This window comes from Flavobacterium limicola (genome assembly GCF_003634755.1).
GTDB classification, from domain to species: Bacteria; Bacteroidota; Bacteroidia; order Flavobacteriales; family Flavobacteriaceae; genus Flavobacterium; species Flavobacterium limicola.
Map to the genome: position 1 here is coordinate 1 of NZ_RBXA01000003.1, position 57,671 is coordinate 57,671.

Here is a 57,671-nt window from a genome sequence, read left to right on the forward strand (position 1 = left end):
AGTTAAGCCCGCCTGCGCAGATGGTACTGCAGTTATGTGGGAGAGTATGTCGTCGCCTTTCTTTGAAAAGCCTATCTGAAAAGATAGGCTTTTTTGTTTTACAACTCTCCGAAGTATTTGAACAACCTCTCGGCTGGTCGTCTTTCTTTAAAGAATCCTCAACATGAATTTGATTAGGATTGTTTGTGTATAATCCAGTTTGTAATGACCTATGAAACTCATACATATAAAATTTATCTTTTAACCTCTTTTTCATATTTTGCTTAACATAAGTAGATGTATCAAGTAATAAAATGATTTTTTTTTCATTCATATAAATTTTATATAGGTATATATTTCTTCTATTGTAATATTTGTCGAACAAAATCTCTCTTAAATAGCTACAAAACTATCCATATATGGCAATCTGTATTTTTGATTAAGTTAAGAATAGATTAATTTATTATCCTAAAATGTTTGTTCAGAGTTTGATTAAACTTTATGTTGTATTTTTGTTTTAAATATAAAAATATAATATGAAAAGAATTATTTTGTTTTTGACATTTATTATGTCTTTAAACTCACAAGCTCAAGAACGCCCAAAACTAGTGGTAGGTATAGTGGTAGACCAAATGAAAATGGAATACTTATATCGTTTTTCAGATGATTTTTCTGCAAATGGTTTTAAAAGATTGATGAATAATGGATATACTTTTCACAATATGCATTACAATTATGTACCTACATATACGGCTCCGGGTCATGCGAGTATATACACAGGAACTACTCCGTCCACTCATGGTATTGTAGGGAATGATTGGTTCAATAAAGCTACTGGAAAGGATATGTATTGTACTGATGATGCTTCTGTTAAAACAGTAGGGGATGGTATAGAAAAGGAGGGAGCTATGTCTCCAAAAAATTTGCTAAGTACTACCATTACTGATGAGTTGAGAATGGCAACAAATTTTAAAGGAAAAGTAATCGGATTAAGTGTTAAAGATCGTGGTGCAATTTTGCCGGCGGGTCATTTTGCTAATTGGGCATTTTGGTATAGCAAAACGGGAGCTTTTATCTCAAGTACTTTTTATGGCACAATATTACCGAATTGGGTAACGGAATTCAACCAAGAAAAACGATATATGAATTATATTAATAAGGGTTGGGAATTATTGAAGCCAATAGCTACTTATAATGAAAGTCTTCCTGACGATAATCCTTATGAAGGAAAATTAGATAAAGCTAACGCACCCGTTTTTCCATACGATTTAAGTAAAATGTATAAAGAAAAAGGAGCAGACGTTTTGAGAACTACACCTTTTGGAAATGATATTTTGGCGGAATTAGCTATGAAAGCCATTGAAAAAGAAGAATTAGGTAAAGATGAAATAACAGATTTTCTAACTGTTAGCTTTTCATCAACAGATTATGTAGGACATACTTTTGGACCTCGTTCTATGGAGTTACAGGATACTTATTTGCGTTTAGATCAAACTATGGCTCAGTTTTTAAATTATTTAGATAAAACGGTTGGAAAGGATAATTATTTGCTTTTTCTGACTGCTGATCATGCCGGAGCTGAGAATCCTAATTATCTAAAAGATAACAAATACAATGTAAAAAATATTCCCTCGAAAGACATTGTTGAGGCATTAAAAAAACATTCAAATGAAAGCTTTGGTGCAGATTTGATTTTGGATTATTCTAACTTTAATCTTTTTTTTAATAAAGAAATTATTAAGCAAAAAGGCTTAGAATTGACAAAAGTCAAACAAAGTTTCAAAGACTTTTTGATGACGCAAGAACAAGTTAAAAGGGTGTATACTGAAGAAGAAATTTTAGCTTCGTCAGGAGATGATTATTTTTTGAGTTTTATTTCTAAAGGATATGATCCAAAACAAAATGGTGATATTGTTATACTTGATAAAACGGGTTATATGCAATATCAAGCCACTGGAACTACACATGGTTCACCTAATAGTTATGATACACACGTACCTTTACTTTTTTATGGCTGGCAGGTTCCAAAAGGAGAATTGCATGCTAAAAAATATATAACTCAAATTGCACCAACGCTTTCACAAATGTTGAAGATTCCATTTCCTAATGGAACAGAATCTGAAGTTTTAGACACGATGCTTGATAAGAAATAATTGTATTGCATATCATTAAAAAATCCCATTTGCATTAGTAGCGAATGGGATTTTTTTATTTTACACTGATGTTACAGCAACGGGTAACGGAATTTGATTTTTAAGTAAGTCTTCAAAGGTTTCATGTGCTCTGATTAAATGGCCTTCACCATTCATCCATAAAACTTCGGCGGGCTTGTATCTCGAGTTATAATTGGAAGCCATGGAGAAGCAATAAGCTCCTGCATTTCTAAAAGATAAAATATCACCTTCTTTTATTTCTGCAATTTTTCTGTTATTAGCAAAAGTATCAGTTTCGCAAATATATCCTACTACGGAGTAGAAGCGCTCTTTCCCTTTTGGATGTGATATATTTTCGATATGATGTTGTGAACCATAAAACATTGGTCTAATCAAATGATTAAAACCACTGTCTATTCCCGCAAAAACTGTTGAAGTAGTTTGTTTAACGACATTTACTTTAGCCAAAAAGAAACCTGCTTCACTTACTAAAAATTTCCCTGGTTCAAATATTAAAGTTAATTCTTTTCCGTATTCGGTACAAAAAGCATTGAATCTTTTTGATAGTTTTTTACCTAATTCTTCAATATCAGTTTCGATATCGTCTTTTTTATAAGGCACTTTAAATCCACTTCCAAAGTCTAGGAATTCAAGTTTTTTGAAGTTTCTGGCGGCATCAAATAATATTTCAGCAGCATACAAAAATACTTCGATATCCAAAATGTCAGAACCTGTGTGCATGTGAATACCCACAATGTTCATTTTTGTATTTTCAACAATACGAACTAAATGAGGTAATTGGTGTACCGAAATACCAAATTTACTATCAATATGACCAACAGATATATTTGCATTTCCACCAGCCATTACGTGCGGATTTATTCGGATGCATACTGGAACATTTGGATATTTTGTTCCGAACTGTTCTAATATGGATAAATTATCGATATTGATTTGAACTCCCATAGCTGAAACTTCTTCAATTTCTTCAAGAGAAACACCATTTGGAGTATAAAATATTTTTTCTGGTTCATAGCCTGCATGTAGTCCTAATAATACTTCTTGAATGGAAACAGTATCTAATCCTGAACCCATTTCTTTCAATAACTGAAGTATAGCAACATTCGACAAAGCCTTCATTGCATAATTGATGCGCAACTTTTCTACCTTTGAAAAAGCTTTAGTTAATCTGTTGTATTGAGATTGTATTTTTTCGGCATCATAAACGTATAATGGACTGCCAAATTGTTCTGCTAATTGTACTAAGTCTTTTGATTGCATGATTATTAATTTTGAGCAAATTTATTACTCTTTATTTAGTCCCACAAGCTAATGGATGAATTCTAACAAATTCTAACAAAAAGTTATAAATTAAACATTTATTTGAAATTTTTTAAAAAAAAATAACCCTTGACAAAATTTTTCTATCAAGGGTTATATATTGGTATCAGGAGCTACAAGTTGGGTAAATCGCCATTTCCTTTAGTTGGTAAATTGGTATAACCCATTAAGTATTTATCGACTTCTCTTGCAGCTTCACGACCTTCAGATATTGCCCAAACAATTAATGATTGTCCTCTTCGCATGTCCCCAGCAGTAAAAATATGCGGTACATTCGTTTGATAATTAGTTGCTTTATAATTGCTTCTCATATCAATTTCTAATCCCAATTGATCACTTAATGTTTTTTCAGGACCTGTAAATCCAAGTGCTAATAAAGCTAAATCACAAGGCCAAATTTTTTCAGAACCTTCTTTTTCTATCAATTCAGGTCTTTGTCCAGGTGTCATTTTCCAAGCCACTTCAACGGTTTTTAAACCTACGAGTTGGCCACTTTCATTAGAAATGAATTCTTTGGTGTTGATTAACCAGTTTCTATTACAACCTTCTTCATGTGAAGAGGAAGTTTTTAATTGCAATGGCCAAAATGGCCAAGGAGTAGTTTCACTTCTTCCAATTGGTGGTTTTGGTAAAATCTCAAAGTTAGTAACTGATTTTGCACCGTGTCTGTTTGAAGTTCCCACACAATCAGAACCAGTATCTCCACCACCAATAACGATCACATCTTTACCGGTCGCCATTATTTGATCATGAATTTCCTCACCATATAAAGATTTCGTTTGTTGTGTCAAGAAAGTCATTGCCTGAACGACTCCTTTGCTTTCTATTCCTTTGGTTGGTAAGCTTCGTCTTTCTGTTGCGCCACCACATAATACGATAGAATCAAAAGTGTTCAATTCTTCAATACTATAGTTTACGCCAACATTTACATTCGTTTTAAAAGTAATTCCTTCAGCTTCTAAAACAGCAACGCGTCTGTCTATAATTCCTTTTTCTAATTTGAAATTTGGAATCCCATAGCGTAACAATCCACCAATGGCATTGTCTCTTTCAAAAACAGTAACGGTGTGTCCTGCACGATTTAATTGTTGTGCAGCCGCTAAACCAGCAGGACCAGAACCTATTACAGCGACTGTTTTTCCTGTTCTAACTTCTGATGTTTGTGGTTTGATCCAACCTTCAGCAAAACCTCTTTCGATAATATTTTTTTCAATATTTTCGATAGCTACAGGCTCGCTAATAATTCCTAACACACATGATTTTTCACATGGAGCAGGGCATAAACGACCAGTAAATTCTGGAAAATTATTGGTTGATTGTAGTATTTTCAAGGCGCTTTCCCATTCTTCCTGATGCACCATGTCATTAAAATCTGGTATCAAATTTCCTAATGGACAAGCACTGTGACAAAAAGGAATACCACAATCCATACATCTGGATCCTTGTTCTTTGATTTTATCTTTAGGTAATGTAATTGTGAATTCATTGTAATTTGAAACACGTTCTTCAACAACTATATTACTTTCGTCAGTTCTATTATATTCTTTAAATCCTCCTATCTTTCCCATAACTATAGTGCTAGTAGTTCTTCAATTTGTTTTTCTTCGGCTAATCTTTGCAATGCTTTTTTGTAATCTGTTGGCATTACTTTGATAAAATGGCCGCGTTGGTTTTCCCAATCTTCTAAAATCCTTTTTGCCAAAGGGCTGTTGGTGTACATAGAATGATTTTTTATCAAACGTCTCAGTTTTGTAAAATCTTCTTCTTCCAATGTTTCAAAAGCAACCATTTCCATATTACATAAGGTAGCGTCGAATTTTTTATTTGGATCAAAAACATACGCAATACCACCGCTCATTCCAGCTGCGAAATTCCTTCCTGTTTTTCCTAAAACTACGACGGTTCCTCCAGTCATATATTCGCAACCATGATCTCCAATCCCTTCTACAACAGCTGTTGCTCCAGAATTTCTCACACAAAAACGTTCTCCGGCCATACCATTTATATATGCTTCACCAGTAATTGCTCCATAAAGTGCAACGTTACCAATGATGATATTTTCTTCTGGTTTGAAAGTTGCAGCAGGTGGTACTTTGATAATCAGTTTACCTCCAGAAAGCCCTTTTCCTAGATAATCATTACAGTTTCCATGAATTTTAAATGATAAACCATTAGTTGCAAAAGCACCAAAACTTTGTCCTGCTGATCCTGTAAAATCAACTAATATGGTATCCTCAGGTAAACCTTGAGCGCCATATATTTTTGAAATTTCATTACTCAATATAGCGCCAACTGAACGGTCTGTATTTTTGATGTCAAAAGTAACTCTTGTTTTTTCTTTTCTATAAATAGAAGGAATAGCCGCTTTTATAATTTCAAAATCAAGTACATGTTCTAAAGCATGGTCCTGTGTAGTTGTATTGTGATTTGGAACTTCTTTAGCTTTTTCTGGTTTATATAAGATTGTAGATAAATCTAATCCACTTGCTTTATAATGTTTGATGGCTTTATTGACATTCAATTTTTGAGATTGTCCCACCATTTCTTTAAGTGTTCTAAATCCAAGTTGTGCCATGATTTCTCTCAACTCTTCAGCAATAAAATACATGAAGTTGATGATGTGTTCCGGCGTTCCTTTGAAATTTTTTCTCAATTCAGGATCTTGCGTTGCAATACCAACTGGACAAGTATTCAAGTGACATGCTCTCATCATGATACAACCAGATGCAACTAAAGGCGCGGTTGCAAAACCAAATTCCTCAGCTCCAAGTAATGCAGCAATTGCGACATCACGTCCTGTTTTCAATTGTCCGTCACATTCTAAAACTACACGACTTCTTAAATCATTTAAGATTAATGTTTGTTGTGCTTCGGCAAGTCCAAGTTCCCATGGAATACCGGTGTGTTGCAGTGAAGTTAAAGGTGCAGCTCCAGTTCCTCCGTCATATCCTGAAATCAAAATCACGTCGGCTTTTGCTTTAGCAACTCCGGCAGCGATTGTTCCAACACCTACTTCAGAAACTAATTTTACATTAATTCTAGCTTCACGATTGGCATTTTTTAAATCAAAAATTAACTGTGATAAATCCTCAATAGAATAAATATCGTGGTGCGGCGGAGGTGAAATTAATCCAACATAAGGCGTAGAATTCCTAACTTCGGCGATCCACGGCACTACTTTTTCTCCGGGTAATTGACCACCTTCTCCAGGTTTTGCACCTTGAGCCATTTTTATTTGTATCTCTTTGGCGTTTGTCAAATAGTTGATAGAAACCCCAAATCTTCCAGAAGCTACTTGTTTGATAGCACTGTTTCTGGAATCTCCATTTAAGTCTTTTTGGAAACGTTTTGGATCTTCTCCACCTTCTCCAGAATTACTTTTTCCACCAATTCTGTTCATGGCAATCGCTAGGTTTTCATGCGCTTCTTGGCTGATAGATCCATAAGACATGGCACCAGTTTTGAATTTTTTTACAATTTCAGTCCAAGGTTCCACTTCATCAATTGAAATAGGATCTAAGTTATTGAATTCAAATAAACCTCTGATAGTCATCAAGTTTTCACTTTGATCATTGACCATTTTAGAGTATTCCTTATAACTCTCAGGACTGTTTAAACGTACTGCTTGTTGTAGTTTAGAAATCGTCGTTGGATTAAACATATGTTTTTCTCCCGATCTTCTCCATCTATAAATTCCTCCAATTTCTAAAGGCAGCAAATTACTCACTTTTGAATTTGGAAATGCTTTTTGGTATCTTTTCTTGATTTCTTTTTCGACTTCCATTAGACCAATTCCTTCAATTCGGGAAGGAGTATAAGGAAAGTATTTAGAAGTGAATGTTTTGTTTAATCCTAAAATTTCAAAAATTTGTGCCGCTCTGTACGAATGTAACGTCGAGATACCAATTTTATTCATGATTTTCAGAATCCCTTTTGCAATAGCTTTGTTATAATTTTTGATGGCATAATCCGCTTTTACACCAGTAATAAAACCTTCGTTTACTTGGTTGTGAATTATTTCATTCACCATGTAAGGATTGATTGCGCTGGCTCCGTAACCAAATAATAAGGCAAAATGATGTGGTTCCCGAGGTTCTGCGGATTCAATTATGATTCCAAATTTAGAACGAACTTTTAGAATGTTAAGCGAATGATGAATGTAAGAACACGCCAGTAACATTGGTATTGGAGCCATTTTTTCACTCACACCTCTGTCAGAAATAATTACAATATTACACCCTTCAGAAACTGCTTTGAAAGTCGCTTGTACCGCTCTTTCTAAAGCGCGTTCTAATCCGTTTACTCCTTTTTCTATGTCATATAATGTAGAAATAGTGACTGATTTGAAATCAGCATGATCAATGTTTCTTATTTTATCTAAATCCTCGTTTGAAATAACTGGATTTTGGATTTTTAGTTTTTTACAATGCTTTGGAACAATGTCAAAAATATTATAATCTCCACCAATCGCTAAACTGATATCAGTAATAATTTCTTCACGGATACCATCCAATGGTGGATTGGTAACCTGAGCAAACAACTGCTTGAAATAGTTGTATAAAAGCTGTGGCTGATCTGACAAAACAGCTAACGGAGTATCATTTCCCATGGAACTTAATGCTTCTGTGCCTTGAGCTCCCATTGGGTTTATGATTGTTTTTAAATCCTCCAACGTGTATCCAAAGAGTCTTTGTCTTGTTTCAAAATCTATGTTTTCAACAGGAATTGGATTGTCAGTATATGGTATTTGAGCCAATTGTACTAAATTTTCATCCAACCATTGTTTGTAAGGACGTTTGGTAACAATAGCATTTTTGATTTCGTCATCTTCAATAATTCGCCCTTCGTTCATATCTACAAGAAACATTTTTCCGGGTTCTAAACGACCGTGTTGTATCACATCTTCTGGTTTGATGTCGAGAACACCAATTTCTGAAGACATAATTACGAAACCACTTTTAGTCAATGTATATCGTGAAGGACGTAATCCATTTCTATCCAATAAAGCACCAATAACGTTTCCATCAGTAAAAGGAATAGAAGCCGGACCATCCCATGGCTCCATGATACAAGCGTTATATTCATAAAATGCTTTTTTCTCGGATGACATCGTTTGGTGTTTTTCCCAAGCTTCAGGAACGACCATCATCATGGCTTCCGGCAAAGAACGACCAGTCATCAATAACAGTTCAATTACCATATCCATTGAAGCAGAATCTGATTTTCCTTCTAAAATAATTGGGAATAATTTTTTGATATCATCACCAAAAACATCACTTTTCATCAGTTCTTCACGAGCACGCATGCGGCTAATATTACCACGAAGTGTATTGATTTCACCATTGTGACACATATAACGGAAAGGCTGTGCTAATTCCCAAGATGGAAATGTATTGGTAGAAAAACGTTGGTGAACCAAAGCTAATCGGGTTACCAAATCGTCATCCAATAAATCCGTGTAATACCTGCTGATATCTTCCGGCATCAACAATCCTTTGTATATTATTGTAGTAGTTGAGAAACTGGAAAAATAAAACATGTGACTTTCTGAAATTCTTGAATTTCGAATCGCATGTTCTGCTATTTTTCTCGCTGCAAATAATTTAGCGTTAAATTGTTGTTCCGTAAGGTCTAAACCATTTTTACCTACAAATACTTGTTTTACTGTTGGTTCTTTCTCGCCGGCTATTCGTCCTAAATTTGTTGCGTCTACCGGAACGTCTCTCCATCCTAATATTTCTAGATTTTGATCGCGTATCGAAGTTTCAAAAGTAGTTTTACAAAAAACAACTTGATTTTTACTTTTTGGCATAAAAACCATTCCTACGGCATACTCCTTAGTTTCCGGGATATCAAATTCACAAACTTTCTTAAAAAAATCATGTGGGATATCAAATAATATTCCTGCTCCATCTCCAGTTCTGCCATCTGAACTCACAGCGCCCCGGTGTTCTAATTTGATTAGAATATCCAGTGCTTTGTGTATAATATCATTTGACTTAATTCCATTTAAATTACAAATGAATCCTGCTCCGCAATTGTCGTGTTCAAATTCGGGCAAATAAAGGCCTTGTTCTTTAACTTTCATGCTTAAATTTTTTTCTACAAAATTAAAGATTTAGTAACATATAATAGGTGTAAAGGTTAAAAATGGCTTGTTTTTACAGTTCTAATAGAAAAATGTTGAATAAATCTCAATAATGATATTTAAACACATCCGATTTGATTTTTCGATAAAATGGAAATGACAAAATACTGATTAAAGCGTTGATTTTGAAAGAAATATTTTGCTAATCATTAATCGTGATTATTTATAACAAATTTGTAATTAATTTTTATATTTTTTATATTTTGACATTGGTTTAGCCATTCTTTCTTGGAACAAAAATTTGACCTACATTTAATTAAAAAAAAAATAACAGTTAAGTTTAATTTTGCTATTTTTGTGGCACTTTTATTCTGAAAGAAATTCAGAAGCCAGACAAATTCTATATTATGAACATACACGAATATCAAGGAAAAGAGATTTTAGCTAGCTACGGAGTTCGCATTCAGCGCGGAATCGTTGCTAATAGCCCTGTAGAAGCTGTTGCTGCTGCAAAACAATTAACTGCCGAAACTGGTACAAGTTGGTATGTTGTAAAAGCCCAAGTTCATGCAGGTGGACGTGGAAAAGGCGGTGGAGTGAAACTTGCCAAAAATTTACAACAAGTTGAAGAGATTTCAGAGCAAATCATCGGAATGCAATTGATTACACCTCAAACTTCTGCTGAAGGTAAAAAAGTACACAAAGTTTTAATCGCTGAAGATGTTTATTATCCTGGTGAAAGTGAAACTTCTGAGTTTTATGTTTCTGTTTTATTGAATAGAGCTACAGGTCGTAACATGATTATGTATTCTACTGAAGGTGGAATGGATATTGAAGAAGTTGCGGAACACACTCCTCATTTAATTTTTACTGAAGAAGTAGATCCTTCTGTTGGATTACAAGGTTTTCAAGCAAGAAGAATTGCTTTTAACCTAGGTCTTTCTGGAAATGCTTTCAAAGAAATGGTGAAATTCATCGATTCTTTATACAATGCTTATATTGGATCTGATGCTTCGATGTTTGAAATCAACCCGGTTTTAAAAACATCTGACAATAAAATTATGGCTGTAGATGCTAAAGTAAATATCGATGATAATGCTTTATACAGACAAAAGAAATATGCTGATATGCGTGACATTCGTGAGGAGAACCCAATCGAAGTGGAAGCAAAAGAAGTAGGATTAAACTATGTAGATCTTGACGGTACTGTTGGATGTATGGTGAACGGAGCTGGTTTAGCAATGGCAACTATGGATTTAATTAAGTATGCTGGTTTTGAGCCTGCTAACTTCCTTGACGTAGGTGGAACTGCTGATGCAAAACGTGTTGAAACTGCTTTCCGTATTATCTTAAAAGATCAAAACGTAAAAGCTATTTTAATTAATATTTTTGGTGGAATCGTTCGTTGTGACCGTGTGGCACAAGGAGTTGTTGACGCTTACAAAAATATGGGTGATGCAATTAAAGTGCCAATCATTGTTCGTTTACAAGGTACAAATGCAGCTATTGCAAAAGAATTAATTGATAATTCAGGAATGCCAATTTTATCTGCTGTTGAATTCCAAGAAGCAGCGGATCAAGTAAAAGCAGCACTTTCTTAATTAGAAAAAATGTTATATATTGAAAATCCTGTTTGCTACGGCGAACAGGATTTTTTTTTTGGAATAAAATAAATTTTGTGATTGAACAAATCACAATAATAATTGAAAGTGTAAAGTTTTCTGGTTTACAACAATTATCTTTGTTTTTAATGTTTTAAGTAATTATGAAACTTCAGATACAAAATAATTTCACTGACGAATTACCTGCTGATACCAATCAAGTTAATGTTCCAAGACAAGTTCATCAAGCTTGTTATTCATTTGTATTACCCAAAAAACCTTCAAATCCTTCCCTAATTCATGCTTCAATTGAAGTGGCTAATGCTATTGGTCTTTCTCAGGAAGATATGCTTTCAGCTGATTTTTTGAATACTTTTTCAGGAAGTACTATTTATCCTGGCACTAAGCCCTATGCTTTGCCTTATGCTGGACATCAATTTGGGAATTGGGCCGGACAATTAGGAGATGGTCGCGCTATCAATCTTACTGAAGTAGTTCATGAAAATAAGTCGTACACATTACAACTAAAAGGAGCAGGGCCCACACCATATTCCAGAACTGCAGATGGTTTTGCCGTACTGCGTTCTTCCATTCGAGAGCATTTATGTGCCGAAGCGATGCATTATTTGGGTGTTCCTACCACGCGTTCGCTTTCGTTGATGCTTTCTGGCGATCAAGTGTTGCGTGATGTTTTGTATAATGGTAATCCTGCTTATGAAAAAGGCGCTATCGTTTGTAGAGTGGCTCCTTCATTTATCCGTTTCGGTAGTTTTGAATTATTTGCTTCGCGTGAAGATCATGTTAATCTCAAATTACTGGCTGATTTTACTATCAAACATCATTTTTCTCATATTCAAAAAGAGGGTGTAGAAAAATATCTGGCGTTTTTTCAAGAAGTTACTCAAACAACGCTGAATATGATTGTGCACTGGCAACGCGTAGGTTTTGTTCATGGCGTTATGAATACCGATAATATGTCTATTCACGGTATCACAATTGATTATGGACCTTATGGTTGGTTGGAAAATTATAATTCCGGCTGGACGCCTAATACAACCGATAACCAACATAAAAGATACCGTTTTGGCAATCAACCTGAAATTGCGCTGTGGAATCTGTATCAATTGGCGAATGCGTTGTATCCTTTAATTCAGGAAGCGAAACCGCTGGAAACTATTTTAGATGCTTTTAGTGCGGATTATGAAAAAGAGTATTTGAATATGATGCAAAATAAGCTCGGGTTACAAATCAAAAAAGAACAAGATATTATTTTGATTCAAAGTTTGACTCAATTGCTTGAAAAGGTAGAAACTGACATGACTATTTTCTTCAGAAATTTAAGTTCTGTAACTAAAACAGATTCAGCAGAAACAGCTTTCAATTCCATAAAAGAGGCTTTTTACAATGAAAACGATTTGGATGAAACGATTTTGAAACATTGGCACGATTGGTTGGAGAAGTACAGCATTAGAATCAATGAAGAAACACTTTCAGATACAGAAAGAAAAGAGCAGATGAATTTAGTTAATCCAAAATACGTGCTGCGAAATTACATGGCACAATTGTGTATTGATGATGCAGATAAGGAAGATTATTCTTTGCTAAACGAGTTATTCGAAATGCTAAAAAAGCCGTATGATGAACAACCAAATTTTCAAAAGTGGTTTGCCAAAAGACCCGATTGGGCCAGAGATAAAGTAGGATGTTCTATGTTAAGTTGTAGTTCTTAAAATTGGGTTTAACCCTTAAAAAAGGAAATCTATTTAACTCCTATTGCTTCATGACCTCTTAATAAAATCTTATTTTTATTTTCTAAATTTTCTTTGGTTTTACCCAAGATGTTGATAATGTCAAATTTGGCATTACCCTCTTTTAGATTATAAAATTCTTCTGAATTAGTAACTTCAACTTTTAAAATATAGTTTCGGTCTAATTTGAAAGTATCAATATTGTCTTTTATAAATGCTCCATTTACCATATATATGACATCGTTACTTTTAATTTTTGTAAATTCAGATTTAATTTGTTCCAAGCTTATAAAATCATATTTCTTAGGATTTTTGGAAGTAATGTTAATTTGGCCACGATACAAAACACCATTTATTGTAGTATCCTTTTTGACAACATTTATTGATTCAATTTCATTTGGGTCGATATATTCCATTGAATTTATCGAAAGAAAGTTTGAATCAAAAAACATGGCTGGTTGTTCAATTTTATTCTTTTGTCCAAAAAATAGTGTTGTAAAAAATAATATGGAGAAGGTTAGCAGGCATTTCATATTTGAAGGTGTAAATTCATTTTGATAAACTAAATATACAAAAAATCCTGAACTCTCATTCAGGATTTTGATATTGTATTAGTTTCCAATTTCTTGGATCACATCCGATTCATATATTTTGAAACCTTTATTATTTATTTGAGCAATTTTCAAAAGTGCTTTCGCTACTGTTTTAGCTTCAATAGGTTTGTACTTTTTCAAGTTCCCAAGGAATAAGAAGGAAAGTGTTTTCATAAAAAACGCACCCACTTTTTCTCCCAATCTAAATTCAGTTCGGTTTCCTAATAGGAGTGAAGGTTGCAATACAGCAACGCTTTCGAAATTACAATCTTTAAGAAAATCTTGAATTTCTCCTTTTGTCTTCAAATAGAAATTTCCGGATTTTGCATCAGCACTGAGGGAAGATATAATCAAAAATTGTTTGACTTTGTTTTGCAATGCAAAAGCGGAAAACTGACGTGGATATTCAAAATCTACTTTTCTAAAAGCTTCTTTACTTCCTGCTTTTTTGATTGTTGTGCCAATGGTACAAAAAAAATCATCACCAACAACTAAATCTTTGTAGGTTTCCGGCTTATCAAAATCAATGATGTGTTGCGTTAATTTTCGATGCTTTATTCCTGTATCTCTTTTTACGAAAGTGATCACTTTAAGATAATCATTGCTATCTAAAAGTAAATTCAATAGTTCTGAACCTATTAAACCGGTGCTTCCAATAATTAATGCTGTTTTCACTGTTATGATTTTTTATTCTTACCGAAGTTGAATTTAACTTTTTCTACTACTTGGACTTTTGAATTTCCTTTTGGATATTGTTTTTTTGAAGTGTTTTTTGTAGCAGGTCTTGATTTTGAAGGTGCTTCGTCACCTCTTGATTTTTCCTCGTCTCTTGGTTTTGCCTTAAACTCGGGTCTGTCTTTAGATCCTTCTTTTGCAGGAATTTGAGCTTTATGTTTGGCTAAAACATCATTTGGGTTTTTTGGATTTTCTTTTGTTCCACGCAAGTGAATTACCAATGCATTTAGGAAGTTGCGCAACACTTGGTCACCACATTCCATATAATTTTCATGTTTTTCGTCACGGAAAAAAGCACCCAATTCTGATTTAGTGATTCTAAAATCTACTAATTCTAATATTTCAACTATTTGATCGTCACGTAACATTAAAGCTACGCGAAGTTTTTTAAAGATATCGTTATTTGTCATCATATTCTAATTTTTTACAAATGTACGGTTTAAAAGCAATTGGACCACAATTTTAGATTTAGAATTGGTTCACTTTCAATTGATTTTAAATTAAAGTTACACCGGTTCCGTTTAGTTCTGAATAACTTATTTTTCCAAAATCTATGGTTACGCCAGTTGCTATGTCTTCATCCAAAAGCAATGCGCCATCCATATCTACATAATCCAATTGTGGCAATAAATGCGCAATGGCTGATATTCCTACTGTTGATTCGGTCATGCAGCCCACCATCGTTTTCAGCCCTAATTTTTTGGCTTCCTGAATCATTCGTCTTCCAGGTGTCAGTCCGCCACATTTTACCAACTTCACATTCACACCATGAAAATGATTATGGCATTTCGCAACGTCTTCTTCAATGATACAACTTTCGTCAGCGATAATCGGTAAAACCGAATGTTTAAAAACTTCCTTGTGTCCTTCCCAATTGTCAGCTTTCATGGGTTGCTCCAAGAATTCTACACCTAATTTTTTCAATTCCACAGCATTATTTATGGTTTCTTCAACGCCCCAACCGCAATTGGCGTCGATTCTAAAAATGGCATCGGTATGTTTCCGAAGTTCTTTGACAATGGCAATATCTTCTTTGGTTCCCAATTTTATTTTATAAATCGGCCAAGGCAACTCCTTCATTTTAGCAACCATTTTTTCGATGGATGCAATTCCAATCGTGTAATCTGTCAATGGATTTTTGTCGGTGGTATAATTCCACAATTCATATAATTTCTTTCCTTTTTTGCGAGCATAAAAATCATTGTATGCCATATCCAAAGCGCATAGCGCAAACATATCGTGTTTTAAATACGGGTGTGTTTTTGCCCAGAAATCTTCAGGAGTTTCATTTGTAGTGGTTTCGATTATGGTCCGAATTTTTTCTAAATCCTGCATCATTACCGGAACGGTTGTTTTGTAATATGGATTGGAAGTTGCTTCGCCAAAACCGGAATAACCGTCACTTTTTAATTCCACAATCAAAGAAGGCTGAGAGTCAATCGATTCTCTCGAAATCGTGAACGTATGTTTTAATTTGAGCTCGTATTCTCTTAATATTAGTTCCATTTGAGGTGTAATTTTACTATTTGTTGTATTTATTTGAAATAGGATTTTTTAGAAACCAAGCCATAAAATTGCATCGACAAAACCGTCGCGCCATAGTTTTTCATTGTGCTTTCCGTCTTTTACAATTGTTTTTTTATTTAAATTGAGGCAGTAACATCGATTAGAATTTAGTAAATATTCCATTTTGTTCAAATCCGAAACCATATCGTCACTTTCAGCATCTCCACACAGGAAATAGATTTTAGATTTTATCTTTTTAGAGTTTTCAGTTAAATTATATATGTCTTTGGTAAACCAAAAAGAAGGCGAAAAAACACCTGCTTTTCCAAATACTTTCGGATATTTTAAAATGGCATAGTATGAATTAAGACCACCAAGGGAACTTCCCACAATAATCGTATTTTTCTTTTTGGTTTTTGTTCGATATGTTTTGTCTATGTGAGGTTTTAATGTTTTTACGATAAATTCTAAATAGCTATCTGCTTTTCCGCCTCCGTATTTTTCGTTTTTAAAAGGCGTTAATTCATCGATTCGTTTGTCATTTCCATGTTCGATTCCTACAACAATAACTTGCGCTTTTAGGCTGTCTAGTTTTTCATCCACATTCCATTCTCCCGAATAGGATGTTTTAGCGTCAAACAAATTTTGCGCATCATGCATATAAATTACCGAAAATTTATTTTTAGAAGTCACGTAATTTTGGGGTAAATACACCCAAATTTTCTTTGTAGTTTGAAGCTGTGGTGCTTCAATAGTAAACGTGGGAACTTGTTTTGAAGCTTTACTTTTCTTTGTCTCTTCGCCTTGAGCAGTAATTTTTAGTATAGTAAAAAAGAAGAGTAGGAGTAGGAACTTTAGTCGATTCATTATTAGTTTTTGTGTTTTGATTTAAAAACAATATTTTAGCTAAAAATAATAATTAGATGAATACATTCGAAGAAAAGAGGAGTTTAGTTTTAGAGATGATTGCTTTTTCTACCGTTGACGGACATTTGCATAAAAGGGAATATGAATTTTTAGCAATTGTAGCGAATGAGCTGGGTTTCGAGAAGAGTGTTTTTAAAGATTTATTTCATCAGGAACTCCCAAAAATTCCGATCAAATCTGAGTTTTTACGTATTCAACAATTTTACAGATTGGCTCTGTTGATGTATAGTGACGGACTTTTACACCAAAAAGAATCAGTTGCAATCCAACAAATAGCACTTGAAATGGGACTTAATCCTCTAGCTACAAAACGAATTCTTAAGTTGATGAATGAAGCACCAAATGCGATAATAGATGGCGAAGTTTTATTGAATGTTTTTCAGGAGCAACATAATTAGTTGTTTTCTCAACCTATTTGCGTAATAATATTTATGGTTACCTTTTAAAAGACATTTTTACTCCAAAACTAGTTTGTAAATCAGGAGCATTATCCAAACGCAAATCTTCTCGTAATGATATGTAATAAGAAAATTTCTTGACAGAGTAGGTGCAAATAAAACTCCAGCCTTCTAAACTTTCATACAAGTGTGAGAAAGTTTGTTGCCAATGTGTTTTAATTCTTTCTCCAGTCAAAATAATATGGTCAAAATCTTTCTTCTTGTTGTAGGATGTCTGAAAAGCATAATTGATTCCGTATGAAATCGAATTTTTGTTGCTGAGTTTTCTTTTGTAATCAATAAGTCCATCAAAACTGTACAGAAAAGTTTGATTGCTTATGTTTACTCTGTCGCCAAACTGAATAAATCGTTGTCTCAATGCGCCGGCACTTACGCCAATACTTAAAATATTTTTGTCTCTCACAACAATCTTTTTTATTGCCGATGAAGAAATTCCGATATCAGCCACTGGATTATATCTCGAAATATTGATTCCTAAATGAGTTCCGAAATTCAAGTATATTTTATGGCTTTTGTTCATTCTTAATTGCGGATAGTAAAAATAATTTATCTCAATTCCCGGTATTCTGAAGTCGCCATTATTCATTGTGATGAAATTATTATTTTCGTCTCGATAGGAAATTTTCGCTTGGTTTAATCCATAATAGCGTCTTGAGAAAGGATCTTCACCTCCGGCAATAGTACTGTGAAACCACTCAATAGATTCATCAGACGTAAAGACTGAAAAGGGATATTTTCCTTTGTCTAATGAATACGCACGAACGCCGAAATTAAGTTCATGATGCGCAGTTAAAGGTAAGGAAAACGTGAATTTGTAAGATCGGATCACTCCATCGGCGATGAATTTTTTGGTTTGGGCAGGAACAGTATTAAGGTCAAATTTAAATTCTCGGTCATGCCAAGGAAAATTGGCAGCGTATTCTCGATCTGTTGGGTTTGTTAACTCGTATGATTTTACATAAGGCAACATCACATTTCCACTTGAAACATCTAATGAAAAGGAAAATTTCTCAGGAGAGCGAACTTTAAAATTATGGTTTATTCGGGAAATGTACATTCCCAGCGGGTGATTGGACAGCAGATTTGGTTTTATGATATCGGAATTGTTTTCTATTTCAAAGCTCTTAATATCCTCGTTTGAAGATTGCGCTGAGGCCAATGAAATTAATCCGAATAAAACAAAAATGAGTAAGCGATATTTCATTTGAATGGATGAATTTTCAGGAAACAATCAGAAAATAATTACACTCAAATTTAAAGAACTTTACTGGATTTAAAAGTTTTTACACCAAAAAAATGAATTTAAAAGTCATTTAAAATCAAAAAATATTTTGTGTTGACTTTAAGATTTCATTTAAAAAAAAATTAGGTCAGTTGTCCTTGTAGTCGTTTAATATCATCACGTAATTTGGCAGCTTGCATAAAATCCAATTCTTTTGCTGCTTTCTCCATAGATTTGCGTTTTTCCCGAATGAGTTTCTCAATTTCAGGTTTTGGTAAATACAAATTTTCAGGTTCTGCAGCAGTATCTAACGTTAAGCCTAACTCATAATCGGCCAAAGGATTTTTAGTAAAGGCACTCTCTATTTTTTTGTTTAATGCCTGTGGAGTCTGATTATTTGCAGTGTTGTAATTAATTTGTTTAGTTCTGCGATAATTCGTTTCGTCGATGGTTTTTTGCATGCTGGCCGTAATTTTATCGGCATACATAATCGCTTTTCCGTTCAGGTTTCTTGCTGCACGACCAATTGTTTGCGTAAGCGAACGATGGCTTCGTAAAAAACCTTCTTTGTCTGCATCTAGAATGGCTACCAAAGAAACTTCGGGTAAATCCAAACCTTCACGAAGTAAATTGACACCAATCAACACATCAAAAATTCCTTTTCGCAAATCTTGCATGATTTCTATTCGTTCTAATGTATCTACTTCAGAGTGGATATAACGACAACGAATATTAACTTTGGTTAAATATTTAGCTAATTCTTCCGCCATTCTTTTGGTTAAAGTCGTCACTAAAACGCGTTCGTCAATTTCTGACCGAACCTGAATTTCTTCAATTAAATCATCAATTTGATTTAAACTTGGTCGGATTTCAATAATAGGATCCAATAATCCTGTCGGACGAATCACTTGTTCCACAACAACGCCTTCCGTTTTTTGTAATTCGTAATCCGCTGGTGTTGCCGAAACATAAATTACCTGATTCTGCATGGCTTCAAATTCTTCAAATTTCAAAGGACGATTGTCCATTGCAGCGGGAAGTCGGAAACCATATTCCACTAAATTTTCTTTACGGCTCCGGTCTCCGCCATACATCGCACTAACTTGCGATAGTGTTACGTGACTTTCGTCTACCACCATTAAATAATCTTTAGGGAAATAATCGAGTAAACAGAAAGGTCTCGTTCCTGGTAAACGACCATCGAGATAACGAGAATAATTTTCAATTCCTGAGCAATAACCAAGTTCACGAATCATCTCCAAATCAAAATTGGTTCGTTCTTCCAGTCGTTTTGCTTCGAGATGTTTTCCAATTTCCTTGAAATAATCGACTTGTTTTACTAAATCCTGTTGGATTTCCCAAATGGCTCCTTGCAAGACATCTGGCGAAGTCACAAACATATTGGCCGGATAAATGGTCAGCTTGTCAAATTTTTCAAGAACCTGGGAATTCTTGGTGTCAAAACTTTCAATTTCTTCTATTTCATCACCAAAGAAATGAACTCTGTAGGCTTCATCCGCATAACTTGGATACACATCTACAGTATCACCTTTTATCCTGAAACTTCCAGGATTAAAATCGGCTTCGGTTCTGGAATATAAACTTTGTACCAATTGATGCAATAATTTGGTACGAGAAATGACTTGTCCTTTTTCAATTGGAATCAAATTTTTCTGAAATTCTATTGGATTTCCAATACCGTACAAACAGGAAACAGATGCTACTACCAAAATATCTCTTCGCCCTGAAAGCAACGAGGCAGTGGTTGACATTCGCATTTTTTCCAGTTCTTCATTGATGGATAAATCCTTTTCGATGAAAACCCCAGTTACAGGCATAAAAGCTTCTGGCTGGTAATAATCGTAATAGGACACGAAATATTCCACGGCATTATTCGGGAAAAACTGTTTAAATTCCGAGTATAATTGTGCTGCCAACGTTTTGTTGTGTGCCAAAACTAAGGTTGGTTTTTGTACTTCCTGAATCACATTGGCCACCGTAAATGTTTTTCCGGATCCGGTAACTCCTAATAAAGTTTGGAATTTATCACCATCAATAATCCCTTGAGTCAATTTTTCAATTGCTTGTGGTTGGTCGCCTTTCGGCTGGTAATCGGATACTACTTGAAAATTCATTTATTTAAATTGCTGATTGCAAAGGTACAACGGAATTCAAGAAAAAAAAGTTTAGAAAAACTTAAAACTTCCAGGATTTTTGTTGTGCTTTACTTAAGAATGTCCAAGCTACAATTCGGCTTGTTTTTTGGCCTTGAGCCATATCAATCGTTTTAATCTCGACCGCACTTACTTTGTTTAGTGTTTTGTAAAGACTGGAAAGATTTTCTTTTTTAGAAACCAAAGTTGTGAACCATAAACACTGCATTGGATATTTAGCACTTTCATAAATCATTTGGGTAACGAAACCTAATTCGCCGCCTTCACACCATAATTCAGCATTATGACCGCCAAAATTTAAAATAGGTTTAGTTACTTTGCTCGTTGCGCTTCGGGATTCTAAATTGTTGATTTTTCTTACCGTGCTTTTCGTGGCTTCATCCTGTGAGGCATGAAAAGGAGGATTACAAATAGTGAATGTAAATTTGTCTTCGGGAGTGATTATGTTTTTAAAAATAAAACGCGATTCCGTTTGTTGCTGTAAACTGATGGCATCAATCAATTTTGGATTATCTTCAATGATGGCGCTGCAATTTTCAATTGCTTTTAAATCGATGTCGGTTCCTACAAAATTCCATCCGTAAGCTGAATTACCAATTATAGGATAAATGCAATTCGCACCTACACCAATGTCCAAACCTTGAACGGTTTCCCCTTCAGGAATGATTCCGTTGTTGCTTGAAGCTAATAAATCTGCTATATAATGAATATAATCTGCTCTTCCGGGAATCGGCGGGCAAAGATAATTTTTAGGAATATCCCAGTTTTGAATGTCGTAATGTGATAATAATAACGCTTTGTTGAGTGACTTTACGGCATCAGGATTACTAAAATCAATGGTTTCTTCCGAAGCATCTGGATTATGCTTATTAGCAGAAACAAAAGGTTTTAATTCAGGAGATTTTTCTATTAATTGTTCAAAATTATATCCAAATCTATCCAGATTTCGTGGATGTAAATTAGTCTTTTCGGTAATCGTTTTCGCTTTCATTTTCTTTATTTCGATGCAAATATAGGCATAACTATTTTGTAAATAGTTAAAGACGTTTTAGACCTAATGAACAGATGAAAAATAAATCATAAAATTAGAATATTGCGTTTTTTTCGAACCATAAAAACGGTTACTTTTATAAAAAATACTATCAGAATGACTTTTATGCCCGCTTCATTTCATTTCAAAAAAAGATACATAGCTTACAGTTTGATGGTTTTGTATATTATAATGTGCCAATCTTGTATGACGATGCGATATTCAAATAAGGAAACTAAAAAATTTTTCGCTGTTTCTAAAACAGAATTTCAGGATAAAACAATTGCTTTTGATGGTTATAAAATACATTATGTAGCAACTGGAAATGCGGAAAACCCGACTTTGTTTTTTGTGCATGGTTCACCTGGCAGTTGGAATGCTTTCAAGGAATACCTTCAGGATTCTTTATTGCTTAAAAAATACCGAATGATTGCTATTGACCGACCGGGTTTTGGATACAGTGATTTTGGCGATGCTCAAAATTTAAAAGTACAATCGCAAAGAATATCGGAGTTTATCAAAAAAATCGATAATAAAAAGCCGCTAATTTTAGTAGGACATTCTGTTGGTGGGCCAGTTGTAGCGCAATTAGCCGTTGATAATCCATCATGGTTCAAACGATTGGTGATACTGGCAGGATCATTAGACCCGAAAGCTGAAAACCCGGAAAAATGGAGAACGGTTATCAAAGTTTCGCCTTTACGATATTTAATTCCCGGAGCATTACGTCCTTCTAATGATGAGTTGTGGTGGCTGAAAAAGGATTTAGTCGATTTAGAGCCAGAGCTGAAAAAAATTACTTGTAATGTTACGATTATTCATGGAACAAAAGATGCTTTGGTACCATATAATAATGTTGCTTTCATGCAAAGAATGTTTGTCAATGCAAAATCAATGGATACAATAACGATCGAAAAAGCGAATCATTTTATTCCTTGGAGTCATTATGAGATTGTGAGAAATGCTTTGTTGAATATACAATAAATGCTAATCCAGACATTCCATCATCAATAAATCACCTTCGTCATGTTCTATTGTTACGATGCCGTCATTGATAACATAATTGCTGCTTCCGGTTCTATAACCAATGGTCAGACTATCATCTTTCAATGGATAGAATAAATTATCAGAATGAATTCCAGTCACGTGACCAATGGGAATTAATGAAATAGGAGTGTCCGCCGTATACCATTTTTCGAATTTCTTAGGCAACAGAAATACCTTAGAGTGATCGTCCAGAATAACAATCTTCAATAGATTTCTGTATCGTGTGATGTTGGTCAGATTGGTAATCGTATGATCGGCTCTTCTTCCAGTGGCCCAAACGACGTTTACGGCAGGAATTTTTCTTTCGATTAAATAGTCAAAAGCCTTTTCTAAATCGGTTTTATTCTGGTCCGGTGTATGAATAATTTCGATTGGGTATTGAGATGTTTTGTAAATTTCAGGATCAAATCCTCGGTCGAAATCTCCTAAAAGTACATCGACTTTGATGTCTAATTCCATCACGCGAACCATAGCCGAATCTAATACGACCACAAGCGGTGACCATTCCAATAATTGACCCAATAGTTCCGGGTTACACGAAGCGCCGTTGGCAATTATTAGAGCGGGTTCTTGGTCGTCGCGAACGATATGGTGTGAAGACATGGTCGATTATACGTTATGAATTATGATGTAAAAGTAAATAAAAGTTCTCGTTTTATCCCTCACGTATTAGCCCAGATGGCAATGAAAACCAAAATAGGTTGTAAACTTTAGTTTTCCGGCATTAGAAGAGCGACCAAAGGAAGCTCATTATACGGACTGGAAAACTGTTTAGAACCTCTTTTTGGTTATAATGAACAGCTGGATTAGCTCCTAATTATTCAATCGTGTAATTTTTAACATCGACTTCACTAAGGGAGAAATAGCCCAAAGGATAATTTGCTGTATCCGTGGTATTGATAATGTTTCCTCTTACGGTTGCTGGCGGTGATTGAAACGGTCCACCGCCATTATTTCCTGCGATACTCACTAAAACACTCATGTAATTGTAGTATGCTTTTGAAATTCCGAAGTGCGTGACTTCAATTGTATCATCTTTTTTAAGATCGTCATTTTGTGAGATACTAAAAAATTCGTTTCCGTTAAAAAACTCATCTTGATCTACATAAAAATTTGATTTTATTTGGTTCGAATACACATATTTGTAGAGGTAATAATTGGTTTCACCCGCTGGATCTTGATAGAATGTTTTAATTTCAATATCAGTTCCAGTGAAACCGCCTTGATTGTTTTGAACAATTTTTGTGATTGGTGCAACGGGTTTCAATGTTTCGGTTGCGGTGTACGTATTACCTTTACTGATGACTGTCAGCGTATAGGTTTCGTTGATTACTGGAATAAAAGTAGTACAGGTATACTCTCCAGTGTTTGCAATTTCGGAAAAATTGAAAACTACATTAGTACTGTTTTTTATGGAAACTGTTGCTCCGGAAACTTTTGGGATTTCTGTGCTATAAAATCCTGTTGTGGTAGTCAGTTTTATTTTTTGTTGATTTCCCGAAGTTCCTTTTTTCCAATTGACTGCTGCTTCAATAACTAATTTTGGCGGCGCATTGTCTAAATCTACTTCGACAACATCTTCACAACTTGCCGAAAAAATAGCGATGAAAAGTACCAGATATAGTGTTATTTTTTTCATGATTTTATTTTTTATTCTGTTATTGAATACTAAGATTAAAATTTAAAGTTATAACTCACCGCAGGAACAACACCAAAAATCGAAGTTTTTACAGCTTCATTGGTTCCAGTATCTACGTTTTGTCTGAAATTGATAGAAGCCGCATTTTTTCTATTGTATAAATTGTAAATGCTAAAAACCCATTCGCCTTTCCACTGGCGGTCTTTGTTGCTTTTTGGAGTTAATGTTGCGGCGATATCTAAGTGATGGTAAGCCGGAAGCCGGTTTTCATTTCTCAATCCATAACTGGGAACATTGATTCCTAAGTAGTCATATTGCCCAACAGGATACGTTACCGGCTGTCCGGTTTGCAGGGCAAAATTAGCTCCGAAAGACCATTTCTCATTCAAATTATACGATGTAGTTATCGCAACATTATGTAATTTATCATAAACGGAGTTGTACCATTGGCCGTTGTTGATTCCTGTTTCTACTGATGTTCTTCCCGGAGTTTGTTGCTCGGATTTGGATAATGTATACGAAATCCAGCCATTAAATTTTCCTTCGTTTTTTCGGAACATGACTTCTAAACCGTACGATCGTAATTGGCCATTCAGGATTACTTGTTCAATGGCTTTATTGGCAATCAAATCAGCGCCATCAATATAATCCAATCGGTTTTGAACTTCTTTGTAATAGGTTTCTATTTCAAGAGAATACATATCGTCGTTAAAGTTTTTAAAGTAACCTAAAGCGACCTGATCCGCAATTTGTGGTTTGATAAAACTATCACTTGGCGTCCAGACATCAAGTGGAGTAGGCGATGAGGTATTCGAAATCAATTGTAAATACTGTACCATTCTGTTGTAACTCGCTTTTATGGATTGCTCGTCATTGATTTGGTAGGCCAATGAAAAACGCGGTTCCAAATAATTATAGCTTTGCATAACTTTATTTCTGTCGTAAAATTTAGTGCCAATTGGAGTTGCTTTTTCATAAATCTGTAGCTCTGAATTGAACGTTACAGGATTGTTGTCGGCATAAATATTCACGGTAGATTGTCCTAAACGGTAAAACATACTGTAACGAAGTCCGTAAGAAAGTGCTATTCTATCGGAGATTTCGTGATCAGCATTAATGTAAAGCGCAGGTTCGAAAGCATATTTTTTATCCAATTGAGCAAAATTTATTCCGGAGTTTTCATCAGATGGTTTAATGGTTCCCGGATTGAATTCGTAATAAATTCCGTTTACACCGTAATTCAATTTGAATTTATCCGAAATATAATTCTTGAAATCGTATTTAATATTGTAGTTTCTAATGCCGGAATCCCATTGGAAACCTACAAAATCCAAATCTAAACCGTAATAATAATCGCTGTAAATAAGCGATAAGTTTGAAAATAATTTTTCTGAAAACAGGTGATTCCAACGTAAGTTTAAAGTGGCATTTCCATAGATATTGGTAAAACTTTTATTGAGACTGAAAACATCGCGACCAAAATAACCTGATAAATAAAGACTGTTATTAGTATCTAATTTATAACTCAGTTTCATATTTAAATCATAGAAATAAGCCGAGTTGTCTTTTTGTTCTTCAGAGAGCTTCAGGAATAAGTGTGCGTACGAACTTCTACCGCCAATAAGGAACGATCCTTTGTCTTTAACCAATGGTCCTTCGGCCAAAATACGGCTGGAAATTAATCCGATTCCTCCATTGACATGGAAGCCTTTACTATTACCATCTTTTTGATAAATATCCAAAACAGAAGACGCTCTTCCGCCGTAGCGAGCCGGAATTCCGCCTTTGTATAATTTTAAATCTTTGATAGCATCTGGATTAAAAACAGAGAAAAATCCAAAAACATGTGATGAATTAAAGATAGTTGCTTCGTCTAATAAAATTAAATTCTGGTCGGCTCCGCCACCACGAACATTAAATCCAGAAGCGCCTTCTCCAGCATTAGTAACACCTGGAAGTAACAAAATAGATTTTAAAACATCTACTTCACCCAGAACAACTGGCATTTTTTTGATAGCTGAAATGGAGAGTTTATTAACGCTCATTTCGGGTTTTTTGATATCAATTTTTGTTTTATTATCAGTAATGATAACTTCTTGCAAAGCGGTTTCATTACTAAATAAATTAAAATTGTTTTTTATATTTTGGTTGAGAGATATCGATTCGGAAATAGTCAGATAACCCAAATAACTTATTTGAACCGTATAATTTCCTTTTGGTATAGTAATGGAGTAAAACCCGTATTCATTAGTTGTTACACCAGTTTTTAGCTCTGGAATTACGACGTTGACACCTATTAAAGTTTCATTGCTGTTGGCGTCAATAATAGTTCCGCTTAGCGTGAATTTCTCTTGTCCGAAAGACGAGAATGCGGACAGTAATACAACTAAAAAGGTAATAATTTTCTTTGGAGTCATTGTTTAAATTTTATCGAAATGAAAAAACGCAAAGTACACTAAATTGAATAGCAATTGTCATATAACAACTGTTAAGGTATTGCTAATATAAAAAAAAGACAACCGTTTCGGGTTGCCTTTCGAATATAATGTAGAAAAAGAATTAAGCTAGTTTAGCATCTAGATTTTCTTTTATTGCTGCCAAGAAAGCTTCGGTAGTCAAGTAATCCGCTGCAGTTAATCCTTCTGGTTTTACTAACATCGCTAAATCTTTAGTCATTTTTCCGCTTTCAACAGTATCAATACATACTTGTTCTAGAGCATGACAAAAATCAATTAATGCTTGGTTTTCGTCAAGTTTACCTCTGTGTTCCAATCCTCTTGTCCATGCAAAAATAGAGGCAATTGGGTTGGTAGAAGTTGCTTTTCCTTGTTGGTGTTGTCTGTAGTGACGTGTAACTGTTCCGTGAGCCGCTTCCGCTTCTAGCGTTTTTCCATCAGGAGTTACCAATACTGAAGTCATTAAACCTAATGAACCAAAACCTTGTGCAACAGTGTCTGATTGAACATCACCATCATAGTTTTTACAAGCCCAAACAAATCCACCGCTCCATTTCATTGCAGAAGCAACCATGTCATCGATTAATCGGTGTTCGTAAACGATACCTGCTTCAACAAATTGAGTTTTGTAAGTAGATTGATATACTTCTTCAAAAATATCTTTGAAACGTCCGTCATAGGCTTTCAAAATAGTATTTTTTGTAGAAAGATACAAAGGCCATTTTTTTGTCAAAGCCATTTGAAATGATGAATGTGCAAAACCGTAAATACTTTCGTCAGTATTATACATTGCCATTGCAACTCCGTCTCCTTTATAGTCATATACTTCCCAAGTTTGAGTTTCTCCTTCTTCAGGAACAAAAGTCATGGTTAGTTTTCCTTTTCCTTTGATGACAGTATCCGTTGCTTTGTATTGATCTCCAAAAGCATGACGACCAATAACGATAGGCTGAGTCCATCCGGGTACTAAACGAGGTACATTTTTCATGATAATTGGTTCACGGAAAACGGTTCCACCTACAATATTACGGATTGTTCCGTTTGGAGATTTCCACATTTTTTTTAAACCAAATTCTTTAACGCGGTCTTCATCTGGAGTTATCGTAGCACATTTAATACCAACATTGTATTTTTTTATTGCTTCAGCAGAGTCAATAGTGATTTGGTCATTGCTTGCATCTCTGCTTTCCATTCCTAAATCATAATATTTAATATCTAAATCTAAATAAGGCAGAATTAATTTTTCTTTAATAAAGGACCAAATAATTCGTGTCATTTCATCGCCATCCAATTCGACCACTGGATTGGCTACTTTAATTTTTGTCATAGTGTATGGATATATGTAATTCTTATTTTTAAACCTAGCTACAAAGGTAATAAAACGATATCGTAAAAGAAAATGCGTTTTCATTAAGTTTTTAGTAGGATAAATTGAATTATTAAATTATTGTTTTTGCTTGTTCAAATTGAGAATATGAAAATGATATTCCTTATAAATTATCAAATAGGAAGCACTTGAAATGCTTTTAATTCCTATAAATTTTAAAGAATAATATTGAATGCATTAGTTTTGAACCAAAAAAAAGGTCCCAACAGTGTTGGGACCTTTATAGTAAAGAAATATTTGACTATCTTCTTTTGTCTTTAATCTTAGCTTTTTTACCAGTAAGTTCTCTGAAGTAGAAAATTCTAGCTCTACGAACTGCACCTTTTTTGTTGATTTCAATTTTTTGTAAAGCTGGCAAGTTTACTGGGAAGATACGCTCTACTCCAATAGCACCTGACATTTTACGAATTGTGAAAGTTTCTGTATTAGCAGAACCTCTTCTTTGGATAACAACTCCTTTAAAAAACTGTGTTCTAGTTTTTTCACCCTCTCTAATTTCGTAGTAAACGGTGATAGTATCTCCAGCTGCAAAAACTGGGAATTCTTTTCTTGTTACGAATTCGTCTTGAACGAATTTCATTAAATCTGCCATGATATTTTTTAATTATGGGTTGTATTAAATCAACATTCACGGATCTCGCCAGAGGTTGAACTAATGTGGGCGCAAAAGTAAATAAAAAAGTTTAAAGTTTAAAGTATTTCTTGTTTAAAGTTTAGAAGTTCTAGAATACCAACTTTAAACTTTAAACAAATTTTTAATCTTCCAGCAAATCCGGTCGTCTGTTCTTTGTGTGTTCGTATGCCATATCCTCGCGCCATTTGTCAATTTTGGCAAAATTCCCGCTGGTCAAAACCTCTGGAACTTTCCATCCGTTGTAATCCGCCGGGCGTGTGTAAATAGGCCCTGACAACAATCCATCCTGAAAACTATCCGTCAATGCTGAGGTTTCGTCACTCAAAACGCCAGGAATCAATCGAATCAATGCATCTGATAATACCAAAGCTCCTAATTCACCGCCAGACAAAACATAATCACCAATAGAGATTTCTTTCGTAATAAAGTGGTCGCGCACGCGTTGATCCACACCTTTATAATGTCCGCAAAGGATGATGATATTCTCATACATCGACATCGTGTTCGCCATTTTCTGGTTTAGGGTTTCCCCATCCGGCGACATATATATGATTTCGTCGTAGGTTCTTTCGCTTTTCAAATGCGTAATACAAGCATCAATAGGTTGTACAGTCATCACCATTCCTGCACCACCGCCATAGGGATAATCATCCACGCTTTTCTGTCTGTTGGTCGTATAGTCCCGCAGATTATGAAAATGAACTTCTACCAATCCTTTGTCTATAGCACGTTTCATAATCGAAGCCTCAAACGGACTTCGCAATAATTCAGGGAGAACGGTAACAATATCGATGCGCATAATTTTAAATCTTAGTTTGAAAGTTGCAAAGGTACAAAGATGCTGAGGTTTTCAAATAACCAAATACCCAATTCAACGATTAAACTTTTCTTCAGGAGCTATTTCCAGCTTTACACGCTATCTTTTCTTGCTTAAAGAAATCAAGAAAAGGATGTTGTTTCAATCTGGGCTAGGGTTTAGTTGAATTAGAACATTTTCGTTATTATAAAGACTTAGGGAGCATAGCGCCACAAACAAAAGCTGCTATTACTAATGTAGAGGTTTGTTTTGTTTTAGCAAATCCTAAAGTATTCTAAATTGTATTGATTTACAATTTTTTATTTCTGAATTTTGATATTCAATGAAAGATGATGAAAAATAAAATTCGAGTTTTAGGAAGTCTAACACTGCTCTCTGCAAGTCTGTTGGTTATGAATTCCTGCAGTTCTATACCTAAGGGCGCTAAGGTAATTCAAGATTTTGATAAAGATAAATACTTAGGCAACTGGTACGAAATTGCACGGCTGGATTTTATTTTCGAAAAAAATTTAAACAATACAACCGCTGAATATTCATTAAACGAGGATGGAACGATTAAGGTGGTAAATCGAGGGTATAATTACATAAAGAACAAAGATGTAGCATCTACAGGCAAAGTGAAGTTTGCAGGTGATTCAAAGGAAGGAAAATTAAAAGTTTCTTTTTTTGGACCATTTTATTCGGGATATAACATTATTGGACTTGATTCAGACTATAAATATGCTTTGGTTGCAGGTAAAAGTCTGAAATATCTGTGGTTGCTTTCACGGGATAAAACAATGCCACAAGAGGTAAAAGAAGCATATTTAAAAACGGCGAAAGATCTTGGTTACAAGACTTCCGAACTCATTTGGGTAAAACACAATTAGTTTCTACAAATAGAAGAGGGAACTATTTAAAGTCTTTTTTGCCAAAATGGCTCAGTACAATCACTAATAAATGGTCTTCAATTAACTGAATCCATTTAATGAGAATTTTCAAATTGTCTAATTTAATTCGTAAATTTGCGCTTTAACAAAAATTAAAAAAAATGGAAAACGGAATATATGCTAAATTCAACACTACTAAAGGTGCTATTTTAGTAAAACTTACACACGACTTGACTCCGGGCACAGTTGGGAACTTTGTAGGATTGGCAGAAGGAAACTTAGAAAATAAAGTAAAACCACAAGGGGTTAAATTTTATGACGGATTAAAATTTCACAGAGTAATTCCTGATTTCATGATTCAAGGGGGTTGTCCACAAGGAACAGGAACTGGAGATCCAGGGTACAAATTTGATGATGAATTTCACCCAAGTTTAAAACATAACCGTCCGGGAGTTTTGGCTATGGCCAATTCTGGACCAGGAACAAACGGTTCTCAATTTTACATTACCCATATCCCAACAGAATGGTTGGATAATAAACATACTGTTTTTGGTCATGTTGTAGAAGGTCAGGATGTTGTAGATGCTGTTGAACAAGGAGATATTTTAGAGTCTTTAGAAATTATCAGAGAAGGCGAAGAAGCTAAAAATTGGAATGCAATTGAAGCTTTTATTACTTTCAAGGGATCTCGTAACAAACGCGATGCAGCTTTAAAAGCAGAGGCAGAAGCTGAAATGGAAAAATTAGCGGCTGGTTTCGAAAAAACAGAAAGCGGTTTGCGTTATCAATTCATTCAAAGAGGTGAGGGTAAAAAAGCAGAAAGCGGAAAAACGGTTGCTGTTCATTATGAAGGTTCACTAGAGAATGGGAAAGTTTTTGATTCTTCTTATCCAAGAAAAAAACCAATTGAATTCAGATTGGGTCAAGGTCAGGTTATTGAAGGATGGGACGAAGGAATTGCCTTGTTGCGAGTAGGTGACAAAGCACGTTTTGTTATTCCTTCTCATTTAGGTTATGGATCCCGCGGTGCTGGAGGAGCAATTCCACCAAATGCAACTTTGATTTTTGACGTTGAGTTAATGGAAGTAAAATAATTTACGATTTACGAAATTAGAATTGTAAAGTTTAATTAGTATAAAATATAAAATCCCGAAGCGAGAGTTTTGGGATTTTTTTATGCTTGTATTTTTCATTGCTTTATAGGCACTTCCTTAGTAATCGCGACAAAAAATGTATAATGAAAATAGTATAAATAGTTGTAAAATTGATAGGTTTGTTATTCAGTACTTTAATTGAAAAAAAACTAACATGGAAAACCTTAGCTGGAATGAGTTTGAAAGAGTAGAAATGCGTGTTGGAACCATTTTAGAAATAAATGATTTTCCCGAAGCCAGAAAACCGGCGTATCAATTAACGATTGATTTTGGTTCCAAAATCGGAATCCGAAAAACATCGGCGCAAATAACCAAACGTTATCAGAAAGAAGATTTACTCAACCGCCAAATCGTAGCCGTGGTCAATTTTCCTAAAAAACAAATTGGGAAATTTATGAGTGAGTGCTTGGTTTTAGGAGCCGTTGGAGCCGAAGGTGATGTGATTTTACTGGCTCCTGATTTTAAAATTGAAAATGGATTGCGGATTGGGTAGTTTGTAAATTCGTATAAACAGAATCAAAAGTCAATTGATTTTTCTATAAAAAAAGTCCAAAAATCAAATGACTTTTGGACTTTTTTATTGGTAAGTAAGTAACTAAAAATTAAATATCATCAAATTCTATATCTGTAAAAGTTGATGTTTGCGGTATAATTTCATCATCTGATTTTTCAGATGCATATTCTTTTTTGAAATCTTTTTGGTGTCTTTCTGAGATTACTTCTTCGCCTTTGTGGTTCAAAACGTAAGATGTCATTTCTCCTAAAATTTCTGCGAAAGCAGCAAAATCTTCTTTGTATAAGTAGATTTTATGTTTTTTGAAATGGAACGATCCATCTTCTTCAGTAAATTTTTTGCTTTCGGTAATGGTAATGTAATAATCATCTGCTTTTGTCGCTCTCACATCAAAGAAATAGGTTCTTCTCCCAGCTCTTAAAACTTTAGAAAAAATCTCTTCTTTTTCTAACATGTCATGTTCTCTCATAATCCTTTCTATCAATTTATGGTTGTTAACTAGTATCCAAAAATCTATAAAAAATATGTATTATACAACAATTATAGCATTTCTTTTTCTGAAAGTTGTTTCAAATACAAAGCCGCATAATAGCCTTCTTGATTTATCAATTGATTATGAGAACCTTGTTGGATGATTTGTCCTTTTTCAATAATTATAATTTTATCAGCATTTTTAGCTGATGACACACGGTGGCTTACAATTATTGTTGTTTTGTCTTTACAAATTTCGTGTAGGTTATTCAATATTGCTTCTTCTGTCTCCGTATCAACGGCTGACAAACAATCGTCGAAAAGCAAAATAGGAGGGTTTTTGATAATGGCTCTGGCAATGGAAACTCTTTGTTTTTGACCTCCGGAAAGTGTAATTCCTCTTTCACCCAGAACGGTTTCATATTGTTTATTAAATCCAATGATGTTATCATGAACAACTGCACTTTTTGCTGCTGATTCCACTTCTTGCATAGTCGCATTCTCTTTACCAAACATAATATTATTCTTGATACTGTCTGAAAATAAAAACGCATCTTGTGGAACGATACCAATGCTGTTTCGCAAATCAAAAAGATTCACGTTGCTTATTTCGCTTCCATCAATGGTTATTTTTCCATCGGTTACATCATACATTCTGGAAATTAGGGATAAAATGGTAGATTTTCCAGATCCTGTTTTTCCTAGAATAGCTAACGTTTCTCCTTTTTTTACGGTAAAAGAGATATTTTGTAACGCTTTGATATTAGTGTCCTCGTAAGTATAGCTTACGTTTTCGAAAGAAACAGATCCTTCTATCACTGATTTATTCAGATTTTTATTTTTTATTTCGGGTTCAATTTTAAGGAATTCATTGAGACGTTTCTGTGAAGCTTCGGCCTCTTGCACCATAGAAGAAACCCAACCTAAAGAGGCTACCGGCCAAGTCAGCATATTCACGTACAAAATAAATTCGGCGATAGTTCCAATGCTTTTGATGGTTCCATCGATGTACATTAAACCTCCAAAATAAATTACCACTAAGTTACTGATACCGATAAGTGCTAACATTAAAGGACCAAATAAAGATTGTACTTTGGCTAAATTTAAGCTTTTGCTTTTGCTTTCGTTTGCTAAATTCACCATGTTGTTTTGATGTTGGTCTTCCAGAGAATACGCTTTTATCACGCGGATTCCCGAAAATATTTCTTGCGAAAAACTGGAAACTTTAGATAAATATTGTTGGAAAATGGTGCTTCTTACATTGATTTCGGAACTCAGTTTGAAAATTGCGTATGATAAAAGCGGTAAAGGAAGCAATGTGTATAAAGTCAGTATTGGCGATACATTATACATATAGACGATTACTATTGCAAAACGAATGACGGTATTTATGGTGTACATCACCGCTGGACCCACATACATTCTTACTTTTGAAACGTCCTCGCTTATTCGGTTCATTAAATCTCCTGTACGATTTTGTTTGTAGAAGTTCTGCGAAAGATTCTCATATTGACGGAATACTTCATTTTTTAAATCAAATTCTATGTGGCGTGACATCACAATTAAGGTTTGTCTCATTAAGAAAGTAAGAAAGCCGGCAATAATTGTGGTAGCGATAATCAATAGGATATTCGAAATTAATTCTTCATGTATAACTGATTTGGCTATGGTTTTATCTTTGGCGAAAGCCTCAATAACCTTGAATGATTTGCTAATCAACTTAGGTGTGAAAAGCATGAATATTTGTGCAATAATGGTAAAAATAATTCCCAGTAAGAAACTGTATTTGTATTTGACGAAATATTTGTTTAAATAACGTAATTCTTTCATTTTTTAAGATATTCTATGTTGAAATGATTTTATTTTTAAAATACTTTTACTTTTTAATAATTTCAGTGATGAATTATTAGCGTGTTAAATTGCTGATTTGATAATTTTTAAACAAAAAATCAATACATATTTATTTTTTGTTTAAATTTGAATTGTCTTTTTGACGAATTCATAATTTATCACTATAAAAACTTACACTATGAATGCAGCTTTCACAACTGGAAAGGAACTTCAAAAAATGGATCCCGTTTTTGGTCAATTGTCATTTGATGATCACGAACAAATTGTATTTTGCAATGACAAAGATACAGGTTTAAAAGCAATTATTGGTATTCATAATTCGGTTATGGGTCCTGCCTTGGGTGGTACACGAATGTATAATTATGCAAACGAATGGGAAGCTTTAAACGATGTATTGCGTCTTTCTCGCGGTATGACTTATAAGGCAGCAATTACAGGATTGAATATTGGTGGAGGGAAAGCAGTTATTATTGGAGATGCTAAAACGCAAAAAACTCCGGAGTTGATGCGTAAGTTTGGTGAATTTGTTCATGGTTTAAGCGGAAGATATATTACCGCTGAAGATGTAGGAATGGAAACCGCAGATATGGATATTGTAAGAGATGTGACACCTTATGTTACTGGAATTTCGGAATCAAGAGGAGGTTCTGGAAATCCGTCACCTGTTACTGCTTACGGAGTATATTTAGGAATGAAAGCGGCTGCAAAACAACAATTTGGTTCTGATGTTTTGAGTGGTAAAAAAGTATTGGTTCAAGGAATTGGTCATGTTGGGGAAACTTTAGTTGATTATTTGACCAAAGAAGGAGCAATCGTTACTATTGCTGACATCAATGAAGAAAAACTGAATGAAGTAGGAGCGAAGTGCCATGCAGAAATTTTCAGAGGAGAAGACCTGTACAGTGCAGATGTTGATATTTATGCGCCTTGCGCCATGGGAGCAACGTTAAATGACAATACTGTTTATAAAATTAAAGCAAAAGTAATTGCTGGTGCTGCCAATAATCAATTAGCTGATGAGAATGTTCACGGTGTAATTTTACAAGAAAGAGGCATTCTTTATGCTCCGGATTTCTTGATTAATGCAGGTGGAATTATCAATGTGTATGCTGAATTGGCGCATTATGACAAAGCAGAAATCATGCGTAAAACAGAAAATATTTATAACACAACATTAGAAATATTTGATTTTGCTATTGCGAACAAGATGACAACACATCATGCTGCTTTGACAATTGCTCAAAATCGCATCAACCAAAGAAAAATAGAAAACAGTAAAAAATAAAAATAGTGCTCAGTTATCAGCATTCAGTGAACAATTTATTACCATTCACTGAATGCTGCCGATTGAAATCTTTAAAATAAGCGATTATATATTTTATTTTAAAAAATGAAATACTTATTTTTGCACCCTAATTAATAAAAGTTCTTACAAGGTGGTAAATAGAAGACACATTCGCGTTAAAGTAATGCAATCCATTTATGCGATGCATCAAAGCGGTTCAGATAATCTGGAAAAAGAAGAAAAATTCCTTTTTTACAGTATCGACAATATTCAAGATTTATACCTTATAATGCTTTCTTCCTTGATTGAAATTTGTAAAACAGAGACGGTCTTTTTACATAAATCAAGTTTGAAGCATCTTGCAACTCCTGAGGAACGTAAACCCAACGAAAAGTTCATCAAAAACAGAATCTTTCAAATCCTTGCCGAAAACAATTCATTAAGTATTGCCCTGGAAAACCGTAAAATCAATAATTGGTCTTTAAACGACGATTATATTTTATTGCTTCTAAATGACGTAAAAGCAAGTAAATTGTATGCGGATTACATGAGTAATCTAGTAAATACATTTGAAGAAGACAGACAGTTTATCGTTGATTTATTCATGGATGTAATTGTTCCAAACGAGAAATTATATGAATATTTAGAGGATGATAAGTTAACTTGGGTTGATGATATCCCATTAGTGAATACGCATATTATCAAGCAATTGAAAGCCATTAAATCTGGTGAAGATGATAATTTTAGAGTACCAAAATTGTATAAAGACAATGAAGATAAGGATTTTGTTAAAGATTTATTCCGAAAAACAGTCTTAAACGAAACGGAATTAGCTAAAGAATATCTTGATAAAACACCAAACTGGGATACTGAAAGAATTGCCGAAATTGACACAATTATACTGAAAATGGCAATCTGTGAATTTTTGAAATTTCCATCCATTCCCGTAAAAGTAACTCTTAACGAATATTTAGAAGTTGCTAAAGAATATTCTACGCCAAAAAGTAGTATTTTTATCAACGGAATTTTAGACAATTTAGTAAAAGAACTGGAAGCCAGTAAAAGAATCATTAAAGCTGGTCGTGGTTTAATGTAATTAATAAATAAAAAAGAATTTAAATTATGGAACAATTAACTCAATTTGCACCGTTTATATTAATGTTTGTGGTGATCTATTTCTTTATGATCAGACCACAACAGAAAAAAGCAAAACAAGAAAAAGAATTTGAAAGCACCTTGAAAGTAGGCGATAAAATCATTACTAAAAGTGGTCTTCACGGTAAAGTTTCTGAGTTAGCGGATACAACTGTTGTTGTTGAAACGATGTCAGGAAAATTGAAAATGGAACGTTCTGCTATTTCGATGGAAATGAGTGCTGTATTGAACAAAAAATAATTCTCATTTTAATGAATTAAAAAAGTCCCAACCGATTATTCGGATTGGGACTTTTTTGGATAAAAAATATCCTTATTTTTTATTCTTTTTATTCTTCTTCGCTTTTTTTGATTTTGCTTTGGCTTTTTTAGCTTTTATCTTGGCTTTAACTTTTGCTTTCTTAGCTTTATCCTTTTTGGCTTTTTTTGCCTTTTTGGCTTTTGCTTTCGCTTTTTGTTTTGCTTTCTCTTTTGCATCGGCTTTTTTAGCCTTTTTCTTGTCTTTGTCTTTCATTTTTACTTTGTTTTTAGTTTCCTTTTTACTTTTTTTCTTGTTTAAAACGTCACTATTCTCGTCTAGACTAATAGTAGTAATCTCAATAGTTTCTGTTATGACTTCTTCAATTACAGGTTGAATAATTTCAACGGGTTCCACTATAGGTTTAACTACTTTAGTTCTTGGAGCTCTAATTGGCTTGTCAATTTCAGGTTTTGCCGGAGATACTGGATCAGTTTCTGCTTCTTTCTTTTGTATCATAATTTATAGTTTTAGCTTTTATTCAATTAAACCAATAGTTGTTCTGGTGTTACTAAATTGTTAGGTGATTGTAAGTAAATATAGTGATTTAATATACTGGTCAATGTTAAGTTTTTCAGAACGATTCAGGTAATTTATTCGGTTTACAACAAATAGCATCCAAGGAAGAATGTATTTTCTTTTAAAAATAAAGAAATTGTATAAATGATTATGAACGTAGAATGTATTATTCTAATGTGGTTTAATTAAAAAGTCCCAACTCTGAACTTCAGGATTGGGACTTACTTTTATCGGTATTTATCATTTAAACCAATGTTTTCTTTTATCATCGGTTTAATTTTTTCAATTCGAGAACGTTTAGTCTCTTTTCGTTTTGCAGTTTCAACATATTCTAAGAATTCATATTGTTTGTAAGGAGAGAATTTTAGAAAAGCATCTGCTAAATTGGCATCAGCATCTAATTCTTTTTGAAGAAGTTCAGAAACAATAGGTTCTTTTTTCTGAGGCTTACTATTCTTTCCTTGTTTTTCATTGGCAATCGCTTCATGAATATACTCTAAAACTGCTGCTTCATCGACTTCTTCTTTTGATGAAAAACGCAATTGTCGCAACGATTTAGTAACGCCTTCCTGTGCATTAACTAAGATCTTTTTTTTATCTTGCAATAAAACACCATTAAAAAACCAAATTGTAAAATAATTTTTGAATCCTCCAATTCCGAGTACGTTTTTACCATTCAAGACATAAACAATACCACCCCATTTCGTTGTTTCCACGAGTTCCGTTTTGATAATAATTGATTTTAGAAGTTCTAATTCTTCTGACCAACGGTTGTTTTTATCCCAAGAATGAGTCGTCTTTGAGGATTCCAAATAACTTATTTTTTAGATGAATCTTCTGTAGCTGTCAATTGCGCTATTTTTACAATTACTTCAACCGCTTTTTGCATACTTTCTACCGGAACATATTCATATTTTCCATGAAAATTGTGTCCGCCAGCAAAAATATTTGGGCAAGGTAATCCTTTATACGATAATTGAGAACCATCAGTTCCACCACGAATAGGTTTTATAAGCGGTTTTATCCCTATTTCTTTCATTGCTTTTTCAGCAATATCCACAATATGTTTCACAGGCAGAACCTTTTCTTTCATATTGTAATATTGATCTTTAATCTCTGTGATAACGATATCTTCACCAAATTGTTTTGCAAATTTCTTATTGATTTTTCTGGTGATTTTTTCGATTAGTTCTTTGCGTTTTTCGAACTTTTTCTTGTTATGATCGCGAATGATTAATTCCAAAACGGTTTCTTCAATACTTCCAGTCAAATGATGCACGTGAAAGAATCCTTCATATCCTTTAGTTTCTTCAGGAGTTTCTCCAGCGGGCAGTTCGTTTATAAAGGCATTGGCAATCAACATAGAATTAATCATTTTTCCTTTGGCATAGCCAGGATGAACGCTTTTACCTTTGAAAGTGATTTTGGCGCCAGCCGCATTAAAATTTTCATATTCTAATTCACCTATTTGGCTGCCATCCATTGTATACGCCCAATCCGCTCCAAATTTCTCTACATCAAAATGATGTGCACCACGACCAATTTCTTCGTCTGGTGTAAAACCAACTCTGATTTTTCCATGTTTGATTTCAGGATTGTTGATCAGGAATTCCATTGCAGTCACAATCTCAGTGATTCCGGCTTTATCATCGGCACCTAGCAGTGTTGTTCCGTCAGTAGTGATCAAAGTTTGCCCTTTGTATAGCAATAAATCTTTGAAATAACTTGGTGATAACACAATATTTTTTTCTGCATTTAATACAATGTCTTTACCATCATAGTTCGATACAATTTGAGGTTTTACATTGGCTCCGGTAAAATCAGGAGAAGTGTCAAAGTGAGAAATAAATCCAATTACAGGGACTTCTTGTGTTACATTACTTGGCAAAGTAGCCATGATGTATGATTTCTCGTCAATTGTCACGTCTTGCATTCCAATTGCTTTAAGTTCTTCAACCAGTTTATTGGCTAAATCCCATTGTTTTGCTGTACTTGGAGTACTTTCTGATTTGTGATCAGATTCAGTATCAATAGTTACGTAACTGATGAAACGGTCAATTATATGTTGCATTTTAATTTGTTTTGATGCAAATATAAACATTTTTTTAGGAGCATATTGAAGTTAAACGGTAACTAAATTTTGCAAATTAAAAATAATAATTACATTGTTTGAACTGCAATAAACAATGCTGTTTTTGGAGTGAAACAAACCTTTTTATATGAAAAAACCACCCGAAGGTGGTTCCATTTAATCTCTCATTTTATGCAGCTTTTCTTCTGCTTTATCTAGATCTCCTTCCAGCTTATTTATTTTTATTTGTCTCTTACTGATTTTGATATTTTCTTTTTCAATTTCAGTAGAACTAAGCTTTCCTTTTGATTTTCTTTGTTCAAATTTTTCTTTGAGTTTGATTAAATCTCTTTCCTCATCTGAGATTTTTGTTTTTATCTTACTAATTGATTTTTCACTTGAAAGAATTTTGTCTTGTCGTTTGTCAAAAGCTTTTTGTTTTTTTTCAAAAGCCTTTTTCTCTTTTTCAATTTTATTAGCTTCTCTTAGTGCTTTTTTCTCCTCTTTTATTTTGTCCTTAAGAACTGTAGCTTCTTTTTTCAATGCTTCTTTCTCTTCAGTTGTCGCTAATTTTGCAGCAACTACTGCAGCTACTTTTATGGTGTCTTTGATTGTAGTAACCGTAGTTATGGTAGTTTTTGAGGCTAACTTTATCGTGTCAGTTTTTGTTTCTTGAGCAAAGAAAAGTTGAAAACTAGAAAGCAATGCTACGGTGAAAAATAATTTTATATCCATGATTATGTGTTTTAAGTTGGTGAAGATTAATGTCTAACACTAATTTATTTATTACAAGATAAGAAAAATCATTTAAAAATCATTCCTTATTTTCTTTTGAGAAATTTAAAACGGTAAATTTTTGTTTTAAATAATTGGTAATTAAGGAATTAAATTTTATTGTTCAAGGGGTTTTGTGCTTTATTTAACTACTGTTTATTTCTGTTATTTCTTCTTTGGTTGAAGCCAAATCAAATGTGATGTATAATTTTTTTTCAAAATATTTAATTATCGATTAGATAGTTCTATTTTTGCACTAACAACACTATAACCATGTATAAAGTACTCATTCGTCCATTTCTATTTTTGTTTGATCCGGAAAAAGTTCATTATTTTACTTTTTCATTGATTCGATTTTTGTCTAAAATACCTGGTTTTACTAGCCTTTTTAGATTGCTTTACGAAGTAAATGATACACGATTAGAGACGGAAGTTTTTGGTTTGAAATTTAAAAATCCTGTGGGTTTGGCTGCCGGGTTTGATAAGGATGCCAAGTTGTATAAAGAACTGTCCAATTTTGGTTTTGGTTTTATCGAAATAGGAACGCTTACTCCAAAAGGTCAGGAAGGAAACCCTAAAAAAAGATTGTTTCGTCTCAAAGAAGATAGCGCAATTATCAACAGAATGGGTTTTAATAATGGCGGAGTTCAGGAAGCGGTGGAGCGTTTGAAACAAAATAAAGGCGTTTTAATAGGTGGAAACATTGGTAAAAATAAGTTGACACCAAACGAAGAAGCCACTTCAGATTATGAAATTTGTTTTGATGCATTATATGATTATGTGGATTATTTTGTGGTGAATGTAAGTTCCCCAAACACGCCAAATCTTAGAGCATTACAAGACAAAGAACCGTTGACACAATTGTTGCAGACATTACAGAATAAGAATTTGGCAAAGCCAAAGCAAAAGCCAATTCTCTTAAAAATTGCTCCAGATTTGACAGATGAGCAATTACTTGATATTATTGATATTATTCAGGAAACTAAAATTGCAGGGGTTATTGCTACTAATACCACGATTTCTCGAGAAGGATTGCAATCTAATAATAAAACAGAAATAGGTGGATTATCAGGGAAACCATTAACGCAACGTTCTACTGAGGTTATCCGATTTCTATCTAAAAAAAGCAATAAAGCCTTCCCGATTATTGGAGTAGGAGGAATCCATTCTGCGGAAGATGCATTAGAGAAATTAGACGCAGGAGCTAGCTTGGTTCAGTTGTATACTGGTTTTATTTATGAAGGTCCGGCTTTGGTGAAAGCGATAAATAAAAAGATTTTAGAACGATTACGCTAATAGTGTATCAATTTTAAATAAAAAGAGACTCTGTATTAATTTTGAATACAGAGTCTCTTTTTTTGAACTAATAAAATAAAAGATATTATTTTTTTTGACCTTTGTTACGATATTGTTGTAGCAATTTCCTATTGAAATCTTCTTCTGCTTTTCTAAGTTTTAAGATTTTAACGGCTGGAAAAATTACTTTCAAATTTTGCATGAATTTTTTTCGAAGTAGATATAACTCTTCTTCGGTATCTTCCATTTGAGCTAAAAAATTATTAGCTTCTTTTTCGGTTATTCGATCTAAAGAGCCATCACGCATTCTTTTCATAAAAGCTTTCATTTTTTGATGTCTTAATTCAAATTGTTTGTCATCAAAGGTATTGTAGAGAGGCCAGAATTTTTCTGCTTCATTGGTCGTTAAGTCTAACTCAGTAGTAAAAAAAGCTACTTTTAAAGATTTTATTTGCTCTTTTTTCTCTTTCATACTTTCGCTTTGAGCGTAAAAGTTAAAGAAAGAAAATAGCAATAATATTGGCAATAATTTTCTAATGTTCATTTTCGTTGTTTTTAATTATAGCTTAAAAGCATGTTTATTATTTATTCTAAAATAAGATTTTCTAAATTTGAATTTGTAGATAAAACTTCTTCGACTGCTTGATCTTCTAAAACAATACTGGTATTCATGTTTGTAATGTCTTCGGTTTCCAATACACTAATCAAATCGTATTGATTTACATTAGATTGATATGTTATATAATTTTCTAAAGTTGTTGAATCCAGTTCTTTTTTGGTTGTGGATAAATTATTTAAAATTGGAATCATCAATGCAAGAATCAAAATTGCGGCAGCCATCAAAATTAAACTTTTTCTTTTTTTGAAAATAGAAATTACTTTAGGTTCACTCGCAGGCAATTGTTCCATTATTTTTATGGAAAGATCATCAAAATAATTCTCTGGAATTTTAAATCCAGTTTTAATTTTAGGCTCGTTTTCTAGTTTAAATGTTTTCATATTCTCTTTAGACGTTGTTCTTGCAAAAAGGTTTAATTAGTGGATACAAATGCTTCTATTTTTTTGACTGCAATGTGATAAGAGGCCTTTAATCCTCCAACGGAAGTTCCTAAAATTTCAGAAATAGTTTCGTATTTCAGTTCTTCAAAATATTTCATTTTAAAAACTAATTGTTGCTTTTCAGGTAGTAATGCGATTGCTTTTTGTAATTTTAGTTGAATCTCTTTTCCATCAAAAAAGACATCGGCTTCCAGATTGTCAATAGTTTTGTTTTGTAAAGTTTCAGATGAAATACCACTTATTTTTGATTTTTGTTTCAAAAAAGTTAAGGCTTCATTGGTAGCAATGCGGTACATCCAGGAAAAGAGTTTACTGTCCCCTTTAAAATTCTTAAGATGCTGAAATATTTTAATAAAAGTATTTTGCAAAACATCATCTGTATCATCGTGATTCAAAACGATAGTACGGATGTGATTGTAAAGGGGTCTTTGATAATCCAATATCAACCTCTGAAACGCTTGGTTTTGCGTTTTAGGGTGTAATAATTGTTTTATAAATTCCTGTTCTTCTTGCAAAATTATTATTTATAAGTTAGAATGGAATTTATCAAAAAGGTTTAATTCGTTTGGGAATAATTTTAAAATTCAGATTCTTCTTCTGTATTATTTATAACAGGTTCAGGTGCTTTTACAGCTTCTGCTTTCTGGATAGCAGCTGGAATGTATTTATTAACAGGAATTACTTTTGGTTTTATTGGAAAGTAAATTTCAGTTATCCATTTTGAAGGGTTTTTAATTTCTGTCAAGCTGATATTATAACTTTCCAGATGTGAAAATGTAGGATCGGTTATGATTTTATTAGCATTTATATATTCTTTTGTTTTATCTAATGCTTTTTTAGTATGCGAATAATCTCCAGTCAAAGTTGTTTTAACAGCATCAAATGGTTCTAGTTTTCCTGCTAATATATCGCTCCCGGAACTTGTAAAAATTTCACTTTTTATTGGTACACAAAAGGATAATTTTGTAAGTCCGTTTACTAAATCGTAGGTGTGGTATATTATAAATGGTTTTCCATTCAGTTCGATATTATTTTGTTTGCAAAAAGTAATTATTTTAGGAAATACAATTCTTGAATTTTTTGTAACACTCGAAATTTTACTGGTAAAGCTTTGTTTCAAATAGAAGGTCCCAAGTTTTTTTGCCAATCCATTTACTTTCACTGAATGAGTATTTATTTCAAAATCAAGTGTTTTATCAAGGTTTGTTAAACTTTTTTCATATATTTTTCCTATGATTCGGTCTATACCACCATTGAAAGTAGTAAGTACTTTCATGGAAAAACTCATTTTTCCGATTGTTTTCCAAGTTACTTTTGTTCCACCTAATGTGTCTTTAAAACTCCAAAACACAGAAGATTCTGTTCCATCATAATTCATTATTTGTGAAATGCTGTCATTTTCTTTTACAAAAAGAGTTTTTACCTCACCTATTCCTTCTTTTCCTTCCCAAGAGTAGGAAGCTCCGGGACCAATTGTTTTTTTAGGATAAGTTATTTTTATTTCTGGATCTTCTGTAATCCATGAACTAAAATCTTCCCAATTCCTGTAATCATTGACGTAATTATATACAGTGGATTTTGGAGAATTTATTATTTTACTTCTTTCAACGGTAAAATCCCCTTTTTGGGTTGCTACAAAAATGGATAAAGCCACAAAACTTAGTAGCAGTAAAAGAAATAAATATTTTAAAATCCTCATAATACACAGGTTTATTAATTTTTGTAAAGTTAAAGATTTAATTTACAAGTAGCGGAAAGTGTTAAATAAATATAATGGCAATTTTGTTTCAAAAACAGAAGTTTAATTATTTCAAGTTTTCAAAATTTTACTTTTCAAAGTCTTAAAATTCAAATTTTTATGCAGAAACAAGAATTTTGGTATAAAATCACGATATCTAAATAAAAAAACCAATTCTACTGTAAAGTGGAATTGGTTTTTTTATTTAGATAAAACTAACGTTTAAAAAATATTTTTATCAGGAATAAAATACCAATAAAAACTACAAATCCTATTACAATTTTGTAATTTCCCTTGTAAAACTCATTATGTATTTTGATATCTTTTCGATAGGAATAAATTGCAGCAATAACAAATGCAACAAAAAATATGCCTGCAAACACTAATTGACCTTGACTAAACATAGATTAAATTATTTCAGGCAAATTTAGGTAATAGTTTAGAAATAGTTGCTAATTTGCCTTTTCATTTAACAAAATAAAAAAATGCAAAAACAAATAGACTCTGTTAAGGAATTTCATACTGCTTTCAAAATTGGACATAGTGAAACACCTAAAGCCTGTTTGGGCGAAAGTAAAAATACACTTCGTTATAATTTGATGAAAGAGGAGAATGAAGAATACCTCGAAGCGGTACAAAATAATGACTTAATAGAAATTGCCGATGCATTGGGTGATATGATGTATATTCTTTGTGGAACCATTATAGAGCACGGTTTACAACACAAAATTGAAGAAGTTTTCGACGAGATTCAACGCAGTAATATGAGTAAGCTTGGCGAAGACGGAAAACCAATTTATCGGGAAGATGGAAAAGTGATGAAAGGTCCTAATTATTTCAAACCAGATTTTTCAAAAATATTAGAGATTAAATAATAGATCTCAAATAGCATAGTTGCAATAAATATAAAGGCAATAAAAAAGCGATTCTCAGAATGAGAATCGCTTTTTTATTTAATACTTAAAATCTATATTTTAACAGTCCATCCAAAAGTATCTTCTTCTAATTTGTTTTGGATATTTTCTAATTTAGTTTTTAGTTGCAAAGCCATTGAGTTCTCAATTTTTGGTAATTCATAAAAAACGTCTTGATAGGAAAATCCAGAAATTGGACTTACTACAGCAGCTGTTCCTGCTCCAAAAATTTCTTTCAAGGTTTCGTTTTTAGCAGCCTCAACAAGTTCAGAGACTAAAACCGAACGAATTTCTACATTTATACCTTCACTTTTTGCTAAATCAATCAGTGTTTTTCTAGTCACACCATCAAGAATTCTTTCGCTTGTAGGAGCCGTAAATAAAGTATCATTTATTCTAAAGAAGACATTCATAGTACCCGCTTCTTCTAATTTGGTATGCGTTGCATCATCAGTCCAAATTACTTGTTGAAAACCTTCTTTATTTGCTAAAGTAGTTGGGTAAAACTGCGCAGCATAATTTCCGGCAGCTTTTGCAGCTCCAATTCCTCCGTTTGCAGCTCTACTGAAATGTTCCGCAATAAGCACCCTGACATCACCAGAATAGTAAGAGGTTACCGGAGATAAAATAATCATGAATTTGTAATCATTAGATGGATTAGCAATTACTCCAGTACCAGTAGCAATCATAAATGGTCTGATGTACATGGCATTTCCTTTTCCTTTTTTTATCCAAGTTTCATCTAATTTCAACAATTGGTTTAGGCCATTCATGAATATTTCTTCTGGAACTTCTGGCATTGCCATTCTCACAGCAGATTTATTAAAACGTTTGTAATTTTCATCAGGTCTAAAAAGCCAAACGTCATCTTTATCATCTTTATATGCTTTCATTCCTTCAAAAATAGCTTGTCCATAATGAAAAACTCTTGTTGACGGATCTAATAGAAAGGGAGCATAAGGTTTAATGACCGGTTTTTGCCATTCCCCATTTTTAAAATCGCATTCAAATAAATGATCCGTAAAAACGGAACCAAAGCTTAAGTTTTCAAAATCTACTTCATTTATTTTTGAAGTAGGAGCTTTTATAATTTCAATTTTGTTAGTTTGAGTTGCACTCATAGTGAAGTATTGTTTTTAATTTTTTTAAATGGATAAGCTTGTGCTTAAAAGAATTTGATTTCCAAAAAATGACGTTTAATGTTTGCAAAATTAAATAAAAATCGGCAAATTACTTGTCAAAATAATATTAATTATAGTGTTTAATTAAGATTTGTTGATGATTTAGGAAATCAAAAATAAATAAGCCCAATTATAGGATATCTATAATAAATATGTGTTTTAACAATCAAACGTATTAGTTTTGATTAAATTTGGCTTGGCTAGTAAATAGCGTAAGTAATACAACCTGAAAATATAATTTTGAAAAGAGAAATAATCCAAACGCTTGATGGTTCAACAACCATACAAATAAAAGAATGGGACGAATGCTATCATTCAAAACATGGTGCTATTCAAGAGGCAAAGCATGTTTTTATTAAAAATGGTCTTTCATTATTTGAAAACCAAAAAATTTCTATTCTGGAAATAGGATTTGGTACTGGCCTAAATGCTTTTATTACTCTATTAGAGGCCAAGAAAATGCACCAAACGATTGATTATGTTGGAGTAGAAGCATACCCCATTTCAGTAGATGAAGTTTTGATGATGAATTATGTATCTGAATTAAATGCGACTGAGGAAAGCGTGCTTTTCGATAGAATGCATGAGAGTAATTGGGACAAACAAATTGTTCTCAATAATGATTTTATATTGACTAAACGGAAACAATTCTTTGAAGAAATTGACGATGAAAACAAATTTGATTTGATTTATTTCGATGCTTTTGGTTACAGAGTACAACCGGAACTGTGGAGTACAGCAATTTTCGAAAAAATGTATAAGTCGCTCAAAAAAAATGGAGTACTAGTTACTTATGCAGCTCGGGGAGTGGTGAAAAGAAGTATGATAGAAGTAGGTTTTACTGTCGAAAAACTGGCAGGTCCACCAGGCAAAAGAGAAATGTTTCGAGCCAGAAAGGTCTAGTTTTTTACTTTTTTATGCATCAAAATAGCAATGAAATAAAAAACTAAAAACTTCGTTAAATAATTATTCGGTATGTGTAAAAAATGTATTTTTACATCAATTTAGAATCAAAAGCTAACTTAATATCTTCATTTATTATGTCGAAAATCATGTATGATTATACAAAATCAGTTTTAGAAAGAGTAAGTTTTGATCCACTGCTTTTTTGTAAAGAATTAGAAAAAGCAATTAAAACATTATTACCATACGAGATAGAGCAATTGCGAGAATGGTTATTAAATTTCACAATTGGAAAACCAGAATTAAAACAATGTTTACTAATCGTAAATTCATAAAAAAAAAAGGAACCTATAATAGGTTCCTTTTTTTATTTTTTTGGGATTGGGCTGATGATTTGGACATTTTGAAAAACAATTGCTCCTTTTATAACTCCGGCAATTGTATTTCGAAGGGCATCGATTATGTGAATTTTCAATTCGCTTTTTGGGAATATCAAGCTGACTTCTCGTGCTGGTTTAGGTTCTTTAAAATGGCGTAATTTTATTTTGTCAGATTCTTTCAAATCTAATGTATGTAAAAAAGGAAGTAATGTTGTTCCTAGGCCTTCATCGGCTAATTTTATTAAAGTTTCAAAACTTCCGCTTTGTATTTGAAAATGATTAATTTCATTTTTACCGGCACTTTTACATAAGTTCAAAATTCCCTCACGAAAACAATGCCCGTCTTGTAGTAATAGAATTTCGTCTAAGTTTAAATCAGAAACTTCGATTTCCTCTTTTTGAAAATTATGGTGACTTTCCGGGATATACGCCACAAAAGGTTCAAAGTACAATACAATTTCCTTTATTTTATCTTCTAATAACGGAGTTGCTGCTATGGCGGCGTCCAGATGACCATTGTTAAGTTTTGTAATAATTTCGTCCGTATTCAACTCTTCGATGATGAGCTTTACTTTTGGATACTTTTTAATGAAATTATTCAAAAACATTGGTAATAGAGTAGGCATGATGGTGGGGATTATTCCTAATCGGAATTCACCGCCTATAAATCCTTTTTGCTGTTCAACAATATCTTGAATACGATCAGCTTCGTTGACGATATTTTTAGCTTGATTGACTATTTTTTGACCAATATCAGTAAGTTGAATCGGTTTTTTGGATCGGTCAAATATCTGAATGCTTAGCTCTTCTTCGATTTTCTGAATTTGCATACTCAATGTAGGTTGAGTGACAAAACATTTTTCGGCCGCAAGAGTGAAATTTTTGTGTTCGGCTACAGCCAAAACATATTTTAGTTGAGTTATTGTCATTTTTTATAGTAATATCTGATGCAAATATAAAAACAATCAATTTGACTTATAGTGTAAAGTGGTGTTTTCTTGCGTAATTTTGTTTAAAATAATAAATTATGAAAACAAATATTTTAGGATTACCAGTTAAAGAATCAGAATTGATTGTAAGTGAATTGAATATTTTGTTATCTAATTTTCAAGTGTATTATCAAAATTTAAGAGGAATTCATTGGAATATAAGAGGGAAACGTTTTTTTGATTTACATGTTAAATTTGAAGAATTGTATACGGATGCCCAAATTAAAATTGATTTAATTGCTGAAAGAGTGTTGACTGTAGGAGGAACTCCGCTACATACCTTTGAGGATTACATAAAAAATAATCAATTAGTCGTAGGAAAGAATGTTTCTAATGACGAGAAAGCGGTTCATTTAATTGTTACTTCACTGTCACATTTGCTAAAATTAGAAAGAAAAATTCTTAATAAATCTGGTGAAATTAATGATGAAGGAACAAATTCTATGATGAGTGATTTTATATCAGAACAGGAAAAAACAATTTGGATGATGCAGGCTTGGTTGGAAGAAACCTTATGATTTTAGTAGCAAAATAGAAAAAACCAGAAAGAATCTTAAGATTTTATTCTGGTTTTTTTTTGAATGTTAATTTTTTTTTAAATTTACCAGAGTTAATGTTTTTTCTAATGAACTTAATTCTATTTTTGCGACAATGAAAATAATCTCTAAAATATTTTTAATTATATTTATCGCATTTCTTGTCACTCCAACAATAGTTACTGTGATTGAGAAAAGTTCTGATATTTCTATTTTCTACAGTTTGTCTGAAGAAGAACATGCACACAAAGAAATTAAGACTTTTTTTTATTTAGATAATTCTTTAGATATAATTATACCATCAGAATTGCCTTCAAGTATTATTCTTTCAGAGAATTTATCAAAGCACGATAAAATTACTTCTTCTATATTCATTCCACCGCCCAACGAAGTTTAATACAAACTACGATTTTAAATTTTTTAAAATCTGCTGTCGCATTTCTTTGTGCGAAAAAATCTTTGTATTCAATTTTAGTTAGGTATTATGTCAAAAAAAAATAATCTTTTTGCTAACCTTAAATCCGATTTTGCATCTGGTTTAGTGGTTTTTTTGGTCGCGCTACCATTGTGTTTAGGTATTGCAATGGCTTCAGGCGCTCCTTTATTTTCAGGAATTATTTCAGGAATTATAGGAGGAATAGTAGTAGGTTATTTAAGTACTTCACACATAAGTGTCTCCGGTCCAGCTGCGGGTTTAACTGCTATTGTTCTTACGGCAATCACGGATTTAGGCGCTTTTGATATTTTTTTGACCGCAGTTTTCATAGCTGGTTTGGTGCAATTAATATTAGGATTTGTCAAAGCAGGAAGTATTTCTAATTATTTTCCAACGAATGTTATTGAGGGTATGCTGGCAGGTATCGGAATTATTATTATTCTGAAGCAATTGCCACACGCCTTTGGATATGACAATGACTTTGAGGGGGATCAAGCATTTTCACAAATTGATGGGAGTAATACCTTTTCTACACTGTTTAGTATTTTTGATTACATCCAAATTGGCTCAATAGTTATTACATTGGTTTCAATGGTGATTTTGATATCTTGGGATAAAGTTCCTTTCTTGAAAAAATTGAAATTAGTTCCAGGAGCTTTAATTGCGGTGGCTTTGGGTGTTATTTTGAATGAGATTTTTATTGCTAGCGGAAGTGCATTAGCTATAGGAAAAGAACATTTAGTTTCGCTACCAGTTCCATCTTCTTTCGAGGAATTTAAAGCAATTATTGTTACGCCAAATCTTTCTGGAGTAATGAATCCTAAAGTATGGGTGGTTGCATTGACCATAGCAATTGTAGCGTCTATTGAGACATTATTGAGTATAGAAGCTGCCGATCGAATGGATGTACAAAAACGGTACACTGACACGAATATGGAATTAAAAGCGCAAGGAATTGGTAATATGGTGAGTTCACTTTTAGGTGGTTTACCATTGACATCTGTAATTGTGCGTTCCTCTGCAAATAGCAATTCGGGAGCTAAATCTAAAATGTCTACCATTATTCATGGATCGCTGTTGTTAGTGAGTGTGCTTGCAATTCCAGTGATTCTGAATAAAATTCCCCTGGCTACTTTGGCAGCTATCTTAATTCTGGTAGGTTACAAATTGGCTAAACCGGCAACATTCAAACATTTTTGGGAAAAAGGGAAATATCAGTTTGTACCTTTTATTGCCACATTATTAGCCGTTGTATTTTTGGATTTATTGAAAGGAGTTACTTTGGGAATTATCATCAGTATTATTTTTGTTTTAAAAGGGAATCTTAAGAGAGCTTACTTTTTTAGAAAAGAACAATATGCAGATGGTGATGTGATACATATTGATTTAGCTCAAGAAGTTTCTTTCTTGAATAAAGCTGCTATCAAACAAACCTTAAATCATCTTCCGGAAAATTCTAAAGTCATCATTGATGCAAAAGATACGGTTTACATTGCGCATGATATTTTGGATTTAATCCATGAGTTTAAAACTACAAGAGCTTTAGACAACAATATTAAAGTGAAGCTGAAAGGATTTAAAAAAGCCTATCATCTGGAAAATAGTATTGATACACAAAATCATGTAACTATTGAGCATTATTATGATGCTGCTAAAAGAGTTATGGTTAAAAAAGAAGTTAAGGATGAAGAATTTCTTAAACAAGAAAACAGCAACTAATTAAAGAATTTAAGTTGAAAAACAGTTCCTTTACGTTGCATTAGAATTAGTAAACGTTTATTTTAATAAAATAATTACACAAAGATTATGAGCGATTTTTATAAAAAAATATTAGAGAATAATAAAAAATGGGTTGAAAGTTCTTTAGCGAGCGACCCAAATTATTTCCAGGATCTTGCTAAAGGTCAAACACCACCATTATTATGGATTGGTTGTTCAGACAGCAGGGTTCCTGCAAACGAAATTGTCGGGGCAAAACCCGGAGAAGTTTTTGTGCATAGGAACATTGCCAACATGGTAGTACATAGTGATATGAATATGTTGAGTGTACTGGATTATGCCGTAAATGTTTTGAAAGTAAAACATGTACTGGTTTGTGGACATTATGGTTGTGGAGGTGTCAAGGCAGCAATGGGAAATGATTCTATAGGTATTATTGATAACTGGATTCGACATATAAAAGATGTATATCGTTTGCACAGTGCGTATTTAGATTCTATCAAAGATGAAACAGAGCGTTTTAATACTTTTGTAGAATTGAATGTAAAAGAACAGGTTTTTGATTTAGCCAAAACATCAATTGTACAGGCGGCTTGGAGAAATGGACAGGATCTAACCTTACACGGATGGGCTTACGGACTTAATTCCGGTTTTGTAACGGATTTAGATGTTAACATCAGTTCCGAAAAAGATTTGGATGCAGTGTACCAATTGAAATTTTAATAAAAATCGCCTTAGGGCGATTTTTTTGTTTTTATTCCAGATCTAAATTCTCATTAAACGCAGAGGGTAAAAGGGTAGGGATAAATTTGATCAAAATAGGCAATAGTAAACTTCCTCCAGGAAGTAAGAATATTGTCAATGATGGAATCGTTTTACAAATTTCCAGTAATTGTTTTTTTACTTTTTTCTTTTCTTTTTCATCTAAATCTCTGCGAGTCGAATGTGCTAATAAGACCATTAACTCTTTACTCTGAATTATTTCCTTAATTAATCTGTTTTTATTACGGCTTATTAATGTCACAACACTTTGAGTCGTTTGATCATAAAAATGTTTGACAGGATTGGAATAATTGAAATAAGGAATATCTTTTTTGTGTTTCGTGATAAATTCATTCGTGCTGTTGATGCTTTGTATGACAAAAATATCCGGAACCAATAAATTTTCGGCTAAAGAATGTAAAAAATAAGCCTCATTGTTTTCAATTTCGCCATCACTCCACAAAGCCATGCCGGCAATATCTATCAAATAATATTTCTCTAATTCATTTGTGAAATACTCTAATTGAAGTGTTTCCAAACCCTGAATAGCAACTTTCGAGAATTTGCTGTATCGAATAGAAGCTTCAAACAGTTTAATTAACAGATCGTCATATTGCGATTTTTTTGACTTAGTCTTTAAGGCAAGTGTTACTATATTTACAATAGTTTCTTCAATTCTTTTTAGGTATTTTTCTGGAATTACCTCATGGACTAAATATTGGCGAAAGGCTAAGACATCAATAAATAGTAATGCATTTGTTACCAAATGGGAGAAATTTTTACTGATGATGCTTTCGTTAGTTTGAACGCGCTCGTCAATAATTTTTTCTAAGGTTAATGAGATAGAATTTTTTGGTAGAATTTTTTTAAATATGTTAAATCCTTGCGGGTGCATTTCATCGTAAAAAGCAACAGCTTGTTTAATGAAATTCTCAGAACTATTATCATTGTTGGTCAAACAAAAAATATTATATAATGTATTTAATAGCGCTACTTTAGAAATCTCTTCTTTAAACCAACCTTTGGTTTCTATTGTATTTATGGTATCAAATGTGATTATGTGACCATAAATAAATCCTGTTTCTCTAACTTTTTGATAAAATGTATCAGTAGTTTTAGAAACTGTTTTCTCTAAAATTTTTTGTTCAATAAAAAATTTATCTATCCAACCTGATGCCGAAGGGTTAATCATTGCTTTAATTTGAAGGTACAAAGCTATACTTTTTTGCGGTAGTTTTAACTGGTGTTTTTTAGTTTAGCACAGATACTGCAATTAATTAGTATAGTTTTTTGGTTTTAAACAAGATAAATTTAATTGTTATAATTTTTGATAAAAAATACCCGCAATCAGAAACTATTTTCAATGTAATTAATGAGAATTTGCTGTGATAAAAATGATATTTGGATATATAATGTGCAATAAAATTGGAAGCCCTAAATTATAAATAAAACAGGGCTTTTACAAGTATTTAAGAATTGAATAAAGCTTCTGCGGCTTCCCAATTGACTACATTCCAAAAAGAAGCAATATAATCGGCTCTGCGGTTTTGATTTTTAAGATAATACGCGTGTTCCCAAACGTCCAATGCTAAAACAGGTTTTCCTTTTAGTCCTTTTCCTCTTAATCGCATCAATGGATTGTCTTGGTTTGCTGTAGAACCTATCACTAATTTTCCGTCTTGTACCACTAACCAAGCCCAACCTGAACCAAATCGTTTCATGGAAGCATCACTAAATTGCTTTTTGAATTCGTCAAAAGAACCAAAAGTACTCATTATAGCATCTCCTAGTTTACCTTTTGGAGTACCACCTCCGTTTGGTTTCATTAAACTCCAGAACAAACTGTGATTGTAATGCCCACCACCATTATTACGAATCGCTTCAGGGAATTTGGACATTTTTTCAAAGATATTTTCCAATGATTTTGAATGTTCCACTAAATTTTTGTCCAAAGTTTCTATGGCTTTATTCAAATTCGTCACATAAGCTTGATGATGCTTACTATGATGAATTTCCATTGTAGCTTTATCAATATGTGGCTCTAAAGCATCATACGAATACGGTAATTTTGGAAGGCTGTAGTTTTCTTGAAAGTCGAAATTTTCCGGTTCCAAGACTTGATTTTCAGTTTTCAAATTGTTTTCAGCAGCTAATACTGAATTAAATAAGCTAGAACCAATAATTGTTCCTGTTGAAAGTATTGCTGTTTGTTTTAAAAAATTTCTTCGTGTATTGTTATTTTCCATAATTTGAAAATTTATCCTAAAAAGGTTATTAAAATAGAATATAAATTTAAACATTAAATGATAGGAATGGGTTAATAAAGACTTAAAATTTGGTTAGGTTTTTGCTTCTATTATGTTTAGAATATACAAAGAGCAAAGGAATTTTATAAAATCTATTTCTATTTGGTAAATAATATCTTTGTAATTTTGAAAGCAATGCCATTGGGGATAATTCAAGGTGTTAACCATACTTTTCAATTATTAAAAACAAGTGTAAGAGTTAGGTTTTTTATTGAAAATAAAATATTAAAAATAGTAACAGTAATGAAACATAAAGAAATAGCAGTTTTGAGTTGGGGTTTATTAAAGCGAACTTATAATGAATTTGATGATGATAACGGATTTAAATTAAGTGCGTCACTTTCCTATTATACTATCTTTTCATTACCTCCATTATTGATTATTATTTTATCTATTTTTAGTTTTTTCTTTGGAAGAGAAGCTGTTACAGGAAGATTTTTTGGTCAAATTAACGGAATGGTAGGTAACGAAGCTGCTGTCCAAATTCAGGAAACCATCAAGAATATTGAATTGTCTGACAGTGTTACATTTGCAACAATACTGGGGGGAATTATGTTATTAGTAGGCGCTTCGGGTGTATTTGCCGAAATACAAAGTTCCATCAATTCTATTTGGGGATTAAAGGCAAAACCGAATAAAGGAATTATGAAATTCGTTAAAAACAGATTAATGTCTTTTTCTATGATTGCTTCAGTTGGTTTCTTGTTAATGGTCAGTTTGATGGTAAATACCGTAATGGATATAGTCAATACCCGATTATTAGTTTATTTTCCAGATACAACGGTTTACATATTTTATGTTTTTAATATTTTAATATTATTTGTAACTACAACTATTTTGTTTGCTATTATTTTCAAAACGTTGCCTGATGTACATATTGCTTGGCGAGATGCATTGATAGGTTCCAGTTTTACTTCTTTTTTCTTTATGATAGGGAAATTTGCTATTGGTTTTTATTTAGGAAGCTCAACCGTTGCTACTGTTTACGGTGCGGCCGGATCCGTAATAATTATTTTAATCTGGGTGTATTATTCAGCTATAATCTTATATTTTGGAGCCGAATTTACTAAAGTGTATGCCAATGCCCATGGCAAAAAAATTATTCCAAATGCTTATGCTGTTGGAATAAAAGTAGAGGTTACAGAGATAAAGAAGAAAAAGACCGATGTCATTCCTGAAGATGAAAAATAATAAATTTAATTCTGGTCAATAAACAAATTCTGCATAAATATTAAAATAAAACAAATGAAAAAAATAATTTTGTCACTGACACTATTTTGTTCGGTACTTATTTCTTGTAATTCCTTAAAAACGGCTAATAGTCAAAAAGCTGCATTGCAAGGTGCTTGGGAATTGAATTTTATATCAGGACCACGAATCGCCTTTTCTGGATTGTATCCAAATGATGCCCCAACTATTACTTTTGATTTGAAAGAGAACAGAGTATCCGGGAAAAATAGTTGTAACAGTTATTCCGGAACATTGAATGCTGATGGAAATAAAATTAGTTTCAAAGAACCGATGATGGTAACTAAAATGTTTTGTCCGGGAGAAGGGGAGAATGTTTACATGAATACCCTTCAAAAAATAGATTCTTATTCTGTTTCTGAAGATGGAAAAACGCTGAATTTCAAAATGGGAGACATTGTAATGATGCGTTTTGAGAAAAAATAGATTATAAACTTTTGTAGAAATAAAAAAACCGCCTTGTTTTCAGGAACAAGGCGGTTTAAAAAAAAACTAAAAACTAATTTTTATTAGAAACAATATTCATTTTCAGCTACTAATTTTGCTGTAATTGTTTCTCTCAATGCCACTACATTTGGCATGTTGGTGTATTTTGTAAAACGACGTAATCCCATTAGCATCATACGTTGTTCATCGCCTTCGGCAAAAGAGATAATACTTTCTTTTCCTTTTTGATTCACAATATCTACCGCTTTGTACAAATACAATTTTGCCATTGCAATTTGCTCTTGTACTTTATCTTCTCCTTCTTTTTTAGCCAGTTTTTCAGTACGTAAGATGGTGCTTTCGGCCATATATACTTCTATTAACATATCTGAAGCTGCCATCAATAATTGTTGGTGAGCGTCTAGGTCTGCGCCAAATTTTTGAACAGCACTTCCGGCAACCATCAAGAATGATTTTTTCAAATTTCTAACGATTTCTTTTTCCTCAGCAAATAATTCAGAATAGTCAGGTGTGTCAAAAGATGGAATTCCCATTAATTCTTCAGAAACTTTCATTGCAGGACCTAATAAATCAACATGACCTTTCATCGCTTTTTTGATCAACATTCCTACAGAAAGCATTCTGTTGATTTCGTTTGTTCCTTCGTAAATACGTGCAATACGCGCATCTCTCCAAGCACTTTCCATAGGAGTATCTTCTGAGAATCCCATTCCACCAAAAATTTGAATTCCTTCATCGGCACAGTTTTGTACATCTTCAGAAACCGCTACTTTTAAGATAGAACACTCGATTGCATATTCCTCAACTCCTTTTAATTCTGCTTCTTGATGTGAAACTCCTTCAGCTTCACGAGCAATAATACGATCTTCAATATCTTTTGCAGCTCTATAAGAAGCACTTTCTCCAGCATAACAACTAGTAGCCATTTCTGCTAGTTTTGAACGAATAGCACCAAACTGAGAAATCGCAGTATTGAATTGGATTCTTTCATTAGCATATTTCACTGAACCTGTAATCACTCTTCTTTGTGCATCCAAACAAGCAGCTGCCAATTTGATACGGCCTACGTTTAAAGCGTTCATGGCAATTTTGAAACCGTTTCCTCTTTCAGACAACATGTTTTCAACAGGAACTTTTGTTTCGTTGAAGAAAACCTGACGTGTAGAAGATGCACGAATTCCTAATTTATGCTCTTCTTCACCCATTGAAATTCCGTTATCTGGAGTGTTTTCAAGGATAAAACCAGTAATATTTTTGTCATC

54 protein-coding genes (1 of these 54 running past the window's edge) are annotated in these 57,671 nt (G+C 33.2%); 21 read left to right on the forward strand and 33 right to left on the reverse strand.

Going from position 1 to position 57,671, the window contains the following annotated elements:
* On the reverse strand, positions 1-313 hold a 313-nt coding region (locus BC952_RS14920), incomplete at its 3' end, for a hypothetical protein (RefSeq protein ID WP_208639983.1).
* Positions 314-515: 202 nt separating this feature from the next.
* On the opposite strand from BC952_RS14920, the gene pafA reads away from it, so the two are divergent.
* The gene (gene pafA / locus BC952_RS10050; RefSeq protein WP_121365551.1) at positions 516-2,132 is read left to right on the forward strand and encodes an alkaline phosphatase PafA; all 1,617 of its coding nucleotides are present in this window, start codon (positions 516-518) and stop codon (positions 2,130-2,132) included.
* A 60-nt stretch (positions 2,133-2,192) separates the two neighbouring features.
* Here pafA and lysA read toward each other — a convergent pair whose 3' ends face one another.
* From lysA to gltB, 3 genes are all read right to left on the reverse strand, one after another.
* Entirely contained in the window at positions 2,193-3,413 is a 1,221-nt protein-coding gene (lysA, locus tag BC952_RS10055; protein ID WP_121365552.1) for a diaminopimelate decarboxylase, read from the reverse strand.
* 173 nt (positions 3,414-3,586) lie between these two features.
* The gene (locus BC952_RS10060) at positions 3,587-5,041 is read right to left on the reverse strand and encodes a glutamate synthase subunit beta (RefSeq protein WP_121365553.1); all 1,455 of its coding nucleotides are present in this window, start codon (positions 5,039-5,041) and stop codon (positions 3,587-3,589) included.
* 2 nt (positions 5,042-5,043) lie between these two features.
* Entirely contained in the window at positions 5,044-9,561 is a 4,518-nt protein-coding gene (gene gltB, locus BC952_RS10065; protein WP_121365554.1) for a glutamate synthase large subunit, read from the reverse strand.
* Between the two features lie 407 nt (positions 9,562-9,968).
* On the opposite strand from gltB, the gene sucC reads away from it, so the two are divergent.
* Together sucC and BC952_RS10075 are read left to right on the forward strand one after the other, a co-directional pair.
* Positions 9,969-11,162 (forward strand): ADP-forming succinate--CoA ligase subunit beta, encoded by a 1,194-nt coding sequence (sucC, locus tag BC952_RS10070; RefSeq protein ID WP_091166566.1) that lies wholly within the window; start codon positions 9,969-9,971, stop codon positions 11,160-11,162.
* A 161-nt stretch (positions 11,163-11,323) separates the two neighbouring features.
* The gene (locus BC952_RS10075) at positions 11,324-12,892 is read left to right on the forward strand and encodes a protein adenylyltransferase SelO (protein ID WP_208639987.1); all 1,569 of its coding nucleotides are present in this window, start codon (positions 11,324-11,326) and stop codon (positions 12,890-12,892) included.
* 29 nt (positions 12,893-12,921) lie between these two features.
* Here BC952_RS10075 and BC952_RS10080 read toward each other — a convergent pair whose 3' ends face one another.
* The 5 genes from BC952_RS10080 to BC952_RS10100 form a co-directional block, all read right to left on the reverse strand.
* Entirely contained in the window at positions 12,922-13,326 is a 405-nt protein-coding gene (locus tag BC952_RS10080; protein ID WP_147405273.1) for a hypothetical protein, read from the reverse strand.
* 195 nt (positions 13,327-13,521) lie between these two features.
* Positions 13,522-14,178, reverse strand: a complete 657-nt coding sequence (locus tag BC952_RS10085) for a Rossmann-fold NAD(P)-binding domain-containing protein (RefSeq protein WP_121365557.1) — start codon at positions 14,176-14,178, stop codon at positions 13,522-13,524.
* Between the two features lie 2 nt (positions 14,179-14,180).
* A complete protein-coding gene (locus BC952_RS10090) occupies positions 14,181-14,648 on the reverse strand; it encodes a DUF1456 family protein (RefSeq protein ID WP_073207685.1) in 468 nt (155 codons plus the stop codon).
* A gap of 85 nt (positions 14,649-14,733) precedes the next feature.
* Positions 14,734-15,744: a dipeptide epimerase gene (locus BC952_RS10095; RefSeq protein WP_121365558.1), complete on the reverse strand. Its 1,011-nt coding sequence runs from the start codon at positions 15,742-15,744 to the stop codon at positions 14,734-14,736.
* Positions 15,745-15,792: 48 nt separating this feature from the next.
* Positions 15,793-16,611: an alpha/beta hydrolase gene (locus BC952_RS10100; protein ID WP_121365559.1), complete on the reverse strand. Its 819-nt coding sequence runs from the start codon at positions 16,609-16,611 to the stop codon at positions 15,793-15,795.
* A gap of 56 nt (positions 16,612-16,667) precedes the next feature.
* Between BC952_RS10100 and BC952_RS10105 the strand changes: the two genes are divergently transcribed.
* Positions 16,668-17,069 (forward strand): excinuclease ABC subunit B, encoded by a 402-nt coding sequence (locus BC952_RS10105; protein WP_121365560.1) that lies wholly within the window; start codon positions 16,668-16,670, stop codon positions 17,067-17,069.
* Positions 17,070-17,106: 37 nt separating this feature from the next.
* Here BC952_RS10105 and BC952_RS10110 read toward each other — a convergent pair whose 3' ends face one another.
* From BC952_RS10110 to rlmF, 3 genes are all read right to left on the reverse strand, one after another.
* Positions 17,107-18,333, reverse strand: a complete 1,227-nt coding sequence (locus BC952_RS10110) for a hypothetical protein (RefSeq protein WP_121365955.1) — start codon at positions 18,331-18,333, stop codon at positions 17,107-17,109.
* Positions 18,334-18,494: 161 nt separating this feature from the next.
* Positions 18,495-20,486 carry an excinuclease ABC subunit UvrB gene (uvrB, locus tag BC952_RS10115; protein WP_121365561.1) on the reverse strand — a complete coding sequence of 664 codons (1,992 nt, stop codon included), beginning with the start codon at positions 20,484-20,486 and terminating at the stop codon, positions 18,495-18,497.
* 61 nt (positions 20,487-20,547) lie between these two features.
* On the reverse strand, positions 20,548-21,516 hold the full coding sequence (gene rlmF, locus BC952_RS10120) for a 23S rRNA (adenine(1618)-N(6))-methyltransferase RlmF (protein ID WP_121365562.1): 969 nt from the start codon (positions 21,514-21,516) through the stop codon (positions 20,548-20,550).
* Positions 21,517-21,672: 156 nt separating this feature from the next.
* Between rlmF and BC952_RS10125 the strand changes: the two genes are divergently transcribed.
* Positions 21,673-22,539: an alpha/beta fold hydrolase gene (locus tag BC952_RS10125; protein ID WP_121365563.1), complete on the forward strand. Its 867-nt coding sequence runs from the start codon at positions 21,673-21,675 to the stop codon at positions 22,537-22,539.
* A gap of 3 nt (positions 22,540-22,542) precedes the next feature.
* Here the strand turns inward: BC952_RS10125 and BC952_RS10130 are convergent, their stop codons facing one another.
* From BC952_RS10130 to trmD, 6 genes are all read right to left on the reverse strand, one after another.
* Positions 22,543-23,205, reverse strand: a complete 663-nt coding sequence (locus tag BC952_RS10130) for a thiamine diphosphokinase (RefSeq protein WP_121365564.1) — start codon at positions 23,203-23,205, stop codon at positions 22,543-22,545.
* 214 nt (positions 23,206-23,419) lie between these two features.
* Positions 23,420-24,241, reverse strand: coding sequence for a DUF4249 domain-containing protein (locus tag BC952_RS10135; protein WP_121365565.1), 822 nt, complete (start codon positions 24,239-24,241; stop codon positions 23,420-23,422).
* A gap of 35 nt (positions 24,242-24,276) precedes the next feature.
* Positions 24,277-26,658, reverse strand: a complete 2,382-nt coding sequence (locus BC952_RS10140) for a TonB-dependent receptor (protein ID WP_121365566.1) — start codon at positions 26,656-26,658, stop codon at positions 24,277-24,279.
* A 142-nt stretch (positions 26,659-26,800) separates the two neighbouring features.
* Positions 26,801-28,024, reverse strand: coding sequence for an isocitrate dehydrogenase (NADP(+)) (locus BC952_RS10145; protein ID WP_121365567.1), 1,224 nt, complete (start codon positions 28,022-28,024; stop codon positions 26,801-26,803).
* Positions 28,025-28,325: 301 nt separating this feature from the next.
* Positions 28,326-28,676 carry a 50S ribosomal protein L19 gene (gene rplS, locus BC952_RS10150; RefSeq protein WP_073354306.1) on the reverse strand — a complete coding sequence of 117 codons (351 nt, stop codon included), beginning with the start codon at positions 28,674-28,676 and terminating at the stop codon, positions 28,326-28,328.
* A 163-nt stretch (positions 28,677-28,839) separates the two neighbouring features.
* Entirely contained in the window at positions 28,840-29,517 is a 678-nt protein-coding gene (gene trmD / locus BC952_RS10155) for a tRNA (guanosine(37)-N1)-methyltransferase TrmD (RefSeq protein ID WP_091166587.1), read from the reverse strand.
* Positions 29,518-29,867: 350 nt separating this feature from the next.
* Between trmD and BC952_RS10160 the strand changes: the two genes are divergently transcribed.
* The 3 genes from BC952_RS10160 (at position 29,868) to BC952_RS10170 (ending at position 32,051) form a co-directional block, all read left to right on the forward strand.
* On the forward strand, positions 29,868-30,404 hold the full coding sequence (locus BC952_RS10160; RefSeq protein WP_121365956.1) for a lipocalin family protein: 537 nt from the start codon (positions 29,868-29,870) through the stop codon (positions 30,402-30,404).
* A gap of 161 nt (positions 30,405-30,565) precedes the next feature.
* On the forward strand, positions 30,566-31,498 hold the full coding sequence (locus BC952_RS10165; protein WP_121365568.1) for a peptidylprolyl isomerase: 933 nt from the start codon (positions 30,566-30,568) through the stop codon (positions 31,496-31,498).
* Between the two features lie 214 nt (positions 31,499-31,712).
* Positions 31,713-32,051: a tRNA-binding protein gene (locus BC952_RS10170; protein ID WP_121365569.1), complete on the forward strand. Its 339-nt coding sequence runs from the start codon at positions 31,713-31,715 to the stop codon at positions 32,049-32,051.
* A gap of 109 nt (positions 32,052-32,160) precedes the next feature.
* Here the strand turns inward: BC952_RS10170 and BC952_RS10175 are convergent, their stop codons facing one another.
* Together BC952_RS10175 and BC952_RS10180 are read right to left on the reverse strand one after the other, a co-directional pair.
* Positions 32,161-32,541, reverse strand: a complete 381-nt coding sequence (locus BC952_RS10175) for a PUR family DNA/RNA-binding protein (RefSeq protein ID WP_099715976.1) — start codon at positions 32,539-32,541, stop codon at positions 32,161-32,163.
* A gap of 71 nt (positions 32,542-32,612) precedes the next feature.
* On the reverse strand, positions 32,613-34,373 hold the full coding sequence (locus BC952_RS10180; protein ID WP_121365570.1) for an ABC transporter ATP-binding protein: 1,761 nt from the start codon (positions 34,371-34,373) through the stop codon (positions 32,613-32,615).
* Between the two features lie 199 nt (positions 34,374-34,572).
* Between BC952_RS10180 and BC952_RS10185 the strand changes: the two genes are divergently transcribed.
* From BC952_RS10185 to yajC, 3 genes are all read left to right on the forward strand, one after another.
* Complete coding sequence (locus BC952_RS10185) at positions 34,573-35,679, forward strand: Glu/Leu/Phe/Val family dehydrogenase (RefSeq protein WP_121365571.1); 1,107 nt, start codon at positions 34,573-34,575, stop codon at positions 35,677-35,679.
* A 184-nt stretch (positions 35,680-35,863) separates the two neighbouring features.
* Positions 35,864-36,775, forward strand: coding sequence for a transcription antitermination factor NusB (gene nusB, locus BC952_RS10190; RefSeq protein ID WP_121365957.1), 912 nt, complete (start codon positions 35,864-35,866; stop codon positions 36,773-36,775).
* 26 nt (positions 36,776-36,801) lie between these two features.
* Positions 36,802-37,074: a preprotein translocase subunit YajC gene (yajC, locus tag BC952_RS10195; RefSeq protein ID WP_091166599.1), complete on the forward strand. Its 273-nt coding sequence runs from the start codon at positions 36,802-36,804 to the stop codon at positions 37,072-37,074.
* Between the two features lie 72 nt (positions 37,075-37,146).
* On the opposite strand, the gene BC952_RS14925 is transcribed toward yajC, so the two are convergent.
* From BC952_RS14925 to BC952_RS10215, 4 genes are all read right to left on the reverse strand, one after another.
* A complete protein-coding gene (locus BC952_RS14925) occupies positions 37,147-37,590 on the reverse strand; it encodes a hypothetical protein (RefSeq protein ID WP_208639984.1) in 444 nt (147 codons plus the stop codon).
* Between the two features lie 287 nt (positions 37,591-37,877).
* Positions 37,878-38,462 carry a YdeI/OmpD-associated family protein gene (locus BC952_RS10205; RefSeq protein ID WP_121365572.1) on the reverse strand — a complete coding sequence of 195 codons (585 nt, stop codon included), beginning with the start codon at positions 38,460-38,462 and terminating at the stop codon, positions 37,878-37,880.
* Between the two features lie 5 nt (positions 38,463-38,467).
* On the reverse strand, positions 38,468-39,721 hold the full coding sequence (pepT, locus tag BC952_RS10210) for a peptidase T (protein WP_121365573.1): 1,254 nt from the start codon (positions 39,719-39,721) through the stop codon (positions 38,468-38,470).
* A gap of 177 nt (positions 39,722-39,898) precedes the next feature.
* Positions 39,899-40,456 carry a hypothetical protein gene (locus tag BC952_RS10215; protein ID WP_121365574.1) on the reverse strand — a complete coding sequence of 186 codons (558 nt, stop codon included), beginning with the start codon at positions 40,454-40,456 and terminating at the stop codon, positions 39,899-39,901.
* 312 nt (positions 40,457-40,768) lie between these two features.
* On the opposite strand from BC952_RS10215, the gene BC952_RS10220 reads away from it, so the two are divergent.
* On the forward strand, positions 40,769-41,791 hold the full coding sequence (locus tag BC952_RS10220; RefSeq protein ID WP_121365575.1) for a quinone-dependent dihydroorotate dehydrogenase: 1,023 nt from the start codon (positions 40,769-40,771) through the stop codon (positions 41,789-41,791).
* Between the two features lie 85 nt (positions 41,792-41,876).
* Here the strand turns inward: BC952_RS10220 and BC952_RS10225 are convergent, their stop codons facing one another.
* The 4 genes from BC952_RS10225 to BC952_RS10240 form a co-directional block, all read right to left on the reverse strand.
* Positions 41,877-42,263, reverse strand: coding sequence for a sensor of ECF-type sigma factor (locus BC952_RS10225; RefSeq protein ID WP_341866842.1), 387 nt, complete (start codon positions 42,261-42,263; stop codon positions 41,877-41,879).
* 113 nt (positions 42,264-42,376) lie between these two features.
* The gene (locus BC952_RS10230) at positions 42,377-42,790 is read right to left on the reverse strand and encodes a hypothetical protein (protein ID WP_121365577.1); all 414 of its coding nucleotides are present in this window, start codon (positions 42,788-42,790) and stop codon (positions 42,377-42,379) included.
* A 32-nt stretch (positions 42,791-42,822) separates the two neighbouring features.
* Complete coding sequence (locus BC952_RS10235; protein WP_121365578.1) at positions 42,823-43,365, reverse strand: RNA polymerase sigma factor; 543 nt, start codon at positions 43,363-43,365, stop codon at positions 42,823-42,825.
* Between the two features lie 62 nt (positions 43,366-43,427).
* The gene (locus BC952_RS10240) at positions 43,428-44,549 is read right to left on the reverse strand and encodes an SRPBCC family protein (protein ID WP_121365579.1); all 1,122 of its coding nucleotides are present in this window, start codon (positions 44,547-44,549) and stop codon (positions 43,428-43,430) included.
* Between the two features lie 524 nt (positions 44,550-45,073).
* Between BC952_RS10240 and BC952_RS10250 the strand changes: the two genes are divergently transcribed.
* A complete protein-coding gene (locus tag BC952_RS10250; RefSeq protein WP_121365581.1) occupies positions 45,074-45,463 on the forward strand; it encodes a pyrophosphohydrolase domain-containing protein in 390 nt (129 codons plus the stop codon).
* A 92-nt stretch (positions 45,464-45,555) separates the two neighbouring features.
* Here the strand turns inward: BC952_RS10250 and BC952_RS10255 are convergent, their stop codons facing one another.
* Positions 45,556-46,623 carry a branched-chain amino acid aminotransferase gene (locus BC952_RS10255; protein WP_121365582.1) on the reverse strand — a complete coding sequence of 356 codons (1,068 nt, stop codon included), beginning with the start codon at positions 46,621-46,623 and terminating at the stop codon, positions 45,556-45,558.
* A 300-nt stretch (positions 46,624-46,923) separates the two neighbouring features.
* On the opposite strand from BC952_RS10255, the gene mnmC2 reads away from it, so the two are divergent.
* Together mnmC2 and BC952_RS10265 are read left to right on the forward strand one after the other, a co-directional pair.
* On the forward strand, positions 46,924-47,586 hold the full coding sequence (gene mnmC2 / locus BC952_RS10260; protein ID WP_121365583.1) for a tRNA (5-methylaminomethyl-2-thiouridine)(34)-methyltransferase MnmC2: 663 nt from the start codon (positions 46,924-46,926) through the stop codon (positions 47,584-47,586).
* A 137-nt stretch (positions 47,587-47,723) separates the two neighbouring features.
* Positions 47,724-47,921 carry a hypothetical protein gene (locus tag BC952_RS10265; RefSeq protein ID WP_121365584.1) on the forward strand — a complete coding sequence of 66 codons (198 nt, stop codon included), beginning with the start codon at positions 47,724-47,726 and terminating at the stop codon, positions 47,919-47,921.
* Between the two features lie 32 nt (positions 47,922-47,953).
* Here BC952_RS10265 and BC952_RS10270 read toward each other — a convergent pair whose 3' ends face one another.
* A complete protein-coding gene (locus BC952_RS10270) occupies positions 47,954-48,895 on the reverse strand; it encodes a LysR substrate-binding domain-containing protein (protein ID WP_121365585.1) in 942 nt (313 codons plus the stop codon).
* Positions 48,896-48,993: 98 nt separating this feature from the next.
* On the opposite strand from BC952_RS10270, the gene BC952_RS10275 reads away from it, so the two are divergent.
* The 4 genes from BC952_RS10275 (at position 48,994) to can (ending at position 52,369) form a co-directional block, all read left to right on the forward strand.
* Complete coding sequence (locus BC952_RS10275; protein WP_121365586.1) at positions 48,994-49,473, forward strand: Dps family protein; 480 nt, start codon at positions 48,994-48,996, stop codon at positions 49,471-49,473.
* 202 nt (positions 49,474-49,675) lie between these two features.
* Positions 49,676-49,888 carry a hypothetical protein gene (locus BC952_RS10280; protein ID WP_244200134.1) on the forward strand — a complete coding sequence of 71 codons (213 nt, stop codon included), beginning with the start codon at positions 49,676-49,678 and terminating at the stop codon, positions 49,886-49,888.
* An 87-nt stretch (positions 49,889-49,975) separates the two neighbouring features.
* On the forward strand, positions 49,976-51,646 hold the full coding sequence (locus BC952_RS10285) for a SulP family inorganic anion transporter (protein WP_121365588.1): 1,671 nt from the start codon (positions 49,976-49,978) through the stop codon (positions 51,644-51,646).
* An 87-nt stretch (positions 51,647-51,733) separates the two neighbouring features.
* A complete protein-coding gene (gene can, locus BC952_RS10290) occupies positions 51,734-52,369 on the forward strand; it encodes a carbonate dehydratase (protein ID WP_091166635.1) in 636 nt (211 codons plus the stop codon).
* 31 nt (positions 52,370-52,400) lie between these two features.
* Here can and BC952_RS10295 read toward each other — a convergent pair whose 3' ends face one another.
* A complete protein-coding gene (locus tag BC952_RS10295) occupies positions 52,401-53,600 on the reverse strand; it encodes an LETM1-related biofilm-associated protein (protein WP_121365589.1) in 1,200 nt (399 codons plus the stop codon).
* A 277-nt stretch (positions 53,601-53,877) separates the two neighbouring features.
* Positions 53,878-54,522: a superoxide dismutase gene (locus BC952_RS10300; protein ID WP_244200152.1), complete on the reverse strand. Its 645-nt coding sequence runs from the start codon at positions 54,520-54,522 to the stop codon at positions 53,878-53,880.
* Between the two features lie 435 nt (positions 54,523-54,957).
* Here BC952_RS10300 and BC952_RS10305 point away from each other — a divergent pair, with 435 nt between their 5' ends.
* Together BC952_RS10305 and BC952_RS10310 are read left to right on the forward strand one after the other, a co-directional pair.
* Positions 54,958-55,905 carry a YihY/virulence factor BrkB family protein gene (locus BC952_RS10305; protein WP_121365958.1) on the forward strand — a complete coding sequence of 316 codons (948 nt, stop codon included), beginning with the start codon at positions 54,958-54,960 and terminating at the stop codon, positions 55,903-55,905.
* 54 nt (positions 55,906-55,959) lie between these two features.
* The gene (locus tag BC952_RS10310) at positions 55,960-56,388 is read left to right on the forward strand and encodes an META domain-containing protein (RefSeq protein WP_121365591.1); all 429 of its coding nucleotides are present in this window, start codon (positions 55,960-55,962) and stop codon (positions 56,386-56,388) included.
* Positions 56,389-56,471: 83 nt separating this feature from the next.
* On the opposite strand, the gene BC952_RS10315 is transcribed toward BC952_RS10310, so the two are convergent.
* Positions 56,472-57,671: the 3' portion of an acyl-CoA dehydrogenase family protein gene (locus BC952_RS10315; RefSeq protein WP_121365592.1), read on the reverse strand. Its footprint extends 606 nt past the window's final position; only the last 1,200 of its 1,806 coding nucleotides appear in the window; its start codon lies beyond the right edge, outside the window; it ends in the stop codon at positions 56,472-56,474.

Bases quoted from the DNA above. Each gene is read 5' to 3' on its own strand.
- pafA (WP_121365551.1), top strand. From the start codon at position 516: ATGAAAAGAATTATTTTGTTTTTGACATTTATTATGTCTTTAAACTCA.
- lysA (WP_121365552.1), bottom strand. From the start codon at position 3,413: ATGCAATCAAAAGACTTAGTACAATTAGCAGAACAATTTGGCAGTCCA.
- BC952_RS10060 (WP_121365553.1), bottom strand. From the start codon at position 5,041: ATGGGAAAGATAGGAGGATTTAAAGAATATAATAGAACTGACGAAAGT.
- gltB (WP_121365554.1), bottom strand. From the start codon at position 9,561: ATGAAAGTTAAAGAACAAGGCCTTTATTTGCCCGAATTTGAACACGAC.
- sucC (WP_091166566.1), top strand. From the start codon at position 9,969: ATGAACATACACGAATATCAAGGAAAAGAGATTTTAGCTAGCTACGGA.
- BC952_RS10080 (WP_147405273.1), bottom strand. From the start codon at position 13,326: ATGGAATATATCGACCCAAATGAAATTGAATCAATAAATGTTGTCAAA.
- BC952_RS10090 (WP_073207685.1), bottom strand. From the start codon at position 14,648: ATGACAAATAACGATATCTTTAAAAAACTTCGCGTAGCTTTAATGTTA.
- BC952_RS10095 (WP_121365558.1), bottom strand. From the start codon at position 15,744: ATGGAACTAATATTAAGAGAATACGAGCTCAAATTAAAACATACGTTC.
- BC952_RS10100 (WP_121365559.1), bottom strand. From the start codon at position 16,611: ATGAATCGACTAAAGTTCCTACTCCTACTCTTCTTTTTTACTATACTA.
- BC952_RS10105 (WP_121365560.1), top strand. From the start codon at position 16,668: ATGAATACATTCGAAGAAAAGAGGAGTTTAGTTTTAGAGATGATTGCT.
- BC952_RS10110 (WP_121365955.1), bottom strand. From the start codon at position 18,333: ATGAAATATCGCTTACTCATTTTTGTTTTATTCGGATTAATTTCATTG.
- uvrB (WP_121365561.1), bottom strand. From the start codon at position 20,486: ATGAATTTTCAAGTAGTATCCGATTACCAGCCGAAAGGCGACCAACCA.
- rlmF (WP_121365562.1), bottom strand. From the start codon at position 21,516: ATGAAAGCGAAAACGATTACCGAAAAGACTAATTTACATCCACGAAAT.
- BC952_RS10125 (WP_121365563.1), top strand. From the start codon at position 21,673: ATGACTTTTATGCCCGCTTCATTTCATTTCAAAAAAAGATACATAGCT.
- BC952_RS10130 (WP_121365564.1), bottom strand. From the start codon at position 23,205: ATGTCTTCACACCATATCGTTCGCGACGACCAAGAACCCGCTCTAATA.
- BC952_RS10135 (WP_121365565.1), bottom strand. From the start codon at position 24,241: ATGAAAAAAATAACACTATATCTGGTACTTTTCATCGCTATTTTTTCG.
- BC952_RS10140 (WP_121365566.1), bottom strand. From the start codon at position 26,658: ATGACTCCAAAGAAAATTATTACCTTTTTAGTTGTATTACTGTCCGCA.
- BC952_RS10145 (WP_121365567.1), bottom strand. From the start codon at position 28,024: ATGACAAAAATTAAAGTAGCCAATCCAGTGGTCGAATTGGATGGCGAT.
- rplS (WP_073354306.1), bottom strand. From the start codon at position 28,676: ATGGCAGATTTAATGAAATTCGTTCAAGACGAATTCGTAACAAGAAAA.
- trmD (WP_091166587.1), bottom strand. From the start codon at position 29,517: ATGCGCATCGATATTGTTACCGTTCTCCCTGAATTATTGCGAAGTCCG.
- BC952_RS10160 (WP_121365956.1), top strand. From the start codon at position 29,868: ATGAAAAATAAAATTCGAGTTTTAGGAAGTCTAACACTGCTCTCTGCA.
- BC952_RS10165 (WP_121365568.1), top strand. From the start codon at position 30,566: ATGGAAAACGGAATATATGCTAAATTCAACACTACTAAAGGTGCTATT.
- BC952_RS10170 (WP_121365569.1), top strand. From the start codon at position 31,713: ATGGAAAACCTTAGCTGGAATGAGTTTGAAAGAGTAGAAATGCGTGTT.
- BC952_RS10175 (WP_099715976.1), bottom strand. From the start codon at position 32,541: ATGAGAGAACATGACATGTTAGAAAAAGAAGAGATTTTTTCTAAAGTT.
- BC952_RS10180 (WP_121365570.1), bottom strand. From the start codon at position 34,373: ATGAAAGAATTACGTTATTTAAACAAATATTTCGTCAAATACAAATAC.
- BC952_RS10185 (WP_121365571.1), top strand. From the start codon at position 34,573: ATGAATGCAGCTTTCACAACTGGAAAGGAACTTCAAAAAATGGATCCC.
- nusB (WP_121365957.1), top strand. From the start codon at position 35,864: ATGCAATCCATTTATGCGATGCATCAAAGCGGTTCAGATAATCTGGAA.
- yajC (WP_091166599.1), top strand. From the start codon at position 36,802: ATGGAACAATTAACTCAATTTGCACCGTTTATATTAATGTTTGTGGTG.
- BC952_RS14925 (WP_208639984.1), bottom strand. From the start codon at position 37,590: ATGATACAAAAGAAAGAAGCAGAAACTGATCCAGTATCTCCGGCAAAA.
- pepT (WP_121365573.1), bottom strand. From the start codon at position 39,721: ATGCAACATATAATTGACCGTTTCATCAGTTACGTAACTATTGATACT.
- BC952_RS10215 (WP_121365574.1), bottom strand. From the start codon at position 40,456: ATGGATATAAAATTATTTTTCACCGTAGCATTGCTTTCTAGTTTTCAA.
- BC952_RS10220 (WP_121365575.1), top strand. From the start codon at position 40,769: ATGTATAAAGTACTCATTCGTCCATTTCTATTTTTGTTTGATCCGGAA.
- BC952_RS10225 (WP_341866842.1), bottom strand. From the start codon at position 42,263: ATGAAAGAGAAAAAAGAGCAAATAAAATCTTTAAAAGTAGCTTTTTTT.
- BC952_RS10230 (WP_121365577.1), bottom strand. From the start codon at position 42,790: ATGAAAACATTTAAACTAGAAAACGAGCCTAAAATTAAAACTGGATTT.
- BC952_RS10240 (WP_121365579.1), bottom strand. From the start codon at position 44,549: ATGAGGATTTTAAAATATTTATTTCTTTTACTGCTACTAAGTTTTGTG.
- BC952_RS10250 (WP_121365581.1), top strand. From the start codon at position 45,074: ATGCAAAAACAAATAGACTCTGTTAAGGAATTTCATACTGCTTTCAAA.
- BC952_RS10255 (WP_121365582.1), bottom strand. From the start codon at position 46,623: ATGAGTGCAACTCAAACTAACAAAATTGAAATTATAAAAGCTCCTACT.
- BC952_RS10265 (WP_121365584.1), top strand. From the start codon at position 47,724: ATGTCGAAAATCATGTATGATTATACAAAATCAGTTTTAGAAAGAGTA.
- BC952_RS10270 (WP_121365585.1), bottom strand. From the start codon at position 48,895: ATGACAATAACTCAACTAAAATATGTTTTGGCTGTAGCCGAACACAAA.
- BC952_RS10275 (WP_121365586.1), top strand. From the start codon at position 48,994: ATGAAAACAAATATTTTAGGATTACCAGTTAAAGAATCAGAATTGATT.
- BC952_RS10285 (WP_121365588.1), top strand. From the start codon at position 49,976: ATGTCAAAAAAAAATAATCTTTTTGCTAACCTTAAATCCGATTTTGCA.
- can (WP_091166635.1), top strand. From the start codon at position 51,734: ATGAGCGATTTTTATAAAAAAATATTAGAGAATAATAAAAAATGGGTT.
- BC952_RS10295 (WP_121365589.1), bottom strand. From the start codon at position 53,600: ATGATTAACCCTTCGGCATCAGGTTGGATAGATAAATTTTTTATTGAA.
- BC952_RS10305 (WP_121365958.1), top strand. From the start codon at position 54,958: ATGAAACATAAAGAAATAGCAGTTTTGAGTTGGGGTTTATTAAAGCGA.
- BC952_RS10310 (WP_121365591.1), top strand. From the start codon at position 55,960: ATGAAAAAAATAATTTTGTCACTGACACTATTTTGTTCGGTACTTATT.